Consider the following 45973-nt stretch of genomic DNA (forward strand, 5'->3'; position numbering starts at 1 on the left):
CCGCCGGCAATCCGGCGCAAGGTCGCGGCCAGTTGCGGAAACCGTATGACATCGCCGACGGCGGGCGCTTCGTAGTTGCGCAGCAGGACGTTGCGCGCGCCCGGCGTGCGCGCCAGCTTGCCGGCGGCGAACGCCCATTCCTCGGCGACGCGCGGGTGGACAGGAAAGCCGCGCTCGGCATAGCCGATCGCCGGCTCAATCACCTGTTCCAGCGGCCATGTCCCATATCGGCTAAGCAGTTGCGCCATCCCGTCGACCATGCCGGGGATGGTCACAGAGTGCACGCTGGTCTCCGCCAGCGGCGCGCCGCCCTCGGCTCGTGCGCGAGCCGGATCCAACCCAGCCGGCGTCCTGCCGCTGCCGTTAAAACCCACCGGGCGATCGGCACCGGCCGGAAAATACAGCGCGAAACAGTCGCCGCCGATGCCGGTCGACTGCGGCTCGACCACCGAAAGCACGAAAGTCGCCGTCACGGCGGCGTCGACCGCGTTGCCGCCCTCGGTCAGCACCCGCAGCGCAGCACCACTCGCCAGCGCATGCGAGGATGCGACGGCCGCAGTCAGCCCTGTGGCGGACGACCGGCCCGGCCGGAAGAAATCACGCATCGGCGCTTCCCGGTCTCACCCGCGTTCGTCCGCGACGACGTATCATGCCGCCGCCCGCTCGATCACGTCGAAGCCGGCCGCCCGCGCCGTCGCCGCCAGCGAGCGGTAGCCCATCGTCGCATAGGTCAGCGGATGCGCCTTTGCCGGGTCCTGTTCGGCCTCGACCACGAACCAGCCGTCATAGCCGCGCTCGGCCAGTGGTTTCAGCAGCGACAGGAAATCCACAAAACCGTCGCCGGGCACGGTAAAAATGCCTTCCATCACCGCGCCCATGAAACTCATGTCGTCGCGCCGCGCCTTTTCCAGCACCGGCCGGCGCACGTCCTTGCAGTGGAAATGCACGACGCGGTCGATATGCCGTCTTAGAAGCGACGCCGGGTCACCGCCGGAAAACAGGCAATGCCCCGTGTCGAACAGGAGGCCGACCGCCTCGCCGGTCGCGCCCATGAATTTGCCGATCTCGGCGTCGGTCTCGACGATGGTGCCCATGTGATGATGGAAGGCCATGCCGACGCCGAAATCCGCCATGCGTTCGGCCAGCGCCGTGACTTTCCGGCCATAGGCTGGCCATTCGTCGTCGGCGAGTTTTGGACGCTGCGAGATCGGCGCGAAAATGCCGTCATGCCGGCCGCGCGACGTATCGGCGTAAACGACCAGTTTTGCGCCGAGGTCGCGCAGGAGCGTCAGATGCGGCCGGATCGCCTCGAATTCCTCCTCGACCGTGCGATCGAGGATACGCCCGTCATACCAGCCGGACACCAGTTCGAGGCCATGGGCAGCCAGTATAGGTCCGAGCGTCTCCGCCTGGCGCGGGAATTTTCCGCCCAGCTCGGTGCCGCGGTAGCCGGCCTGCGCGGTTTCCGAAAGACAGGTTTCCAGCGGCGTGTCGCCGCCGAGTTCCGGCACGTCGTCATTCGTCCAGGTGATGGGATTGATGCCGATCCTGACGCTCATGCGGCGGGTCTCTCATAGGTTTCGGGCTGCTCGAAGCGCCGGCTGTCCAGGAAGCAGAGTTGCAGCGGGCAGGACCCGTCGCTAGGTCCGGTTCGGTTTGATTTAAGGGAACCACTCTGGGTGCGTGCGCCGCGAGTGCCGGGATCGGCTTAGTTATCGAGGCACTGATAGTCGAATATTCTTCACCGGCTTTGATATCACCACCTCCGAGGCATGGATTCCCGACACGCTCCGTTCGCTTCGCTCACTCACGAGGTCGGGAATGACGACAGCGATAGAGCCCTTCCGCCAGTCTCCAACGTTGGCGATTGGCCAGGAATATCAACGATGTCGTCATTCTCGACCTCGTGAGCGACCGCAGGGAGCGGAGAGTGTCGGGAATCCATTCCTCGGCATTGCGGAAGCCAGAGACGGCCAATGGGATGGACAACCCCTTCGTCAACCGACGATATGTCCAGATGCGTGAACGCCATGGGCGAAGGAGAGGACAGCGACGCTTTCCCGCTCGCGCAAATGTCGCAGCCTCAAAGGCGGGACTCCGCGTCAGGACCGGCGAGGACATATGCGGCCAAGCTTTGCACCGTCGCTACAACCCTCGAAACGGCATGTTAGAGGGCCGCCGGCGAAGCGGCCGTCGGAGCAGATAGGATTGGTTTGGGGAAAAAAATTTCCGCATCCGCCCGCCGGCAGCGTGAAAAATGCGGAACGAATTCCAAGTTTGGGGATTTTGCTACGCCCCTAATCTCTACCCAACAGATAGAGTAAGTTCGTTATCGAAACGGAGGCACCACATGACCCTCAATCGCAGATCCATTCTTCTGTCGGCGCTTATCGCGGGTTCGGTCCAGTTCGGTGGGCTCGGCTTCGCCTTCGCGGACACCACTCTCCTCAACGTCTCGTACGATCCGACGCGCGAGCTCTACAAGGAATACAACGCCGCCTTCGCGGCCCACTGGCAGAAGGAGACCGGCGAGACCGTCACCATCCAGACCTCGCATGGCGGTTCCGGCAAGCAGGCCCGCGCGGTGATCGACGGCCTTGATGCCGACGTCGTCACGCTGGCGCTGGAAAGCGACATCAACGCCATCGTCAAGAACGGCGGCAAGATCAGTGCCGACTGGCGCGGCAAGTTCGAGCACAACTCCTCGCCTTACACATCGACCATCGTCTTTCTGGTGCGCAAGGGCAATCCGAAGGGCATCAAGGACTGGGGCGACCTGGTCAAGGACGGCGTCGAGGTCATCACGCCCAACCCGAAGACTTCAGGCGGCGCCCGCTGGAATTATCTGGCGGCCTGGGCCTGGGCCAACAAGGAATATGGCGGCGACGAGGCCAAGGTGAAGGAATATGTGGGTGAACTCTACCGGCATGTGCCGGTGCTGGACACCGGTGCGCGCGGCTCGACGACGACCTTCGCGCAGCGCCAGCTTGGCGACGTGCTGCTTGCTTGGGAGAACGAGGCGTTCCTGGTCGGCAAGGAATTCGGCGCCGACCAGTTCGAGACCGTGATCCCGCCGCAGTCGATCCTGGCCGAGCCGCCGGTTGCGGTAGTCGACGCCAATGTCGACGCCAAGGGAACGCGCAAGGTTGCGGAGGCCTATCTCCAGTATCTCTATTCGGAGGAAGGTCAGCAGATCGCTGCGCGCAACTTCTACCGTCCGTCCAAGCCCGAGTTGGTTCCGGCTGCCGAGCTGGAGCGTTTCCCGAAAATCAACCTGGTGACGATCGACGACCCGCAGTTCGGCGGCTGGGCCAAGGCGCAGCCCTATCACTTCGGTGACGGCGGCATCTTCGACCAGATCTACAAGCCCGCGTCTTCGAACTGATGGCGACGGCCGCCGCTTCAAGCGTCGGTTGGAGTTTCCGCAGGCCGAGCGTCATCCCGGGTTTCGGGCTGACGCTCGGCTTTACGGTTACCTACCTGACGCTGATCGTCCTCATCCCGCTTGCCGGTGTGGTGTGGCGCACCACCGAGCTTGGTTGGGCCGGGTTCTGGGCAATCGCCATGGATGGGCGCACGTTGAACGCACTCCGGATTTCGTTCGGCACGGCGCTGATTGCCGCGCTGGTCAACGTCGTCTTCGGCGTGGTCATCGCCTGGGTGCTGGTGCGCTATCGTTTTCCGGGCCGCCGGATCGTCGACGCGGTGGTGGACCTTCCCTTTGCATTGCCGACGGCGGTGGCGGGCATCGCGCTGGCCGCCATCTACGCGCCGAACGGCTGGATTGGCCAGTTGCTCGCACCGCTCGGCATCAAGGTGGCGTTCACGCCGCTCGGCATCGTCGTGGCGCTGATCTTCATCGGCCTGCCTTTCGTCGTGCGCACAGTGCAGCCGGTGATGGAGGAGATCGACAAGGAGGTCGAGGAAGTGGCCGCCACGCTCGGCGCCACGCGCTTCCAGACGATCACGCGGGTGATCTTGCCTGGTCTCGCGCCGGCGGTGCTGACCGGCTTCGCGCTGGCCTTCGCGCGCGCCGTCGGCGAATACGGCTCGGTGATCTTCATCGCCGGCAACATCCCCTATGTCTCGGAAATCGCGCCGCTGCTGATCATCATCCGGCTGGAGGAATTCCACTATGCCGGGGCGACGGCGATCGCGGCGATGATGCTGGTCATCTCCTTCCTCATGCTGTTCGTCATCAATCTCATCCAGGCCTGGAGCCGCAAGAGGTACGGTCATGGCGGTTGAAGCAGTCAGCGGACCTTTGCCGAACCGCTCGCGGGCTGGTACGCTGGCAACGGTGAGCAAGCCGGTGCGAGCGACGACGGAATCGACCGCCACCAAGGCGGTGCTGATCGGCGTCGCGCTGATTTTCATGGCGCTTTTCCTGATCCTGCCGCTGGTGTCGGTGTTCTTCGAGGCGTTCCGCAAGGGCGCCGGCGAGTTCCTTTTTTCGCTGAACGACCCGGACACGCTGTCGGCAATACGGCTGACGCTGCTGGTCGCCGCAATTGCCGTGCCCTGCAACCTTATCTTCGGTGTGGCGGCGGCCTGGGCCATCGCCAAATTCGAGTTCAAGGGCAAGGCGTTCCTGACCACGCTGATCGACCTGCCTTTCTCGGTGTCGCCGGTGATTTCCGGCCTGGTCTATGTGCTGCTGTTCGGTGCCGGCAGTTTTCTCGGACCCTGGCTGAAGTCGCACGGAATAGAAATTTTGTTCGCGGTTCCGGGCATCGTGCTCGCCACCATCTTCGTCACCTTTCCCTTTGTGGCGCGTGAACTGATCCCGCTGATGCAGGACCAGGGCTCGGGCGACGAGGAGGCGGCGATCTCGCTCGGCGCGAATGGCTGGCAGACATTTTGGTATGTGACGCTGCCCAACATCAAATGGGGCCTGCTCTATGGCGTGCTGCTCTGCAACGCCCGCGCCATGGGTGAATTCGGCGCGGTCTCGGTGGTGTCCGGCCACATACGCGGCCTGACCAACACCATGCCGCTGCATGTCGAGATTTTGTACAATGAATACAACTTCGTGGCGGCTTTCTCGGTCTCGACCTTGCTGGCGGCGCTTGCGCTGGTGACGCTGGTGCTTAAATCCATCCTTGAATTCCGCTACGGCGACGAGATCGCCGCGGTCGCCAAGCATTAGAACCGGGAGTATTCGTTGGACGTTTCAATCCGCCATGTCCGAAAGGAATTCGACCGGTTCCCGGCGCTGCGCGACGTTTCGCTCGACATCCGCTCGGGCGAGCTGATCGCGCTGCTCGGTCCGTCCGGTTCGGGCAAGACGACTTTGCTCAGGCTGATCGCCGGGCTGGAGCGGCCGACCGAAGGCGCAATCTTCTTCGGCGACGAGGACGCCTCCCACAAGAGCGTCCAGGAGCGCAATGTCGGCTTCGTGTTCCAGCATTACGCGCTGTTCCGCTACATGACGGTCGCCGACAATATCGGCTTTGGCCTCAAGGTCCGGCCGGGCGCCTCGCGGCCGCCCAAGGCCGAAATCCGCCGCCGCGCTTCCGAGCTGCTCGACCTCGTCCAGCTTTCCGGGCTTGAGAAGCGTTATCCCAATCAGCTTTCCGGCGGCCAGCGCCAGCGCGTGGCGCTGGCCCGCGCGCTGGCCATCGAACCGAAAGTGCTGCTGCTGGACGAGCCGTTCGGCGCGCTCGACGCGCAGGTTCGGCGCGAGTTGCGCCGCTGGCTGCGCGAGATCCACGACACGACCGGCCACACCACCGTCTTCGTCACCCACGACCAGGAGGAGGCGCTGGAACTCGCCGACCGCGTCGTGGTGATGAGCCAGGGCCGCATCGAGCAAGTCGGCACCTCCGACGAGGTCTACGACACGCCCAACTCGCCCTTCGTCTACGGCTTTATCGGTGATTCGAGCTCCCTGCCTGTGCGGGTCGAAGCCGGCCAGCTCTGGCTGCAGGACCGGGCGCTCGGCCTGACGGCGGTGAATGTGCCCGACGGCCAGGCAACGCTGTTCTTCCGGCCGCACGAAGTGGAACTGCTGGACGGCTGTGGCGGCTGCATCGCCGGCACCGTGGCCGCGACCCGCCGGGTAGCCGGCACACGGCATGTCGAGCTTGAGATCGGCGGCGAGCGGCACCGGGTCGAGATCGAACTGCCGATCGAGCACCCCGCTGCCAACAAGAGCCGCATCGCCTTCCGGCCTCGCCGCTGGAAGGTGTTTCCGGACGGCAATGGCGAAAACCATTACGGCATCGTGCGCCATCAGCCGGAAGAGGCTCCGCCGCTGGCGCTGACCGGGAGTTGATTCAAGTGCCCCGATCAGTCGTGTCTCAGTTTAAAATCTCAAGCGACACTCGCCGCAATCCGATCCGATTGGCGAAGCTTACTTTCGGCTGTACTTGGCCCCAAAAAGCGTAAGCACTAGAAGCGTCAGGATGGTGATCAGGGTTCCCATCCATGGCTCGCTAACGCCTGACACGCGCTGCGTCAGCACGAACACCGTAGCGAAAATACAAATTGTGCACAAAGCTACCATCAAGGCTATTAGGCCAAACAAGCGTCGAAAAGTACGGGTATCGGAATTTTGGTAAACGAGTCCAGTTTTCGACTGAATTGAACCGGCTTTCCACGCGGACCAGAGTTCACGGACGCCATAGAACGTGGCCATGACAAGAATGATGCAAATAATGATAGTGGCCGTTGTGTCACTCATTATCTTCTCGTTCGATATGAATGGCCGTCCTCCATTAAACGCTGCATAGTTGAAATGGCCGCCGAAGACGATCGCCAGTGCGCGACAATATCACGATCCGTCTTCGCATCCTAACCGCTGGAACGGGGTCAGATCCGGTAGCCCTGGGTCGTGAGAACACGATCCGTCGTCTGCGCGGACAATTCATCAACCGACTCCAAGCCATTCAAATTTATAGCGAATTCGTCGGCCTGCGGCAGTTCCAGTGCGGCGAACTGGCTGTCCACCAGGCTGGCGGGCATAAAATGGCCCTTGCGGCTGCCGACGCGTTGCCATGCCGTCTCCCGGTCGATCACGAGATGGACGAAGAGGATGTCGGGCTGGAACGATCGGAGCCGGTCGCGGTACTTGCGTTTCAGCGCAGAACAGGCCACCACGACACCGCCTCCATCGGCGATGCCCTCCGCGATCGCCGCCCCGATGGCGTCCAGCCAACCCGAGCGGTCGGCATCGGTCAGCGGCTGCCCGCTCGACATTTTTGCAATGTTTTCAGGGGGGTGCAGTCTGTCGCCCTCGACGAAGCGCCAGCCGAGGTGTCGCGCGATCGCCTCGCCGACCGCCGTCTTGCCGCAACCAGTGACGCCCATCACGACGATCGCCGCGACGGGACCGTCCGGTCCCGTTCGACCGGGTAGGTTTTCGAAATTCCTCATCGCTCAGCGGCTCGCCGGGCTGCGGCCGTAGAGCAGCAACATCGCAACAATGACAATGCCATAGATGATCTGGCGGCCGGCTTCCGGCATCTGCATCACCGACAGGATCGACTGCAGCAACGTGATCAGGATGACGCCTGCTACGGTGCCGAGATAGGAGCCGCGGCCGCCGAGGATCGACGTGCCGCCCAGCACCACCGCGGCAATCGACGGCAGCAGGTAGGCGTCGCCCATGGATTGCGCCGCCTTCGACGCATAGCCGGCGAGCAGCACCCCGCCGAATGCCGAAAGTCCGCCCGAAACCGCGAATGCAATCAAGACGATACGCCGTGTGTCGATGCCCGATAGATAGGCCGCCCGTTCACGGTTGCCGATGCCGTAGACGGCCCGGCCAAAACTCGTGCGGGTGAGCACGAAGACCGTCGCCGCGCCGATCAGCGCCCAGATCACCACCGCGTTCGGCACGCCGGGGACGGTGAAGCCGGTGGCGAGGTAGCGCACCGCGGCCGGCGCCGAATCCTGCGGCGAGAACCCGCCCGTGTAGACCACCATCAACCCCTGCGCGACCGCGTTGGTGGCGAGCGTTATGATCATCGAGGGGATGCGCAGATAGGCGACGCCGATGCCGTTGACCAGGCCGATGAGCACGCCGCAGAGAATGCCGAAAGGGATGGCCAGGAAGACCCCGACGGGCCCGTAGGCCGCGGCCGCGCAGGCCATCATCGCGCCGACCGCCACCACCCACGGCACCGAAAGATCGATTTGTCCCAACAGGATGACCAGCATCATGCCGGTGGCGATGACGCCGAGGAACGAGGCCACTTTCAATTGCTGCAACAGATATTCGGGCGACAGGAAGCTCGACGAATAGAGGCTGCCCAGGAACAGCAGCAGAATGATGCAGGCAAACGAGGTCGCGACCGCCGGATCGGCGCGGCGGATGAATTTCGGCATGCGGCCGGCGAAGCGGCCGGTGGTCGTGGTGGCGCTCATCCGAACCACTCCAGTCTGTTGCGTACCCTGAACAGGGCGAAGGCTCCCAGGCTGACGGCAATCAGCAGGACCACGCCCTGGAACAGCGGCTGCCACAGCGGATCGAAATCGAACACGAAAAGCAGGTCGCCGATGGTGCGGAAGGCGAGCGCCCCGAAGATCGCGCCGATCGCGCTGCCCCGGCCGCCGAACAGCGAGACGCCGCCGAGCACGACGGCGGCGATCGAAAACAGCGTGTAGGCGTTGCCGCTGGCATAGGCCGCTTCGCCCGTATAGGTGAAGAAGGTCAGGAACAGCCCGCCGATGGCCGCAAGCAGGCCGGCAAGCGTATAGGCGGCGAATTTGGCGCGGCGGATCGGAACGCCGGACATATAGGCCGCCGTCTCGGAGGAGCCCGCCGCGTAGGCGGCGCGGCCGAGCACGGAGCGGCTGAACGGCACCCAGATGACCAGCACCACCACCAGCAGCGCGACGAGGCTCGACGGTATCACCCCGAACAGCCGGCCGGTCAGCGCATCGGCCAGATCTTCATTGACTGATCCTCCCGGAAACGGCCGCAGCAGCAAGGCTATGCCGAAATAGACCGCGCCCGTGGCGATGGTCGCCACGATGGGCTGCAGGCGCCCGTAGATGACGATCGCGCCGTTGATGGCACCGCAGATCGCACCGGTCAGCAGCACGGCAACGACGCCGAAAGCCGTTTCCATCGGCGTGCCGAGGACCAGCCACGAGGCGAGGCAATTGGTCAGGATGAAGATCATGCCCACCGAAAGGTCGATGCCGGCGGTAATCACCACCAGCGTCTGCGCCATCGCGACAAAGGCGAGCAGGACGCCCTTGTTGGAGGCGGTCTGCACCACGTTGGCGGTGAGGCCGGCCGGATGGTTCGAGGCGTAGATGATGAACATCACGACAAAGATGCCGACGGCCAGCAGCGTGCCGCGCTGTTCGGCGAGCCAATAGCGCCAGTCCTTCACGCGACCGCTCCCTGCCTCATGCCGGCCTCCCCGCCGTGGATGTTGAGCGCGCTGGCGATCAGCGCGCGTTCGGTTATCTCGGCCCCGATCAGCTCGCGCTTGACTGCCCCGTCATAGAGAACGAGCACCCGGTCGCAGCAGCCGATAAGTTCGTCATAGTCGGTCGAGTAGAACAGGATCGCCGCCCCGGCATCGGCCAGCTTGCGCAGGAGCTGATAGAGCTCCTGCTTGGTGCCGACGTCGATGCCGCGCGTCGGATCGTTGAGCAGGATGATGCGCGGTCCCCGCATCAGCCATTTGGCGATGACGACCTTCTGCTGGTTGCCGCCCGACAGCGCGCCGACCGGAATATCGAGTCCCGCCGTCTTGATCGCCAGAAGCTTTATCATGTCGTCGATGTGCCGCTGTTCGGCGGCGCGGTCGATGATGCCGCCCCTGGACAGCCGGTCGAGCGCCGAGAAGGACAGGTTCTCCCGCACCGTCATCGGCAGCATCAGGCCCTCGGTCTTGCGGTCCTCGGGGATCAGCGCCATGCCGATGCCGTCCTGTCTGGCTGCCGCCGGGCTGGCGATCGACACCGGCTTGCCGTCGATCAGCACCTCGCCGGAAAGCCCGCGCAGCACGCCGAAGAAAGCGAGCAGCAGCTCGCGCTGGCCCTGGCCGTCGAGGCCGCCGAGGCCGACGACCTCGCCCGGGCGCACGCTCAGCGATATGTCGTTCAACCGGTCGGTCCAGGAGAGGTTCTTGCATTCCAGCACCGGGGTCTTGTCCGCGCCGTCGCGCTCCGGCTTAGGCGGAAAGACGTGGCTGTATTCGCGCCCGATCATCATTTCGACGACTTCGGTGTCGGATTTCGTCCCGGCCGCATAGGTGGCGACGTTCCGGCCATTGCGGAACACGGTGCATTCGTCGGCGAGTTCGGCAATCTCGTTCATGCGGTGCGAGATGTAGAGCAGCGCCAGCCCTTCCGCCCGCAGCCGCTTCAGCACGGCAAACACCTTGGAGACATCAGCCGCGGTCAGCGCCGACGTGGCCTCGTCGAGGATCAGGATGCGCGGCTTGCGCGCCAGCGCCTTGGCGATCTCGACCATCTGGCGGCGTGACAGCGGAAGATCCTTGACCAGCGCGGACGGATGGATGTCGCCGGCGCCGGCCCTGGCGAGCGCCTCTTCCGCGATGCGGCGCTGGGCCTTGCGGTCGATCATGCCGAAACGCTTCGGCGGGTCCGAGATGACGATGTTGTCGGCGACGCTGAGTTCGGGGATCAGCGACAGTTCCTGGAAGATGCAGACGATGCCGGCCTGATTGGCGGCGGCCGGCGACGCGAAATTCACCTCGCGGCCTTGCATCGTCATGCGGCCTTCGTCGGGCGCGACCACGCCCGCCATGATCTTGATGAGCGTCGACTTGCCGGCGCCGTTTTCGCCAAGGATGGCGTGGATGCTACCGGGCGCGACGCTGAGTTCGGCCTTTTCCAGCGCACGAACGCCACCGTAGCGCTTGGATATGCCTTCCATGCGGAAGAGCAGTGTTTCGGTTTCCGTTTTTTCGGAAAGCATAGGCACTCTCGATCGGCCCGAGCTAGATGTAAACAGGTCGGCGCTGCCCCTCATCCGCCTGTCGGCACCTTCTCCCCGTGAAGGACGGGGAGAAGGGACAAGCGGCTACGTGGACGCCTCCCTCTCCCCGTGCTTCACGGGGAGAGGGTAAGGGTGAGGGGCTGCGTAGACCTCGGCTAGGGAGCTTACTGGTTTTCCTTGGACTGGCCCATGATTTCCTGCGCGGTGAAATTGATGCCGCAGGTCGGGAAGGAATTGCCCACGAAGAAGTTGTCGGACTGGTCGGGGAAGTAGTCCTCACCTTCCTTGAAGTTCGGATCCTCGACGATGGCCAGCGGCAGCTTGACCGATTGCGGCACGACCTCGCCCTCGAGCGCGGTAATCGCCGTCTTGATCGCCACGGCGACCTGAGCCGGGCCGGTGCCGGCCGACGAGCACTTCAGGCCCTCGCCAGCGAACTTCGCGCAGAACTTGCGAAAGCCGTTTTCCGTCTCGCCGCCGAACGGCACGAACGGGTGCTTGGCGTCCATCATCGCCTGCACGACGCCTGTGTCGCCGCCCTGGGCGGTGAAGCCGGCGAACGGGCCGTTGGTGGCGATCGCGTCGGCGGTTGCCTTCTGCGCGACGCCGTCGTCCCACTTGCCGACGACCTCGGTGACTTCCCACTTCTTGCCCGATGCATCGAGCGTCTCGTGGATGCCGTTGTGGCGGTCGGTGTCGACCGACGTGCCGGCGACGCCGCGCACTTCCAGCACCTTGCCGCCATCCGGAACATTCTTGATCAGCCAGTTGGCCCAGAGCACGCCGAGGCCCTTCTGGTCGACGTTGACGTTGATGGCGTCTTCGGTGTCGAGAATGTTGTCGAAGGCGACCAGCACGACGCCGGCTTCCTTGGCGCGCTTGATGACCGGCGCGAAGGCGGTCGGGTTCTGCGCGTTGACGACGATCGCGTCATAACCGGAATCGATGAAGTTGTTGATCGCCGAAATCTGCGCCGGAACGTCCTCGCCGGTCGACACGACCTTGAATTCCTTGAGCTTCGCGGCGACGTCGGGCTGCGCGGCGTAGGCTTTCGCGGTCTGGATCATCTGGATGCGCCAGGTGTTGGCGATGTAGCCGTTGGCCAGCGCGACGCGGTACGGGCCTTCCTTCTTCGGAAACTTGAAGAACTTGGTTTCCGCCGTCCACGGTACGAAGCAGCCGGCATCGGCGGCCGGTCCGCTGACGATTTCCGGCTCCGCGAAGGCGACGGTGGAGGCAAGTGTAAGCGCGGTGGCGGCGACGATGCCGCCGACGAGTGACCTGATCATAGAATTCCTCCCAGAATTTGATGAAACGGCGGCGACAGGAAACGTCCCGATCCGTGCGCCCTGCGGAGAGCGGATGCCTTAAGGCATTCTCATCGCCTGCCTGGCCTTGGGTCGCCGACGAGTCCTTGGTCGGATGCCGGCCGATGGTTCCTCCCGAGAGCCAGCATCGTTGAAGATGTTAGCGCTACCACATTCGCCTGTAAAGCCAGATTTTAGATTTGACGACTTATCCTGGCCCGGCAGTGCTTTCGCGGATCTTCAGATCGAATCCGACATCGAGCACCGCCGGCTCAACGTTGTTTCCAGCGAGCTTTTCCAGGGCAAGCGTCACCGCGCGCCGGCCGATATCGTATCGCGGGGTGCGCACCGTGGTGATCGAGGGGAAGGCGACATGCATCATCTCGAGATCGTTGAAGCCGCAAATGCCGATCCTGCGCGGCACGTCGATGGCGGCGCGGTGGCATTCGAACAGCACGCCGAGCGCCAGATCGTCATTGTTGCAGAAGATTGCATCCAGCGTCGGCATGCGGGCCAGCGCGTCACGCAGCAGTTCGCAGCCTAGCGAAACACTGGAGGGTGTCGGCGTGGTGGTTATCAGGCGTGAATCGTAAAGGCCGGCGGCCTCGACCGCGGCGCGATAGCCGGCAAGGCGGCGCTGCGAGCGCGGGTCCATGCGCGCGCCGATGAAGCCGATGCGCCTGTAGCCCCGGTCGATCATGTGCTGGGTGGCCGTTCGGCCACCTTCGAAATGCGAGAAGCCGATCATCATATCGACCGGGTCGTCGCCGATCTCCATGATCTGCACGACCGGGCATCCCGCGCCTTCCAAAAGCTTGCGGGAGGCGAATGTCTGGTCAAGCCCGGACACGATGAGCGCCGCCGGCCGCTGGCCGAGGAAGACCTGCAGCAGGCGTTCCTCTTCCAGGCCGGAATAATGCGTATTGCCCATCTGGATCTGGAAGCGGCGGTCGGCGAGGCCGTCATAAATGCCGCGCACCACGTCGGCGAAGACGTTGTTGGTGAGCGACGGCACCAGAACGCCGATGACGTCGGCGCGCGCCGAAGCCAGCGCCCGGGCATTCGGGTCCGGCACGTAGCCGAGCGTTTCCACCGCAGAGTCGATCTGGCGGCGCAACTCCTCCGAGACGCGCTCCGGTTCGCGCAACGCCCGCGACACGCTGATCGCACTGACGCCGGCGAGTTTCGCGACATCGGCGATGGTCGGGCGTCCGCCGCCGCGGCGGGACCGGCTTCGCATGGAGAATGTTCCTCAGCCCTCGGAACCGCCACGTTTGGCGGACGGTAGCGCTAACATACTACGCTTCGGCACGCCAAACGCGCAACCATCCGCCGTTCCACGGCCGTTGTTGCAGAATATGAGGCGCCGAGCCGTCGCTTTGATGATGGTGGCGGTGGCGGCTCAGATGAGATAGAAGCCGGCGCGACATCGAACCGTGCTTCGCTGGTGCGAAGGCGGCCCAACCCCGACCGCCTCCCGCTATCGACTGCTCTTGATGCTGCCTCTTTCCCGTCTTGCCGTTGCGCTTGTCATCACCTCCGTCGCGTTGGTCGAAGCCGGCTGCGCGCGCCGGGCGGCTTCCCCCGTGCCGGCTGCGGACCTGTCGCAGGGAGACGTATCGGCCGACGAAAAACCCGAACCGCTGCCGCCGGGCGTAAAACCGCTGACGGTCGAGCAGGAGGAAATGATCGCGCAATGACATCGACGACAGCGCCGGCGCTATATCTGGGCATCGACACCGGCGGCACATACACGGACGCCGTGCTTTGGTCGGAGACAACTGGCGTCGCCGCCAAGGCCAAGGCGCTGACCACCCGGCATGATCTTGCGGTCGGGATCGGCGGCGCGGTCGATGCAGTGCTGGAAAAGGCCGGCACCGATCCGAAGTCGATCAAGCTTGTCTCCATGTCGACGACGCTTGCAACCAATGCATTGGTCGAAGGGCAGGGCGGCCGGGTCGCACTGGTGATGATCGGTTTTGCGCCCGCCGACCTGACGCGCGACGGGCTGGAAAAGGCGCTTGGCGGCGATCCGCTGGTCGTCTGCGAAGGCGGCCACGATGTCCACGGCAACCCTCGGACGCTTGATCTCACGGCACTTGAGGCCGGGCTTCCGACGCTTTCAGCCACCGTGTCGGGTTTCGCCATCTGCGCCTATTTTGCGACGCGCAACCCGGCGCACGAGCTCTTGGCGCGCGATCTGATCCGGGAACGCACCGGCCTGCCGGTGACCGCCAGCCACGAGCTTTCGTCGAAACTCGGCGGGCCGCGCCGCGCTCTGACGACGCTGCTCAACGCAAGGCTGATCTCCATGATCGACCGGCTTGTTGCGGCCACCGAAGGATTCCTGGAGCAGCGCGGCATCGCCGCGCCGCTGATGGTGGTGCGTGGCGACGGCGCGCTGGTGTCTGCGGGTTTCGCGCGGCAGCGGCCGATCGAGACGATTCTTTCGGGACCGGCTGCCAGCCTCGTCGGCGCGCGCCATATGACCGGCCTCGACAATGCCGTCGTCTCCGACATCGGCGGCACCACCACCGATGTCGCGGTGTTGGACAAGGGCCGGCCGCGGCTCGATCCGGAAGGTGCGACCGTCGGCGGCTTTCGCACCATGGTCGAGGCTGTCGCAATGCGCACTTTCGGCTTGGGCGGCGATTCCGAGGTGCGCCTGGAGGAAGGCGCGCTGACCCCAAAAATATTGCTCGGACCGCGCCGGCTCGTGCCGCTGGCGCTGGCCGGCCAAGCGCATGGCGAGGCGGTGACAAAACATCTGGAGCGGCAGTTGCGCGCGCCCAATCCCGGCCGCATGGACGGCCGTTTTGCCCTGCGCACCGGCGTGCCGGAGCGGCTGGCGGCCGGCCTGACCGGGCCGGAGCAGAAACTCTATGACGGCATCGGCACCGTGCCGCTGCCGCTCGACACGCTGCTGACGTCCACGGCGCAGATGGCGACGCTGAACCGGCTGGTGTCGCGCGGGCTGGTGCATGTCTGCGGCTTCACGCCCTCGGACGCCGCCCACACGCTCGGACGGCAGGCAAACTGGGACGCGTTTTCCGCGCGCCTCGGGGCCGAACTGTTCGCCAGGCGTCGCGACGGACGCGGCCAGCCGATCGCCGAGACGCCGGAAGCGCTTTCGGAGCGCGTGCTCGTCGCCGTCACTCGGCTTTCCGCCGAAGTCATATTGGAGACTGCCTTTGCCGAGGACGGCCTGGACGGCGCGGCGACGGTGGCCCATGCGCTGGTGCAGCGCGCCGTGGATGGCCGCGAAGGCATCGCGCGGTTTACGGTGGCGCTGGACCGCCCGGTGATTGGATTGGGCGCTTCCGCGCCGCTGCACTATGCGGATTTGCCGGCCCTTGTCGGCAATGGCTGCATCGTGCCTGAAGATACCGATGTCGCCAACGCGCTGGGCGCCGTGGTCGGCCAAGTCCGCGTCTCGGCGGAAGCACTGGTCAGCCAGCCCAAGGAAGGACTTTTCCGCCTGTCGGCCGGCGACATTTTACGCGACTTCACCGATGAAAATGCCGCCGTCTCCACTGCCGAAGAGAAAGTGCGCGAACTGGCGTCCGAACGCGCGAAAATCGCCGGCACCGACATGGCGGAGGTCGCGGTTTCGCGTGATATCCGAATCTCGACCATCGAAGGTCAGCGCATGTTCATAGAGGCGCGTATCGTCGCCGTGGCCACGGGCCGCCCGCGCATCGCGGCGTGACAATTGCCTCCCGATCGGGGGCGTTCGTCAGCCGCGACGCCTGCGGCCCTTTCTAAGCCGCTTGGTGAATTGACCATCCGGTTGCGGCGTGCCAAAGCCCGGAAACCCAAGACGAAAACGGACCGCAAGGACTTTTTGAGATGACGGATTTCATCCCGGTCGCCGGACTGCGTGTCAACCGCATTCTGCACGATTTCGTGGTTGGCGAGGCGCTGCCGGGCACCGGCGTCGAGGGTGGAGCGTTCTGGGATGGACTTTCGGCGCTGGTCGAAGACCTCGCGCCGAGGAACCGCGCGCTGCTTGCGAAGCGCGACGCGTTGCAGGACAGGATCGACGCCTGGCATCGCGACAATGGCGCGCCTGTCGACCTTGCCGCCTATCGCGCTTTCCTGACCGAGATCGGCTACCTCCTTCCCGAGGGGCCGGACTTCAGAATCTCGACGCAAAACGTCGACCCCGAGATCGCCGAAATCGCCGGGCCGCAGCTTGTCGTGCCGGTGATGAATGCGCGTTATGCGCTGAATGCCGCCAATGCGCGCTGGGGTTCGCTCTACGATGCGCTCTATGGCACGGACGCGATTCCCGATGCGGACGGTGTCGAGAAGGGTAAGGGCTACAATCCGAAGCGCGGCGCCAAGGTCGTCGCCTGGGCGCGGAAATTCCTCGACGAGAGCGTGCCGCTCGATGGCGCAAGTTGGAGCGATGCCAAGGCGTTTGCGGTGAGCGATCGCAAGCTTGCCATCTCGCTGCTTGATGGCCGTTCCACCGGACTCAAGGATACGCAAAAATTCGCCGGCTATCTCGGCGAACCAGGCGCGCCCGGCCAGTTCCTGCTCAGGAACAACGGCCTCCTGATCGAGGTGTTGGTCGACGCAACTTCGCCGATCGGCAAGGACGATCCGGCGCATATTTCGGACGTCTGGATTGAGTCGGCGATCACCACCATCATGGATTGCGAGGATTCAGTCGCGGCCGTCGACGCTGAGGACAAGGTGTTGGTCTACCGCAACTGGCTCGGCCTGATGAAGGGCGATCTCGCGGAAGACGTCACCAAGGGCGGCAAGACGTTTACGCGAAAACTTAATCCGGACCTCGACTACCTGGCGCCGGATGGCTCGACTTTCCTGGCAAAATGCCGTTCGCTGATGCTGGTGCGCAATGTCGGCCACCTGATGACCAATCCGGCGATCCTGCTTCCCGATGGCAGCGAGATGCCGGAAGGCATGATGGACGCCGCCATAACCGCGCTGATCGCGCTGCACGACATCGGCCCGAACGGCCGCCGCGCCAACTCGCGCGCTGGGTCGATGTACATCGTCAAGCCGAAGATGCATGGCCCGGAGGAAGTCGCCTTCGCTGTCGAGATTTTTTCGCGCGTTGAAAAGTTGCTCGGCATTGCCGAAAACACCATCAAGATGGGCATCATGGACGAGGAGCGGCGCACCACCGTCAACCTCAAGGAAGCGATCCGCGCGGCGAAAGACCGCGTCGCCTTCATCAACACCGGTTTCCTCGACCGCACCGGCGACGAGATCCACACCTCGATGGAAGCTGGGCCGATGATCCGCAAGGGCGACATGCGCCAGGCGCCGTGGATATCGGCCTATGAGAACTGGAACGTCGACATCGGGCTCGCCTGTGGGCTCGAGGGCCGCGCCCAGATCGGCAAGGGCATGTGGGCGATGCCGGACCTGATGGCGGCGATGCTGGAGCAGAAGATCGCGCATCCGAAGGCCGGTGCCAACACGGCCTGGGTGCCGTCGCCGACGGCCGCCACCCTGCACGCCACGCACTATCACAAGGTTGATGTGCACGCCGTGCAGGAGACCTTGAAGAGCCGGCCCCGCGCAAAGCTCGACGATATCCTTTCGGTGCCCGTCGCCATTCGTCCGAATTGGACGCCGGAGGAAGTCCAGCACGAGCTGGACAACAATGCGCAAGGCATCCTGGGTTATGTCGTGCGCTGGATCGACCAGGGCGTCGGCTGTTCGAAAGTGCCTGATATCCACGATGTCGGCCTGATGGAGGACCGCGCCACGCTGCGCATCTCGTCCCAGCACATCGCCAACTGGCTGCATCACGGCGTGTGCTCGCAGTCGCAGGTGATGGCGACGATGAAACGCATGGCCGGCGTCGTCGACCGCCAGAACGCCCACGATCCGCACTACCGGCCGATGGCGCCGTATTTCGACGAGTCGATTGCCTTCCTGGCTGCCTGCGACCTGGTGTTCAAGGGTGTATCGCAGCCGAATGGCTATACGGAACCGGTTCTGCACGCACGGCGGCTGGAGTTGAAAGCGACGGCTTCAGCCTGAGCGAGACCTTATCGGCGGGAAACATATCCCGTATCGTTGTATTGATGGCATTCTTTCGCACCCCCCTCTGTCCTGCCGGACATCTCCCCCTCAAGGGAAGAGATTGGCCGACCGCTTGTATTTCGCCAATCACCAACGTTGCAAGGCGAGTGGCAAGGCTGACGCCGCCAATCTCCCCCCTTGACGGGGAGATGTCCGGCAGGACAGAGGGGGGTGCGAAGGAACGCTGGCCTACCCGCCGAAGGGCTGGCTCATATCGGCTGAATGTCGAACTGGCTTCCCGTCCATGATCCTCCTCGCCATCGACTGTTCGGCCAATCTTTGCGCCGCTTGCGTCTACGACGCTTCGGCGGACTGCGAGTTTAGCCGTTCGGTGCTCGACCTGGGCAAGGGTCACGCCGAACATCTGATCGCGGTGGTCGATGCGGCACTCGCCGCCGCCGGCAAGACATATGCGAACCTCGGCGCCATCGCCGTCTCGGTAGGACCCGGCTCCTTCACCGGCATCCGTGTGGCTGTCTCCGCGGCCCGTGGCTTTGCGCTTGCCCTCGGCATTCCGGCGATAGGGGTGAATACGCTGGAGGCGCTGGCGATGGAGGCGAGGGCTCACATTGGCGCCAGCAAAGTGATGGCGGTGCTTGGCGGCGCAGCGGGAAATGCCCCGGCTACGGTCCAGATGGCCGTTTACGATGAATTCGGACACGAGGTATATGCTCCCTCGATTATGGGTGCGGGGGACGCAACGGAATTGGCATTGCGGCGCGGCGCGGCGCTGGCCGGCACCGCCGCGCGGGCCGTCGCTGCGCTGTCTAGCGGCCGTCTGTGCATAGCGCTGGAAAGCGCCACCGCTGACATCGCCACCTATGCGCGGATTGCCGCGGCGAAGGGCGCTTCCGGCGGCAGGCCGAGCCCGCTCTACCTCCGCGAGCCCGATGCAAAGCCGCAGGCTGGTTTTGTCCTGCCTCGGCGGGAGGAATGATGCGTATCCCGTTCCTGGCGCCACGCCAGCGCGAGTTCTCGATCGCGCCACTTTCTTCCGACGATCTGGCTGCCGTCGCGGCGATCCACCGTGAGGATTTTTCCCGTCCCTGGGGTGACGGCGAATTCGCCGGGCTGCTGGCGCAGGATACCGTCTTCGGCTTCGCGGCGCGCGAAGTAGGCCATGGGGCGGAGGCTCCGGTCGGTTTCGTGCTGGCGCGGTTGGCGGCGGGAGAAGGCGAGATCCTGACGGTGGCCGTCGCCCGCTCGCACCGGCGGCTCGGTCTCGGCTGGCAATTGATGGACGCTGTGCTGCGCGAGCTGCATGCGCGGCGCGCCGAGGCGTTGTTCCTGGAAGTCGACGAATCGAATGCGGCCGCCATCGCACTCTATCGCCGGCTCGGATTTCTGAAGGTCGGACGCCGCCCGAACTATTACGCCAACGACAAGGGACCGGCGGCCGGCGCGCTTGTCATGCGCCGTGATCTTCGTTAAGCCTTCCCTGCCGGATCGGACACAATTCTGTCGCATTGCTTCCCGTCAGGACTTTTGGCTTCAGCCGCAAAACCCGCCTCCGGGCGTTGTCAAGGTCGAGACCATCATTCCTGACCTGAAGCTTTTCGACACAAGCCTTTCTCGGTCGGGTTTTCTGCCTCGCGAATGGTTTGACGGTAGCTTCGGCTAGGTTCTGCACCGCCCGCGTCGCATTTTCCCCGGCCTTGAAACGTCGAACTGCGTCCGGTCCGGCACCGGGCTTCCAGCCGCTGCGGCTGCAATCCGACGGAGCAGCGGCGCACTATGATCGGAACGGTCCGGACGGTTCTGGCGCTGACGGTCGTGGCGCTGACGACGCTTGTTCTCGCGCCCCTCCAGATGTTTTGCCTGAAGACCCGCCTCTGCCGCGGACGCCGTTTGCTGCGGTTCTGGCACAAGGTCGCCACCCGGATGCTCGGCATACGCATCCGCGTCTTCGGCGGCGCCGCGCCCGGCCGTCCGCTGATGATCGCCGCCAACCACGTCTCCTGGCTCGACATCACCGTGCTTGCGGCGGTCGCCGAAGTATCCTTCATCGCCAAGTCAGAGATGTCGGGATGGCCGATCTTCGGCTGGTTCTCGCGCATGCAGCGTTCCGTCTATGTTGAACGCGACCGCCGCCGCAAATCCGGCGACCAGGCCAGCGAGATCGCGGTGCGGCTCGCCGACGGCGACGTCATGGTGCTGTTCGCCGAGGGCACCACCGGCGACGGCAACCAGATCCTGCCGTTCAAGACCACGCTGTTCGGCGCTGCGTCGATGATGCTGTCGGCGAGCAGACATGACGAGATGTGGATTCAGCCCGTGGCGTTGGCCTACACAAGACTGCAGGGCCTGCCGATGGGCCGGCAGTATCGCGGGTTGGCGGCGTGGATCGGCGACGAGGACCTTGTGCCGCATCTCGGCGCGGTGCTGCGCGAGGGCGCGATGGACGTCGAGGTGCATTTCGGCGAGCCTGTTTTGTTCACTGCGAAGAGCAACCGCAAGGAGGTTGCCCGCCTGACCGAGGAGCGCGTGCGAAAAATGCTGTCGGCGGCGCTGGCCAATCCGGCGCCGCATCTTTGAACCACCGGCGCGTGCGGTCTGTCCTTCGCCGCAAAAAGGCGCTAGAAGCCCGGCAATGGAGCATATCGAGATCGACCGCGCGGCCAAACCGGTAGTCGGAACCGGCGCGCAACCGCAGGGCGGCAAGAAGGTTTTCGTCAAGACCTATGGCTGCCAGATGAACGTCTACGACTCCCAGCGCATGACCGATGCACTGGCCGCCGACGGCTATTCCGCGACCGAGCGGATGGAAGAGGCCGACCTCGTCCTGCTCAACACCTGCCACATCCGCGAGAAGGCGGCTGAAAAGGTCTATTCCGAACTCGGCCGCATCCGCGAGGTCAAGCGCGAGCGGGAGAAGGCGGGCGCCGAAATGATGATCGGCATCGCCGGCTGCGTCGCCCAGGCCGAAGGCCGCGAGATCATTCGCCGCGCGCCCGTCGTCGACCTGGTGATCGGCCCACAAACCTATCATCGGCTGCCCGATGCACTGCGCAAGGCACGGTCTGGCGAGAAGGTCGTGGAGACCGATTACGCCGTCGAGGACAAGTTCGAGCACCTGCCGCAGCCGCGCCGCGCGGAAATCGCCAAGCGCGGGGTCACCGCGTTCCTGTCCGTGCAGGAAGGCTGCGACAAGTTCTGCACCTTCTGCGTGGTTCCCTATACGCGTGGTTCAGAAGTGTCGCGCCCGGTCCGGCAGATCGTCGCCGAGGCGGAGAAGCTTGCGGCGGCGGGCGTACGCGAGATCACGCTGCTCGGCCAGAACGTCAACGCCTGGCATGGCGAGGGTCCGGACGGCGCGGAATGGGGGCTGGGGCGCCTGCTGTTCCGGCTGGCGGAAATCCCCGGCGTGGCGCGGCTGCGCTACACCACCAGCCATCCGCGCGACATGGACGACGAATTGATCGCGGCGCATCGCGACCTGACCGAACTGATGCCCTATCTGCATCTGCCGGTGCAGTCGGGCTCCGATCGCATTCTGAAAGCCATGAACCGCCGCCACAAGGCAGCCGACTATTTTGAGCTGATTGAGCGGATTCGCGCGGCCCAGCCGGACATCGCCATGTCTGGCGACTTCATCGTCGGCTTTCCCGGCGAGACCGACGCGGATTTCGAGGCGACGCTCGATCTGGTGCGATCGGTGCGTTACGCGCAGGCCTTCTCGTTCAAATATTCGCCGCGTCCCGGCACGCCGGGCGCCGAGATGAAGGGCCACCTGCCGGAAGCGGTCAAGGATGAACGTTTGCAGCGTCTCCAGGCGCTTCTTGCGGAACACCAGCACGATTTCACGCAAAGCCGCGTCGGCATGCGTTTCGACGTGCTGATCGAAAAACCCGGCCGCCGTGCGGGGCAACTGGCCGGTAGATCGCCATGGCTGCAGCCGGTCATTGTTGATGAAACCGCCGGCGAAATAGGCGACATTGTTCCGGTGCGAATCGCCCGGATGGAAGGCACCACGCTATTCGCCGCGGTTTTGTAGATTCCAGAGAGGAGAGACGTTTGGTCGCCACCGCAGATCTGAAGCAGGCCCCCGCGGGGGCGTCGGATATGGCGCACATCGTCCTGACCTTCGACAACAACAAGCTCGCCAGCGCGCTCTACGGGCAGTTCGACGAAAATCTCGCCAGGCTCGAGCAGAAGCTCGGCGTCGACATCCGTTCGCGCGGCAACCAGGTTGCGATCAAGGGCAGCGCGGCGGCCGCCGAGCAGGCGCAGCGCGCGCTGGATAATCTCTACGGCATCCTGCAGACCGGCGCCAACATTGCCCAGTCGGATGTCGATGGGGCGATCCGCATGGCGATTGCCGCAGACGACCAGTTGACCTTGCCGACGCTGGAACGCAAGGGCAAGATGGCGGCCGCGCAGATCGCTACCCGCAAGCGCACCATCTATGCACGCTCGCTCAACCAGGACGCCTATATGCGCGCCCTGGAACGCTCCGAACTGGTGTTCGGCATCGGTCCCGCTGGCACCGGCAAGACGTATCTCGCGGTCGCGCATGCGGCGATGCTTCTGGAGCGCGGCATGGTCGAGCGCATCATCCTGTCGCGGCCGGCTGTCGAAGCAGGGGAGCGGCTCGGCTTCCTGCCGGGCGACATGAAGGAGAAGGTCGATCCCTATCTCAGGCCGCTCTACGACGCGCTCTACGACATGATGCCGGCCGACAAGGTCGAGCGGGCGCTGACCGCCGGCGTCATCGAGATCGCGCCGCTGGCCTTCATGCGCGGCCGCACGCTGGCGCATTCCGCGGTCATCCTCGATGAGGCGCAGAACACCACGCCGATGCAGATGAAGATGTTCCTGACGCGTCTCGGCGAGAATTCGCGCATGATCGTCACCGGCGATCCGACGCAGATCGACCTGCCGCCGCAGACGAAGTCCGGCCTGGTCGAGGCGCTGCGCATACTGGACGGCGTCGCCGGCGCCGTGATCGTCCGCTTCGGTGATGTCGACATCGTCCGCCATCCGCTGGTGGCGGAGATCGTGCGCGCCTACGACCGAGACGCCAAACTGTCGCGCGGGCTTGGCGTCGGCGAAAACTGAACGACGGGAAACATGGCCCGATCGAGCAAGAAGCGGTCGGCGACCTCCGCCGTCGCCGTCACCATCGACGTTTCCGTCGAGGCCGGCGCATGGCCATCCGAGGAAGCCCTGGGCGCGCTGGCCGCCTATGCCGTCGAGGCGGCGATCGCGGAGGCCGGCGGCCACGCGGCGCAGCCGGTCGAACTCAGCCTGATGTTCACCGACGATGCGCACATCCAGGTGCTGAACGCCGAATGGCGCGGCAAGGACAAGCCGACCAACGTGCTGTCTTTTCCGGCATTTCCGACGAAGATCGGCGACACGCTGCCGCCGATGCTCGGCGACATCGTGCTGGCTTTCGAGACGGTGAAAAACGAGGCCTCACTGGAAGGAAAACCCTTCGAACACCATATCACCCATCTCATCGTCCATGGCCTGCTGCATCTGATGGGCCACGACCATGAGACGGACGGGGAAGCCGAGGTGATGGAGGAGCTTGAGCGCCGGGCGCTGGCTAGGCTTGCCATTCCCGATCCCTACGCGTAACAGAAAGCGTCCAACGACCGGAACGAGATGAACGACACCCCCGAGACTGCCGCCGGCCCCGAGACGGGCAGCGTCAGGAAAACGACGGATCAGGCCGAGGAAGGGCCGAGTCCGAGTACGACCGCCCCAGCGGCTCCCGAACGCCCCTCTTTCATAGACTGGCTGTCGACGCTTTTCCGGGCTCGCAACGGCAGTAGCCTGCGCGAGAACCTGACCGATGCGCTAGCCGAGAGCGACACCGACGCCGAGGCGTTCTCGCCGGCTGAGCGGGCGATGCTCAACAACATATTGCGGCTGCGCGAGGTGCGGGTCGAGGACGTGATGGTGCCGCGCGCCGATATCGAGGCAGTCGAGATATCGATCACGCTCGGCGACCTGCTCAATGTGTTCGAACAGTCCGGCCATTCGCGCATGCCCGTGTACTCCGGCACGCTCGACGACCCGCGCGGCATGGTCCACATCCGCGACGTGCTGGCGCATATCACCCGCGCCGGCCGCGCCAAGAAAACGCGTGCGACGCGGAAGCCGCCTGCAGCCGCGGGGCCGCTCGATCTGGCCAATGTCGACCTTGCCCGCTCGATCGGCGAACTCAATCTCATCCGCACCGTGCTGTTCGTGCCGCCGTCGATGCTGGCGTCCGACCTGATGGCGCGCATGCAAGCGTCGCGCACGCAGATGGCGCTGGTGATCGACGAATATGGCGGCACCGACGGGCTCGCCTCGCTCGAGGACATCGTCGAGATGGTCGTCGGCGACATCGAGGACGAGCACGACGAGGAAGAGCCGCTGATCACCCAGGCCGGCGAGGGCGTCTATATTGTCGATGCCAAGGCCGAGATCGACGATGTCGCAAAAATGATCGGCAGCGATTTTGCGCCGGGCGAGCATGGCGAATATGTCGACACGATCGGTGGCCTGATCTTCAACGCGCTCGGCCGCGTGCCGGCGCGCGGCGAGGTGGTGCAGGCCGTGCCCGGCTTCGAATTCCATGTGCTCGACGCCGATCCGCGCCGCGTCAAGCGCGTGCGTATCGTGGAGGTGAAGAGCGAGCGCCGGCGGCGTGCCGCCAAGACAGAGCCGACGGAATAGGCGACCGGTTTTAATCCTGCCTGCGCCGGACTATCTTCCATCGATGACCGCAGCAGCCTTCACCCCCGACGAACTCGAACGCTACGCACGCCACATCGTGCTGCCGGAGATTGGCGGCCCGGGGCAGCAGAAATTGAAACGCGCCCGCGTGCTGGTGATCGGCGCGGGCGGGCTCGGCGCACCGGTGCTGCAATATCTGGCGGCCGCGGGCGTCGGCACGCTGGGCGTGGTCGACGCCGACACTGTTTCACTCTCCAATCTGCAAAGGCAGGTCATCCACGACACCGGCTCGGTCGGCGAGGCCAAGAACGCGAGTGCTGCGCGCTCCATCGCCCGCATCAATCCGAATGTCACGGTCGAGGTCCATGATTTCCGCATCACCGCGGATAACGCGCGCGAACTGGTCCGACGCTATGACGTGGTTGCCGACGGCTCGGACAATTTCGACACGCGCTATGCGGTGGCCGATGCCTGCGCGGCGGAAGAAAAACCGCTGGTGCATGCCGCCGTCGGCCGCTTCGATGGCTCGCTGACCGTGCTGAAGCCATTCGAGACCGGTGCTGACGGGCGGCGCAATCCATCCTATCGCGACCTTTTCCCGGAACCGCCGCCCGCAGGCATGGTGCCTTCCTGCGCCGAAGCCGGCGTGCTCGGCGCACTGACCGGGGTCATCGGTACGCTCCAGGCGCTGGAAGTGATCAAGCTGGTCGCCGGCATCGGCGAGCCGCTGGTCGGACGGCTGCTGCTCTACGATGCGCTCGGCGCTCAGTTCGACACGATCCGCTACAAAGCTTCCAAATGAGTGACTATGTCACCGTCGCGCAATTGCCGCCGGATTTTGACGACTGGGACGGGCTACTGGCGCTGATCCGTCGCGCCTTCGCCTACATGGACGGCGTCATCGATCCGCCCTCGTCGGTGCATTTGCTGACGCCGGAGTTACTGTGCGACAAGGCGCGGGCAGAAACGATTTTCCTCGCATTTCAAGGTCAACGGCTCGTTGGCTGCGTGGCGCTTAACGATCGCGGCGACTGTCTCTACCTCGGCAAGCTGGCGGTCGATCCCGATGTCCAGGGCCATGGCATAGGCCGCCGCCGGCTGGATGCCGCTGAGCAGTTCGCCTGCGCCCAAGGCAGGCGAATGATCGAGCTTCAAACGCGCGTCGAGCTGAGCGGCAACCACAAAACCTTCGCGCGGCTGGGTTTTGTCGAGACCGGGAGCAGCGCACATGCCGGTTACGATCGCCCGACATCGATCACCATGCGCAAGTCGCTGGCATGAGCCTGATCCTGACTGATGACGAGCGGGCTATTGCCGGCGGGCGCGACGGCGAAGGCGCGGCGATGGCGATGCGTATCGTCGCCGAGAGCGCTCGGCTGCTTGCCGCGCCGCGGCTGATCCCGATTGAATCGGCCCATATCGACGGTGCGCTTTATCACGGCGATTCCGGCACGCTGTTTGCTGAGAGCCTGGTCGAAGGCGGGGCGAAAGTCGCGGTGCGCTCGACCCTCAATGTCGGCGCGCTGGACCTGATAGGCTGTTCGCGAGTGCGGCTGGAAGAGCCGGCGCGCGGCATGGCGCGGCGCATGATGTATGCCTATCGCAGGTTGGGCTGCGAGCCGAGTTGGACCTGCGCGCCCTATCAGGCCGGACATCGACCGGCCTTCGGCACGAATGTGGCATGGGGCGAATCGAACGCGGTGGTCTTTTGCAATTCCGTGCTCGGCGCGCGCACCAATCGTTATGGAGATTTTCTGGATATCGCCTGCGCGATAGCAGGCCGGGCGCCGGATTGCGGGCTGCACTGGGTGAAGAATCGGAAGGCGCGGCTGGTGTTCGATGTCGGCGGGCTTTCGCCGGCATTCATGAAGTCGGAAATCGCATGGCCGGTGCTGGGCAGCCTTTTTGGGCGCGAGGTCGGTGACACGGTCGGCGTGGTCGCCGGTGTCGATGCGCATCCCGGTGAGGACGCCCTGAAGGCGTTTGGCGCGGCGGCAGCTTCGACCGGCGCCGTCGGGCTTTTCCACATCGTCGGCGTGACGCCTGAAGCGCCTGACCTTGCCACCGCGCTGGGACATATGCCCGCGGAAGCGACGATCGTGGTGACGGAACAGATGGTGCGCGACGCGCAGGCGCGACTCTCGACGGCGACCGGAGCGGATCGCGTCGACGCAGTTGCCATCGGCAGTCCCCATCTGTCGCTGGCCGAAGTGGGTCGTCTGGAAGTGCTTGTCGCCGGCCGAAAGCTAACAGTTCCGCTCTACGCCTGCACGGGCCGCCACGTGCTCACCGCGCTGGAAAAGGATGGCCGCCGCAAGGCGCTGGAAAAGGCAGGTGTCGTCATCGTCGCCGACACCTGCGTCGTCGTCACGCCGATCCTGCCCAAACGGGACGGCGGGGTGCTGATGACCAATTCGGGAAAATTCGCGCAATATGCGCCGGGCAATACCGGTTATGCCGTGCTCTACGGCTCGATGGCTGATTGCGTCGAAAGCGCTGTCGCCGGCCGGCCGGTTTTCGGGTTCCGATCATGACGCCGCAGCGCGAGACGATTTTCGCTCGTGGTGAGGTACTGGTTGCCGGGGCTGCCGGCCAGGGCGAGGCGCTGGTGCTGACGGCGCCGATCAGTTTCTGGGGTGGCGTCGACCCTGCAAGCGGCCGCATCGCCGATGTCCGCCATCCCCAGTACGGCCTGACGATCGCGGGCAAGGTGCTGTTCCTGCCGGGCACGATCGGTTCGTCCTCGGCCTCCGCCGTGCTGCTCGAACTTGTGCATAGCGGCCACGAGCCGGCGGCGATCGTGCTGCATGAACCCGACGCGATCCTGCTGCTTGGCCTCATCGTGGCGCGCGAAATGGGCTGGGAAACGCCAATGGCGGTCAAGCTGGAACGCGAGCGGTTCGAAGCGTTTCGCGGCCTGATGACCAGAGTCGGCGACGACGGCGTGATTTCAGCCTGATTGTCGCAACCTGAAAGCACCGGAACCTCATCCGCGTTGTGCCGTCCTCAGAACCGCCACTTCATCCCTTGCTCGGGGATGATGAAATTCACGCCGAGATCATTGCCCGCCTGCAATTCCCCAAGAATTTTCTCTTGCGGCGACGGCCCTTTCTTCAGCGAATATTTTATGTGGCTGATCACCACGGGCAGGTCCTTGAGGCTGCCCTTTCCCGTTTTCTCTTCCAGTCCGTGCAGCGATCTCAGTAGCCAGGCCGGCGTAAGGTGACCGAACAGGAATTTGTCGGGCTGCGCATTGGTGTAGGACACCTCGATGATGATGGCCTTGAGCTGCTTTTGCCGCACCTTGTCGGCGACGGCGGTCCAGATATCGGCGATTCTCGTCGATTTCTCGACCGTGTCCGGCCCGGTGTCGCCGAAACAGAGCAGCGCGTCGTCGCCGCTCTCGATTAAGAAGGCGGTGGATTCCACGCCGCCATGGCTGAGCGGGAAAGCGGTGACGCTCATGCCGGTCCCTGTAAGCTCGACCTTATCGGAGGCCTGCAGGTCGCGGTATTCGTATTTCTTGAGTTGCGGTTCCTTGCCCCGGTTGCCGAAATTGGGCCAGGCCTCCCAGTTGAAATAGGTCTCCTCGATGTCGCTGTTCACCGACGGCAGGGCGTAGATCGGCTTCTTGCCGTCGTCGGGCGAGGCGGCGATGAGGCCGGCGATGTGGTCGAGATGGGCATGGCTGATCAGATAACCCTTGATCTGCTCGACCAGCACGTAGCCGACCCGTGTGTAGGGCGAATCGGCCGGTACGGCCACGCCGTCGAAGACGCCCTTGGCATCCGCGACGCGAAGCCCCGCGACCATCGCGCCGGCGTCGCAGGTCACGGCGCGTGGATCGCCATGCGGCGAGATCATATAGGCGCTGAGATTGCCGTCCTCGATGCCGCCGCGCGCGCCAAGCGTCACGACATCGAAGCCCTGGCCCGCGTAGGCCGTAGCGGGCAGGGTAAGGGATGCCGCGAGCGCCAGCAAAGCCGTTCGATTCATGAGATTTCCCTCTGGGTTGCGAACACGGATGCCATAGCGTCCGCTCATGACGCCATGGTGTAGGGCAAGACACAAAGAGATGCCGGCGCTACGTCCTGTCCGGCAGCACGCGATCTGGCGGGCGATGGCCGTCGAAGAAGGTGCGGATGTTGATGATCACCTTTTCGCCCATGTCGATGCGGCCCTCGATGGTGGCGGAGCCCATATGCGGCAGGATGACCACCTTGCCCTTGGCCGCCAGCTTCACCAGACGCGGGTTGACCGCGGGCTCGTGCTCGAACACGTCAAGCCCGGCGCCGGCGAGCTTGCTGTCCTGCAGCATCTTGATCAATGCCTCCTCGTCGATCAGGTCGCCGCGCGCCGTGTTGACGATGTAGCTGGTCGGCTGCATCAGCGCGAGGCGGCGGGCCGACAAAAGATGGAAGGTCGCCGGCGTCGACGGGCAGTTGATGGAGATGATGTCCATGCGCGCCAGCATCTGGTCGAGGCTTTCCCAGTAGGTCGCCTCAAGCTCGTCCTCGACGCTTTGCAGGGCGCGGTGGCGGTTGTGGTAGTGGATGGACAGGCCGAAGGCCTTTGCGCGGCGTGCCACCGCCGTGCCGATGCGGCCCATGCCGATGATGCCCAGGCGCTTTCCGGTGAAGCGGCGGCCCAGCATCCAGGTCGGCGACCAGCCCGCCCATTTCGCCGGATGCTCCAGTATGTTGGCGCCTTCCGCAAGCCGCCGGGGAACGGCGAGCATCAGCGCCATGGTCATGTCGGCCGTGTCCTCGGTCAGCACGCCGGGTGTGTTGGTGACCGTGATCCCTTTTCTGGTCGCGGCCTCCACGTCGATCTTGTCGACGCCATTGCCGAAATTGGCGATCAGCTTGAAATTCTTGCCGGCCTGCTCGATCAGCGGCGCGTCGATGCGGTCGGTGACGGTGGGCACCAGCACGTCCGCTTCCTTTATGGCCGCGACAAGTTCGGCCTGGGTCATTGCACGGTCGTCGACGTTCAGCCGTGCGTCGAAAAGCTCGCGCATGCGCGTCTCGACCTGGTCCGGGAGCTTGCGGGTAATCACGACGAGAGGCTTTTTCTTGCCCGCCATTGTTTCCTCGAATCCGGGTCCCGTTGAGACCTCTTTAACCAAGACAGGCGAAACTTGATGCCGGTCGAGGCGCGACAGCCTGTGTAACAAGCGGTCGGGCCGATGACAAAGAAAAAGGCGCCGCGCGGCAAGCGCGTCCGCGCTGCATGCAGAGGTACGAGAGTGTCTGGTCCAGTGTCGTTTCGCGCCGCCGCCGTGGCTGCACTGCTTGCTTTGTCTTTCCTGACGCCAGCCGGCGGTGCTGCGCTTGCGCAAGGCGCCGTAATTCAAAGCGCATCGCAGGGCGCCAGCGGCTTGCCGTTGCCCCGCTTCGTCAGCCTCAAGTCGGGGCGGGTGAATTCCCGTATAGGACCCGGCGTCAACTATCCGATCGACTGGATGTATCTGAAGCCTGGCCTGCCGATGGAGATAGTGCAGGAATATGACAACTGGCGGCGCGTCCGCGATTCTGACGGAAGCGAGGGCTGGATCAACCAGTCGCTGCTCTCAGGCAAGCGCACCGCGATCGCCGCGCCGTGGCAGCGCGGCAAGGATGCCAGGATCGATCTGCTCTCCGAACCAAGGCCAGATGCAGGCAAGGTCGCGGCGATAGAGCCCGGCGTGGTCGGCACCATCAAGGAATGCAATGGCGACTGGTGCCGGATGGTTTTTGCCGGCCACACCGGCTGGCTCAACCAGACGCTGGTATGGGGCGCTTATCCCGGCGAGACGATCAAGGACTGATTGCCGGGTTCAGCCCCGGCCGATCCGGCCGAGATGCGTATCCTGGAACGATGTTGGCAATTTGAGCCCGTATCCAAGCGCGCGGTCGACCGCAATGTGGAAGACCCAGACAAGGGCGATTTGCATGACGATGTTACTGTCCGCGACCCAGGCGATTCCGGCGAGCACTGTTGGTCCTATCAGCGTATGCACCAGATTGTAGGCGAAAGCACCGACGCGAGGTCCGGCCAGATAGCCGAACATCGAAAGGTCAGGCGCCAGCACCAGAACCGCGAACAGCAGCCAAGAACCGCCCATGGTCGTGAAGACTGCTGCCGCCACCAAGGCAATGCACGCCCACTCGATCCTGAGCGTGGCGTCCATCCATCGGGGAAACTGCATTTAGCGATTAGACGTCGGACTTCCGGCGCAGGCGCACGACCACGTCGACGTTCACGATTTCCATGCCTTCCGGCGGCTCGGGAAGGTCGCTGACCTTGATCGGACCGGACATGATGTCGAAGACGGTGTTTTCGCCCTCGATGAAGAAATGGTGGTGGTCGGACGTGTTGGTGTCGAAATAGGTCTTCGATCCCTCGACGGCGAGGATGCGAAGCAGCCCGGCTTCCGTGAACTGATGCAGCGTGTTGTAGACCGTCGCCAGCGAAACCGGCACGCCCACGGCGAGCGCTTCCTCATGAAGAAGTTCGGCCGAGAGATGGCGGTCACCCTTGGCGAACAGCAGATCGGCAAGTGCCACGCGCTGCCGCGTCGGGCGGAGACCGGCCCGGCGCACGCGTTCGTCTATGCTCAATGTGCTGTTTGACGACTTCATCGTCCCGCCAAATTCTACCCCGGTTGTCGTCGCATGCTTCACCAAAGTGGCAAATATGCGCTCAAAACCTTAAGAGCATATATTCGGTTGTCCGCGTTCGATCAATAGCCGTGCATTGACCGGGCAGGGCCGGCAGGCTAAGCGCTAACGTCGATTTCCGGGTTGAAACGGTTCGTGATGCCGCTTCTGTAAATGACAAAGGTGCAGCCGGGCGCCAGAGATGAACCAAGGGCGGAACTGATGGCAGCAGCGGCGAAATCCAGCTACGACTATGAAGACCTGCTGGCCTGCGCGCGCGGCGAACTGTTCGGTCCGGGCAATGCGCAACTGCCCTATCCGCCGATGCTGATGTTCGACCGCATCACCGAGATCAGCGAGACCGGCGGCGCCTATGACAAGGGTTTCATCCGCGCCGAGTTCGACATCAAGCCGGACCTGTGGTTCTTCGCCTGCCACTTCATCGGCAATCCCATCATGCCGGGCTGCCTTGGGCTTGACGCCATGTGGCAGATGACCGGCTTTTATCTCGGCTGGCTGGGCGAGCCCGGCAAGGGCATGGCGCTGTCGACCGGCGAAGTGAAGTTCAAGGGCATGGTCACGCCTTCGGTGAAGAAGGTGGAATACGGCGTGGATTTCAAGCGGGTCATGCGCGGACGCCTGGTGCTCGGCATCGCCGACGGCTGGTTGAAGGCCGATGGCGAGCCCATATACGCGGCGACCGACCTCAAGGTCGGCCTGTCCAAGCAGTCCGCCGCCTGACCGGCCGGACGCATCGAATTTAGCGAGGATCGCATCATGAGACGTGTCGTCGTCACGGGCTTGGGGATCGTCTCCTCGATCGGCAACAACGCTAATGAAGTGCAGGCGTCGCTGCACGACGCCAAATCCGGCATCAGCTTTTCGGAATCCTTCGCCGAGCATGGATTCCGCTGCCAGGTCTGGGGGGCGCCGACGCTCGACCCGACCGACATGGTCGACCGCCGCGCCCTGCGTTTCCTGCACAAGGGCGGCGCGTGGAATCACGTCGCGATGCAGCAGGCGATCGTCGATGCGGGGCTGGAAGAGAGCGACATCACCAACGAGCGCACCGGCATCATCATGGGTTCCGGCGGGCCGTCGACCAAGACGATCGTGGAAGCCGCCGAAACGACGCTGAAGAACAACAGTCCCAAGCGTATCGGCCCGTTCGCCGTGCCGAAGGCGATGTCGTCGACGGCATCGGCGACTCTCGCCACCTGGTTCAAGATCCATGGCGTCAACTATTCGATCTCGTCGGCCTGCTCGACCTCGGCGCATTGCATCGGCAATGCCGCCGAAATGATCCAGTGGGGCAAGCAGGACGTGATGTTCGCCGGCGGCCACGAGGATCTCGACTGGACCATGTCCGACCTGTTCGACGCCATGGGCGCCATGTCGTCGAAATTCAACGACCGCGCCTCCACCGCCTCGCGGGCCTACGATATCAACCGCGACGGCTTCGTCATCGCCGGCGGCGCCGGCGTGCTGGTGCTGGAGGAACTGGAGCACGCCAAGGCGCGCGGCGCGAAGATCTACGCCGAGATCGTCGGTTATGGCGCCACCTCCGACGGCTACGACATGGTTGCGCCGTCGGGTGAAGGCGCGGTCCGCTGCATGAAGCAGGCGATCGCCACGGTGAAAACGCCCATCGACTACATAAACACCCACGGCACGTCGACGCCGGTCGGCGATTCCCGCGAGATGGGCGCGATCCGCGAGGTGTTTGGCACGGAAATGCCCTACATCACTTCGACGAAGTCGCTGACCGGACACTCGCTCGGTGCGGCCGGCGTGCAGGAATCGATCTATTCGATCCTGATGATGCAGGGCGGCTTCATTGGCAAGAGCGCCCATATCGAAGAACTCGATCCCGAATTCGAAGGCATGCCGATCGTCCGCGAGCGCATCGACAATGCCAAGATCGATACGGTGCTGTCGAATTCCTTCGGTTTTGGCGGCACCAATGCGACGCTGGTCTTCCAGCGTTTCGCCGCTTAGGCCGCCGCATGGACGGGCTGATGAAGGGCAAGCGCGGCCTCGTCATGGGGGTTGCGAACGACCATTCGATTGCCTGGGGCATTGCCCAGCGGCTGGCGGCGAGCGGCGCGAGTCTCGCTTTCACCTATCAGGGTGACGCCTTCGGACGGCGCGTGCGGCCGCTGGCCGACAAGGTCGGCGCGTCGCTGGTGCTGCCCTGCGATGTCGAGGACAGCGCCTCGGTGGCCAGCGTGTTCGAAACGCTCGGCAACGAATGGGGCAAGCTGGATTTCGTCGTTCACGCCATCGGTTTTTCCGACAAGAACGAGTTGAAGGGGCTCTACGCCGATACCAGCCGCGAGAACTTCATCCGCACCATGGTGATCTCCTGCTATTCCTTCACCGAGGTCGCCCGCAACGCCGCCGCGCTGATGTCCGAAGGCGGCTCGATGCTGACGCTCACCTATGCCGGATCGGTCCGCATCATGCCCAACTATAACGTCATGGGCGTGGCCAAAGCCGGGCTGGAGGCCAGCGTTCGCTACCTCGCCAACGATTTTGGTCCGCGCGGCATAAGGGTCAACGCAATCTCGGCGGGTCCGGTGCGCACGCTGGCCGGTGCCGGTATCTCGGACGCCCGCTATATGTTCGCCTACCAGCAGCGCAACTCGCCGCTCAGGCGCACCGTGAGCCTCGACGAAGTCGGCGGCTCGGCGCTCTATCTTCTTTCGGACCTTTCCTCGGGAGTCACGGGCGAGATACATTATGTTGATTCGGGCTATCACATCGTCTCGATGCCGACGCTGGAGGAGCTGAAGCAGGGCGATTCGGGAGCGGTCTAGGGCCAGCCGCCGGGGAAGACGGAAGCCCGTGCCTAGGGTGAAGCAACCCTTGAGTTTTGTCAGTGAGGGGTTGCTGGTTGTGTGTAAAATGCAAGCGAGGCACGGAGAACTGTATTAAGAACATCCGCGCTAGACGCCCTTTGGGGGATTTTTTCATGGCGTCAACCGCTAACCCAAATCGGGGCAGGGCGTTCCGGCTGATCACGATTGCCGCGTCCGGGCTTGGCAGCTTCGTCCTCGGTCTCTGGGGTTTGAACTTCGGCTTCGGTGACGGCTTGGCCGGCCTGTCTCCGCAGGCCGTTGGAGTGATCGCGGCAGCGCTTTGCGCACTCGCCGCTGCCGGCTCCGCCCTGTCGTTCTTCGCTGGCGTCGATGAGTCGGCAGGCTACGTCTACAACGAGACACATTTCGACAAGCTGACCGGCCTGTTTGCCCGCACCGCGATGGTCGGCAAGATCGCCGAGGCGGCATCGGCCGCCGTGCGGACCGGCGAGCCGATCTACCTCGTCGACATCGATATCGACCGCTTCAAGCACATCAACGATTCGATCGGCTACAGCCAGGGCGATGACCTGATCCGCGCTTTTACCGCGCGGCTGAAGGACAGTTTGCCGCGCGGCGTGACGATCGGCCGGATCGGAGCCGGCGAGTTTGCCGTGCTTGTGCCGGACCGCGTGGCGGACGATCGCCTAGAAACGCTGATCGAGACGCTCATCGAGCGCATGGGCGAGCCCTATCAGTTGAAGACCCATCTCCAGACGGTCAACCTGTCCGTCGGCATTGTCGCCATTCCCAAGGACGGCGTCGACCCGATGCTCATCCTGCGCCGCTCCAATCTTGCGCTGCAGAGCGCACGCGCCAGCGGCATCGGCGAATGGGCGGTCTTTCAGCCGGAGATGGGTCGCGTCGCCGACTACCGCCAATGGGTCGAGGCCGAGCTGCACGCGGCCTTCCAGCGCGGCGATTTTCATCTCCACTACCAGCCTCAGTTCGACCTCTCCAATAGCCGCATCATCGGATATGAGGCGCTGATCCGCTGGAAGCATGGGGAACGCGGCATGATCCCACCGGCCGAGTTCATTCCGATCGCTGAAGAAACCGGTATGATCGTGCCGATCGGCGAATGGGTGCTGCGGCAGGCCTGCGAGGATGCAAAACACCTGCCCAACGACTGCGTCGTCGCCGTCAACATCTCGCCGGTGCAGTTCATGGCCCGCGACTTTCTCGACGTGGTCGCCGACGCGGTCAGGACATCGGGCATCAATCCCAAACGCCTCGAACTCGAGGTGACGGAATCGGCGATGATGCAGGATCGCGACTTCGCCGCCGTCCTGCTGCGCAAACTCGGCGAGATGGGGATTTCGGTCGCCGTCGACGATTTCGGCACGGGCTATTCCAACCTCAGCTACCTGATAGACTTCCCGTTCCACAAGCTGAAGATCGACCGGTCGTTCATCAGCCGCATCGAAACCGATTCCGGTTCGAATGCCGTGGTATCAACCATCGTCAGCCTGTCGCGTGCGCTTGGCGTGAAGACCATCGCCGAGGGCGTCGAAACCGAGAAACAGGCGACGATGCTGCGCGCAGCGGGTTGCCAGGAAGTGCAGGGTTTTCTGTTCGGACGGCCGGCTCCCTTGGGGGCGAGGCCGGCCTTGTCGGTCGTGCAGGGCGGTCTGGCTGGCGCGCGTCAGGTCGCCTGAAGCCGGTCAGCGTCGTGCCACGAGAACCTTGAAGGTTCGGTCGCCGGCGATCTCGGCGAATTCGGAAACCGTACCTGCCAATGTCTTTTCGTAAGGCAACTGCCGATTGGCTACCAGGTAAAGCCGCCCGCCTGGCTTGAGCGCTTTTATCGCAGTCTTGATGATTGTCTGCCCAAGTTCCGGCTCGGCGCGTCGTCCGGTGTGGAAGGGCGGGTTCATGACGATCGCGTCATAGCGCTCCGTCACCGGCTCGCCGGCCAGATCGTGCCAGAAGAAGCGGGTCGGCGGCGATTTAACGTCGGCGAGATTCGCCTTGGCGGCTTCCAGCGAGGCGAAGTCGGCTTCGTACAGATCGAGCGCCTTCACCTTCGAGAACCGTAGGGCGACCTCGGACGCCAGATATCCCCAGCCGGCGCAGAAATCGGCGACGCGGCCGGAGAGCTGGTCGGGCAGGTTGTTGGCGAGCAGTTTCGAACCGGCGTCGATGCGGTCGTGTGAAAACATGCCAGGCGCGGTGCGGAAGCGGCCTTCAACAAGGTCCGTTTTCGCGCCGTTGCGAAGCGTTTCCGCGGCCGTGTCCCCATCCGCTGGGTGCCGGAACCAGAAGGCGGTACCGTGATATTTCGGCAGATGTCCGTCGATGGCAACCTGATCGGCCATGCGCTTGCGCAGGCTGGCGATGCCCTCGTCCTTGCCGCCGGCAACGACGATCAATCCGCCTTGTCGGGTCCGCGCAATGGCCTCGGCGATCCGCAACTCGTTCTCGCCGCGATGCCGGCCGCAGAGCACGAGCGCGGCGTCGTAGTTGTCCCCCTCGGCTTGAGGCGCTACCTCAAGATTCGATCGTTGAAGTGCACGGAAATGCGGGCGAAAACCCTGGACGAGACTCAGCCGCGCTGCAAAACCCTCTGGCAGTCGAAAATCCGGCTCCGCGCCTAGGAACAGTGCGCGCTGGCCGGTTCCTGCCGCCTCCAGCGCGCCGGAGTTAAACGGATGGAACAGGGTGTCGAGGGTTTCGCGGCTCATTCCGGGCCTTGTCTCGGCCGAAGGCGGGCCAGCGTGAAGCGACGACGGCTGATACTTTTTCCTGACATGCGTCCAACGGAATCCGCCTCCTATCTGAGTCCGAGAGTTTGGAGCAGTTTCCCCAGTGCGCCAGACCCTCGATGTTTCTTTTCGGTGCCACGACTCCCATCCGCCCCGCGATGGGGTCCCCGTCTGTCAGCAAGTTCCTCGGCAATCCGAGTAGTCTCAGCTCGCTGCACCGACGCCCGTTGGCACGCTTCGGCACAGATGAGCTCGCGCAGATCGCCACGCGAACGGGACACGGCAAGATCATCGCTGCTGACGAATTCGAGGACCGAATCGTGGAATGTAAAAATGAAATGCCGATCGTAGGCGAACATCCTGTCCGTATGATGGGGATGCACCCAGTTGGCTTCCTTCATTTCACGAATCCATTCGGATTCGAGGACCTCATAGGCGCTGTAGGGACGCAGCCCAATCGGTGCATAGCGATGGCCACCCAGCGCCTCGTCGTTCGGATAACCAAACTTCAGCGCGAGGTATGTTCCGACCGAGACAATCGCACAGGAATCAAAAGGTTCGCCTGCGGCGCGGGTTTGCAAATAATAGCCGAACAGCAGCCTGTTCTCCTCGGCCAGGACGAGCGGACTCGGAGCGCCCACATCGATTTGTGGGATATCGATCCTTTTCAAGCTTGTCTTCATGTCGCTCATGGCGAGCCTCCCCCGAAATGACGAAGGGCGCGACCTGTGATCGCGCCCTTCGGAATTCCTCAAGATGACGCTGCTTAGGCCGCGTCTTCCTCGGCCTTCTTCTCGCGCACGATCTCCTTGCCGGTCTTCTGGTCGACGACCTTCATGGAGAGCCGCACCTTGCCGCGCTCGTCGAAGCCCATGAGCTTGACCCACACCTTGTCGCCTTCCTTAACAACGTCGGTGGTCTTCTGGACGCGATCGGCGGCGAGTTGCGAGATGTGGACGAGGCCGTCGCGCGGACCGAAGAAATTGACGAAGGCGCCGAAGTCGGCGGTCTTGACGACCGTGCCCTCGTAGATCTCGCCGACCTCCGGCTCGGCCACGATGGTGTGGATCCACTTCTTCGCCGCCTCGATCTCCTTGGCGTTGGAAGAGGCGATCTTGACCGTGCCGTCGTCCTCGATGTTGATCTTGGCGCCGGTCTTCTCGACGATCTCGCGGATCACCTTGCCGCCCGACCCGATCACTTCGCGGATCTTGTCGGTCGGGATGTGCATGACCTCGATGCGCGGCGCGAACTCGCCGAGCTCCTTGCGGCCTTCCGACAGCGCCTTGGCCATCTCGCCGAGGATGTGGATGCGGCCGCCCTTTGCCTGCTCCAGCGCCACCTTCATGATCTCTTCGGTGATGCCGTCGATCTTGATGTCCATCTGCAGCGAGGTGATGCCGTTGGCGGTGCCGGCCACCTTGAAGTCCATGTCGCCGAGATGGTCCTCGTCGCCGAGGATGTCGGAGAGCACGGCAAAGCGCTCGCCTTCCTTGATCAGGCCCATGGCGATGCCGGCGACCGGACGGGTCAGCGGTACGCCGGCGTCCATCAGCGCCAGCGAGGTGCCGCACACCGTCGCCATCGACGACGAGCCGTTGGACTCGGTGATCTCGGAAACGACGCGCAGCGTGTAGGGGAAGGCTTCCGTGACCGGCAGCATCGGGTGGATGGCGCGCCAGGCGAGCTTGCCGTGGCCGATCTCGCGGCGTCCCGGCGAACCCATGCGGCCGGTCTCGCCGACGGAGTAGGGCGGGAAGTTGTAGTGGAGGAGGAAGGTCTCCTTGTACATGCCGGTCAGCGAATCGACATACTGCTCGTCCTCGCCGGTACCCAGCGTGGCGACGACGATCGCCTGCGTCTCGCCGCGGGTGAACAGCGCCGAACCGTGGGTGCGCGGCAGCACGCCGACTTCCGACACGATGTTTCGCACCGTCTTCAGGTCGCGGCCGTCGATGCGGCTGCCGGTGTCCAGAATGTTCCAGCGGACGATCTTGGCCTGCAATTCCTTGAACACCGACGAGACCTGCTCGCTCGACCAGACGGTCTGCTCGGCGCCTTCCGGCAGCAGCGTCGCCTTGACCTTGGCCTTGGCGGCGTCGACGGCGTTGTAGCGGGCCTGCTTGTCGATGATCTTGTAGGCGGCACGTAGCTCGTCCTCGACCAGGCCGAGCATGGTGGCTTCGAGTTCGGAAAGATCGGTGACCTTGTGGTCGCGCGGGTCCTTGGCGGCCAGCTCGGCGAGCTGGATGATCGCGTCGAGCACCGGCTGAAAACCCTTGTGGCCGAACATGACGGCGCCGAGCATCACGTCTTCCGGCAGTTCCTGCGCCTCGGATTCGACCATCAGCACGGCGTCGCCGGTGCCGGCGACGACGAGGTCGAGCTTCGATTCCGGCATCACGTCGATATGCGGGTTAAGCACGTATTCGCCGTTGACGTAGCCGACGCGGGCGCCGCCGACCGGGCCCATGAACGGCACGCCCGACAGCGTGAGCGCGGCGGAGGTGGCGACGATCGACAGGATGTCCGGATCGTTCTCGAGGTCATGCTGCATGACGGTGACGACGACCTGGGTGTCGTTCTTGTAGCCGTCGGCGAAGAGCGGGCGGATCGGGCGGTCGATCAGGCGGGAGACCAGCGTCTCCTTCTCGCTCGGACGGCCTTCACGCTTGAAATAACCGCCGGGAATCTTTCCGGCCGCGTAGGTCTTTTCCTGGTAGTTGACGGTGAGCGGGAAGAAGTCGAAGCCCGGCTTCGGCTCCTTGGCGGAGACGACGGTGGCCAGAACCACGGTCTCGCCGTAGGTGGCGAGCACGGCGCCGTCGGCCTGGCGGGCGATTTTGCCGGTCTCGAGGATCAGCGGGCGGCCAGCCCATTCGATTTCTACTCTGTGATGATTGAACATGTCTTGTCCTTGCTATGCGGGCAGCGCCGGACCGGCCTCATTGCCGTCGGCGCATCCCTATTGGCTGCGGGTCGGACGAGCCACGGGCAAGACAACGGGAGGTCCGGATCATCGACGCGGGCTTGGGCCACGTCTCCGGGCGTCCTGCAATCCTGCCCCATGACCTGTCCATGGGCGGTTTCGATCCTGCCCTCGGGATCGAACCGGTGGTGGACCGTGATGCCTCCAGCCCTCGTGGCGGTCGCTTCATGGTCCGGTGGGGCACGAACGATCGTGTCCCGAATGCGCGACCGGCGGGCTTTCGCTGGGAAAGCCCGCCGGTCAGTTCGTCAACGGCGCAAGCCGAGCTTTTCGATCAGCGTCGCGTAGCGGCCTTCGTCCTTGCCCTTCAGATAGTCGAGCAGGCGGCGGCGCTGCGACACCAGAGCGAGCAGGCCGCGGCGGGAATGGTTGTCCTTCACATGGCCCTTGAAGTGCTCGGTCAGGTTCTTGATCCGCTCCGAGAGAATGGCGACCTGGACTTCGGGGGACCCGGTGTCTCCCGCCTTGGTCGCGTATTCCGTCATGAGTTCTTTCTTGCGATCAGCAGTGATCGACATCGCGTTTTTCCTTTATCATTGGAGGAAACGGGATGCCCGCAGCCGGGATGTCGTCCAGCAGGGGCCGTTATCGTCGCTCGTTTTCGTGCGATGGCGCGCATATAGTGCAATTCATTCACAAAAGCCATACCCCTTGAATTGCGTGGTTTCGAAGGCTGGCAAGCGGATTTGCATGGCACGTCCCATCATCGCCACGCTGCCCTTCGGCCCTGGCCATTGTCAAAGAACGCTCCCCGCCGCGGAGGGAGAAGTCCGGAGGGAGAAGTCGGGAAGCGGGCGCAACAAGCCTTGCCTCACAGACTAACACTATGGCGCAGCTTCCCGCGCCCGCCGGCGATTTTTGGCCTCGTCCCGTTCCGCTTCGCCTTGCTCCGGCTCCGGCATTTTTGTGCCTCGGCTGGCCCGGTCTTAAGCACTCGTCCAGTGCGCCCCGACCGTAGTGTCGGGGGAGGAACCTTCGGACGCGGCCTCCCGGCCATGCTGCTTCGTCGGCAACATGACGGAGGCGCCGGTTCCTCCCCGCTTTCGAACGACTCCGGAAGCGTTCCCGGCGGGAGAAACTGCAGAGGATTATCAGGCCGGTTTTGGGGGCGGGGATGAGATCGGCGTAAATTTTTCAGAAGGCGTCCGCACCGAAGAATCGCCTTCGAGCGATTTCAATGGGTTGGCGAGGTCAAAAACAACCACGGGAAAAAATTTCTTCGCGGCGGCGCATTTTTCATCCCCGTTTTGGAGTGTCATGCTCCGGCTTTTCGGGACCGCCGGAGGGTTTCGTCGAGCAGGAAACCAGGGGACAGTTTACATTCCGGAAGCAGGCGCTGCCGCAACGGCAGTTCGAGACCGGAATTGAATAACGGCCCCCTGCGCGATGGGACTGGCTCGCCGAGCCCGCCCTCAGCCGGCAAAAACCCGTTTCGGCTTGAACATGCCGGCCTCTATCGCGCCGATTGCCACCAGCCGTCCACGCGCCGTGGCGCAGGCCTCGTCCGCCTGCAAGGGAGCGTCGCGGCCGCGCAGGATGATCGAATTGCCGAGCCTGAGCTTCGCCGCTGCGTCGTCTGTGATGACCACCTGCGGCAGGCAGTCCAGGGCCGCACCCGTGTCGACCAGGAAGGCGTCGATCGCGGTGTAACGCTCTGCCTGCGAGACGAAGGGGCGGGCGCCTTCGCTGTCAGCTTCCTCCCGCTTCGGCGCGGCGGCCTCCAGATCGGCCAGCAGGACAAAATCCTCCGGCGTGAACGGATCGACTTCGGTGCGCCGAAGCTCGGCGATGTGGCCGTAACAGCCGAGGTCGCGGCCGAGATCGCGCGCCAGCGAGCGCACATAGGTGCCCTTGCCGCATTCGACTTCGAAGATGGTGCGGTCGCCGGAGTGCTCGATGATGTCGAGCCGGCCGATCTCGACCTCGCGGGCGGGGATGTCGACCGTCTCGCCTTCGCGGGCAAGATCGTAGGCGCGTTCGCCGGCGATCTTGATCGCCGAGAACTGCGGCGGCGTCTGCATGATCACGCCGGTGTATTTCGGCAGATGCGCGGCGATGTCGGCTTGCGTCGGCCGCGTGTCGGACGATTTCGTCACCGGGCCTTCGAGGTCGTCGGTGGAGCGCTCCTCACCCCAGGCGACGGTGAAACGATAGACTTTTGCGCCGTCCTGCACATAGGGCACCGTCTTGGTCGCTTCGCCCAGCGCGATCGGCAGCATGCCCGAAGCCAGCGGGTCAAGCGTGCCCGCGTGTCCCGCCTTCTCGGCCTGGAACAGCCACTTGATCTTGGCGACAGCCTCGGTCGAGCCCATGCCGACCGGCTTGTCCAGGATCAGCCAGCCGGAAACCGGCCGGCCCTTTTTCTTGCCGCGACGGGACATTTATTCTTCTTCTTTCTCGTCTTTCGCCAGGTCGCGCGCCACTTCGGGTGAGCGCAGAAGCTGGTCGATCTTGGACATGTTGTCGTAACTGGTGTCGAGGCGGAAGCGGAACTCCGGCATCGAGCGCATCTGGCGCAGCGCGCCCGAGACCCGGCCGCGGATGAATTTCGCGTTCCGCGCCAGCGCCTTGATCACCGCGTCATTATCGGCCGCACCCAGCGGTGAGACGAAGGCGGTGGCGATCTTGAGGTCGGGTGACATGCGTACCTCGGAGATCGAGATCACGGTGTTCTCGATGATGTCATCGCGAACTTCGCCACGTGTGAGTACGTCGGACAGGGCGTGGCGCACCTGCTCGCCGACACGGAGCATGCGCTGGGATGGGCCGGAATGGGATGCATTCATTGGTCTAACGTCCACTGTACTGGGCAAGAACTGGTATGCGACCTGATTTAAGCCACTGCCAGTCGTATGGACTTTTGTCCCATTGAGCGCCGCTTCGCCTCTTCAGAAAGATGCTCGAAGACATTCTTGATAAATTCGCGGCATTGCTCCGGTGAACTGAACGCTCGCTTTGGAACGAAAGGTGCAGACCCCGCGACCAGAAAACCGATTAATGGACCGGCCTCGAATATCTGATCGATGTCCGAAAAACCAAGTTTTGATACACTTTGACCGGTTTTCCATTGCAACCCGTCAGGTTCAACAGAAAACAACATCGGACGCTCGGTCCTGCGCTGCCTGATCCACCGGGCAGTTAATCGACGAGCAATCGACCTAGTCAACCCAACGCCCATCACAAAAAGCGCCAAGGAACCAGCAGCCGCGACCGCAAACGCCGTGGTTCCGCCGACAAAATCGTCAAGGTAGTTCAACGACCAACCAAAAGAAATTCCGATAGCGCCGCCCAGAATAAAATAGACCGGGAAGCACCAATACCGCTGCCAAAAACGAAACGCATTGCGGGCCGCGGCCTGGCCCGCAATGAACGATTCCGCATAGTTCGGCGTGTAGCCGATCTCCATCGAAATGCCGAACTCCTACAGCGACCTCGTCACCATCTCGACACGGAAGCACTCGATGATGTCGCCGACGCGCATGTCCTCGTAGTTGGCGAAGGCCATGCCGCACTCCTGGCCGACCGGAACCTCGGACACCTCGTCCTTGAACCGCTTCAACGTCTTCAGCGTGCCCTCGTGGACGACGATGTTGTCGCGGATCAGGCGGACGCCCGCGCCGCGCTCGACCTTGCCCTCGGTGATGCGGCAGCCGGCGACCTTGCCGAGCTTGGTAATGTCGAAGATCTCGAGGATCTCCGCATTGCCGATGAAGGTCTCGCGGCGTTCCGGCGACAGCATGCCCGACATCGCCGCCTTCACGTCATCCACGAGGTTGTAGATGATGTTGTAGTAGCGGATCTCGAGTCCGGCCTGCTCTGCTGCCTGGCGCGCCTGTGGATTGGCTCGCACGTTGAAGCCGATGACCGCCGCGCCCGCCGTCTCGGCAAGGGTGATATCGCTCTCGGTGATCGCGCCGGCGCCGCTGTGGACGATGCGCGCGCGCACCTCGTCGGTGCCGAGCTTTTCGAGGGCGACGATGATCGCCTCGACCGAGCCCTGCACGTCGGCCTTGATGACCAGCGGGAACTCCTTGATGCCGGTCGCCTGAAGCTGCGACATCATCTGTTCCAGCGAGCCGCGCTGGCTAACATGCTTGGCGGCCGCCTTGTCGCGCGCCTTGCGCTGCCGGTACTCGGTGATCTCGCGGGCGCGGGCCTCGGAATCAACGACGGCGAAGCGGTCGCCGGCCATCGGCGTGCCTTGCAGGCCGAGAATCTCGACCGGCTGCGAGGGCAGGGCGCCTTCAAGCTGTTCGCCGCGGTCGTCGAGCAGGGCGCGCACGCGGCCCCACTCGTTGCCGGCCACGATGATGTCGCCCACCAGCAGGTCGCCGGTCTGCACGAGCACGGTGGCCACCGGACCGCGGCCCTTGTCGAGCTTGGCTTCGATGACGACGCCCTCGGCAGTGCGGTCCGGATTGGCCTTCAGGTCGAGCACTTCGGCCTGCAGCAGGATCGCTTCCAGCAGTCTGTCGAGGCCGGCTCCCGTCTTGGCCGAAACCTCGACGTCCAAGACCTCGCCGCCCATCGATTCGACGAAGACTTCGTGGCGCAGCAATTCACTGCGGACCTTTTGCGGGTCTGCCTCGTGCTTGTCGATCTTGTTGATCGCCACGATGATCGGCACGCCGGCCGCCTTGGCATGGCTGATCGATTCCACCGTCTGCGGCATGACCGAATCGTCGGCCGCCACCACCAGCACCGCGATGTCCGTCGCCTGCGCGCCGCGGGCGCGCATCGCCGTGAAGGCGGCGTGGCCGGGCGTGTCGATGAAGGTGATCTTCTGGCCGTTCTTCTCGACCTGGTAGGCGCCGATATGCTGGGTGATGCCGCCGGCCTCGCCGGAGACGACGTTGGCGTTGCGGATAGCGTCGAGCAGCGAGGTCTTGCCGTGGTCGACGTGGCCCATGATGGTGACCACCGGTGGGCGCGGCTGCAAATCCTCCGGATTGTCCGGGCCGCCGAAGAAGCCTTCCTCGATATCCGACTCGGCGACGCGGCGCACGGTGTGGCCGAATTCCGAAGCAACCAGTTCGGCGGTGTCGGCGTCGAGCACGTCGCCGGGCTTGAGAATCTGGCCCTGCTTCATGAAATACTTCACGACATCGACCGCGCGCTCGGACATGCGCTGCGCCAGTTCCTGGATGGTGATGGTCTCGGGCAGCACGACCTCGCGCGAGATCTTCTCGCGCGGCTCCTGATGCATGGCGCGCTTGAACTTCTCCTGGCGGCGGCGCATCGACGACAGCGAGCGGGCGCGCGCCTCCTCGTCGCCGGTGGCCGAGCTTACGGTCAGCTTGCCGCGACGCCGGTCGTCGTCGCCACGTGTCCGGGTCGGCTTGGCGACCTCCGGCGTTGCCGGGCGGCGCAAGGGTGCGCCGCGCAATGCGCCGACGCTGCCGCGCGGACGGACGTCGTCGTCGTCGCCGGTGGCGACTTCGAGTTGGGGAGCGCGGCGGCGAGCTTCTTCCTCGGCGCGGCGGCGGGATTCGGCTTCCTTCTGGAGGCGAGCCTCTTCCTCGGCCTGGCGGCGGGCGGAAGCCTCGCGCTCGCGCTTGCGCTGCTCTTCGTCCTCCTGGCGGCGCTTGGCCTCGATCATCGCGCGCTGGCGATCTTCCTGTTCACGCGCATGCGAGCCTTCGAGCGCACGGCGACGTGCCTCGATCTCGCCTCTGGAAAGTTCATTCAGCACCATGCCGCTGCGTTCCGGCTGCGGGCGCGGCGGTGCCGGCTGCGGCCGGGCGGCAACGGGCGGGGGCGCCGGCTGCGGCCTTGCCACGGCAGGCTGAGGGGTTGGCTGGGGCC

General features: G+C 64.1%; 44 protein-coding genes (1 of these 44 cut by a window edge). 23 read left to right on the plus strand and 21 right to left on the minus strand.

Going from position 1 to position 45973, the window contains the following annotated elements:
• Together ggt and iolE are read right to left on the minus strand one after the other, a co-directional pair.
• Positions 1 to 605: the 5' end (the start) of a gamma-glutamyltransferase gene (ggt, locus tag ACH196_RS20305; RefSeq protein WP_396648743.1), read on the minus strand. The gene continues 973 nt to the left of window position 1, outside the view; 605 of the gene's 1578 nt are visible here — the first part of the coding sequence; the start codon lies at positions 603 to 605; its stop codon lies beyond the left edge, outside the window.
• A 42-nt stretch (positions 606 to 647) separates the two neighbouring features.
• Positions 648 to 1559, minus strand: a complete 912-nt coding sequence (gene iolE, locus ACH196_RS20310) for a myo-inosose-2 dehydratase (protein ID WP_396648744.1) — start codon at positions 1557 to 1559, stop codon at positions 648 to 650.
• Positions 1560 to 2350: 791 nt separating this feature from the next.
• Here iolE and ACH196_RS20315 point away from each other — a divergent pair.
• Genes ACH196_RS20315 through ACH196_RS20330 form a run of 4 tightly spaced genes read left to right on the plus strand, consistent with a single transcriptional unit; the run spans position 2351 to position 6277 of the window.
• The gene (locus ACH196_RS20315; protein WP_396648745.1) at positions 2351 to 3385 is read left to right on the plus strand and encodes a sulfate ABC transporter substrate-binding protein; all 1035 of its coding nucleotides are present in this window, start codon (positions 2351 to 2353) and stop codon (positions 3383 to 3385) included.
• Positions 3385 to 4248 (plus strand): sulfate ABC transporter permease subunit CysT, encoded by an 864-nt coding sequence (cysT, locus tag ACH196_RS20320; protein WP_396648746.1) that lies wholly within the window; start codon positions 3385 to 3387, stop codon positions 4246 to 4248. The genes ACH196_RS20315 and cysT overlap by 1 nt, the downstream gene beginning before the upstream one ends.
• Positions 4238 to 5149 (plus strand): sulfate ABC transporter permease subunit CysW, encoded by a 912-nt coding sequence (gene cysW / locus ACH196_RS20325; RefSeq protein ID WP_396648747.1) that lies wholly within the window; start codon positions 4238 to 4240, stop codon positions 5147 to 5149. The genes cysT and cysW overlap by 11 nt, the downstream gene beginning before the upstream one ends.
• Positions 5150 to 5164: 15 nt before the next feature.
• The gene (locus ACH196_RS20330) at positions 5165 to 6277 is read left to right on the plus strand and encodes a sulfate/molybdate ABC transporter ATP-binding protein (RefSeq protein WP_396648748.1); all 1113 of its coding nucleotides are present in this window, start codon (positions 5165 to 5167) and stop codon (positions 6275 to 6277) included.
• Between the two features lie 536 nt (positions 6278 to 6813).
• Here the strand turns inward: ACH196_RS20330 and ACH196_RS20335 are convergent.
• From ACH196_RS20335 to ACH196_RS20360, 6 genes are all read right to left on the minus strand, one after another.
• Positions 6814 to 7377 carry a gluconokinase gene (locus tag ACH196_RS20335; RefSeq protein WP_396648749.1) on the minus strand — a complete coding sequence of 188 codons (564 nt, stop codon included), beginning with the start codon at positions 7375 to 7377 and terminating at the stop codon, positions 6814 to 6816.
• 3 nt (positions 7378 to 7380) lie between these two features.
• A complete protein-coding gene (locus ACH196_RS20340) occupies positions 7381 to 8370 on the minus strand; it encodes an ABC transporter permease (RefSeq protein WP_396648750.1) in 990 nt (329 codons plus the stop codon).
• Complete coding sequence (locus ACH196_RS20345; RefSeq protein ID WP_396648751.1) at positions 8367 to 9347, minus strand: ABC transporter permease; 981 nt, start codon at positions 9345 to 9347, stop codon at positions 8367 to 8369. The genes ACH196_RS20340 and ACH196_RS20345 overlap by 4 nt, the downstream gene beginning before the upstream one ends.
• Positions 9344 to 10906: a sugar ABC transporter ATP-binding protein gene (locus tag ACH196_RS20350; protein ID WP_396648752.1), complete on the minus strand. Its 1563-nt coding sequence runs from the start codon at positions 10904 to 10906 to the stop codon at positions 9344 to 9346. The genes ACH196_RS20345 and ACH196_RS20350 overlap by 4 nt, the downstream gene beginning before the upstream one ends.
• Positions 10907 to 11091: 185 nt before the next feature.
• Complete coding sequence (locus ACH196_RS20355; RefSeq protein ID WP_396648753.1) at positions 11092 to 12216, minus strand: sugar ABC transporter substrate-binding protein; 1125 nt, start codon at positions 12214 to 12216, stop codon at positions 11092 to 11094.
• A gap of 226 nt (positions 12217 to 12442) precedes the next feature.
• The gene (locus tag ACH196_RS20360; RefSeq protein WP_396648754.1) at positions 12443 to 13474 is read right to left on the minus strand and encodes a LacI family DNA-binding transcriptional regulator; all 1032 of its coding nucleotides are present in this window, start codon (positions 13472 to 13474) and stop codon (positions 12443 to 12445) included.
• Between the two features lie 256 nt (positions 13475 to 13730).
• Here ACH196_RS20360 and ACH196_RS20365 point away from each other — a divergent pair, with 256 nt between their 5' ends.
• The 14 genes from ACH196_RS20365 to ACH196_RS20430 all read left to right on the plus strand — a co-directional run bounded on the left by ACH196_RS20365 (position 13731) and on the right by ACH196_RS20430 (position 27931).
• Complete coding sequence (locus ACH196_RS20365; protein ID WP_396648755.1) at positions 13731 to 13934, plus strand: hypothetical protein; 204 nt, start codon at positions 13731 to 13733, stop codon at positions 13932 to 13934.
• Positions 13931 to 15943: a hydantoinase/oxoprolinase N-terminal domain-containing protein gene (locus tag ACH196_RS20370; protein ID WP_396648756.1), complete on the plus strand. Its 2013-nt coding sequence runs from the start codon at positions 13931 to 13933 to the stop codon at positions 15941 to 15943. Before ACH196_RS20365 ends, ACH196_RS20370 begins: the two co-directional genes overlap by 4 nt.
• Positions 15944 to 16083: 140 nt before the next feature.
• Positions 16084 to 18258 carry a malate synthase G gene (locus ACH196_RS20375; protein WP_396648757.1) on the plus strand — a complete coding sequence of 725 codons (2175 nt, stop codon included), beginning with the start codon at positions 16084 to 16086 and terminating at the stop codon, positions 18256 to 18258.
• A 286-nt stretch (positions 18259 to 18544) separates the two neighbouring features.
• Positions 18545 to 19237: a tRNA (adenosine(37)-N6)-threonylcarbamoyltransferase complex dimerization subunit type 1 TsaB gene (tsaB, locus tag ACH196_RS20380; protein WP_396648758.1), complete on the plus strand. Its 693-nt coding sequence runs from the start codon at positions 18545 to 18547 to the stop codon at positions 19235 to 19237.
• Positions 19237 to 19731, plus strand: coding sequence for a ribosomal protein S18-alanine N-acetyltransferase (gene rimI, locus ACH196_RS20385; RefSeq protein ID WP_396648787.1), 495 nt, complete (start codon positions 19237 to 19239; stop codon positions 19729 to 19731). The genes tsaB and rimI overlap by 1 nt, the downstream gene beginning before the upstream one ends.
• Positions 19732 to 20034: 303 nt before the next feature.
• A complete protein-coding gene (locus tag ACH196_RS20390) occupies positions 20035 to 20835 on the plus strand; it encodes a lysophospholipid acyltransferase family protein (RefSeq protein ID WP_396648759.1) in 801 nt (266 codons plus the stop codon).
• A gap of 55 nt (positions 20836 to 20890) precedes the next feature.
• Positions 20891 to 22294 (plus strand): tRNA (N6-isopentenyl adenosine(37)-C2)-methylthiotransferase MiaB, encoded by a 1404-nt coding sequence (gene miaB / locus ACH196_RS20395; RefSeq protein WP_396648760.1) that lies wholly within the window; start codon positions 20891 to 20893, stop codon positions 22292 to 22294.
• A gap of 68 nt (positions 22295 to 22362) precedes the next feature.
• Complete coding sequence (locus tag ACH196_RS20400; RefSeq protein ID WP_396648788.1) at positions 22363 to 23358, plus strand: PhoH family protein; 996 nt, start codon at positions 22363 to 22365, stop codon at positions 23356 to 23358.
• Between the two features lie 12 nt (positions 23359 to 23370).
• Positions 23371 to 23883, plus strand: coding sequence for an rRNA maturation RNase YbeY (gene ybeY / locus ACH196_RS20405; protein ID WP_396648761.1), 513 nt, complete (start codon positions 23371 to 23373; stop codon positions 23881 to 23883).
• A gap of 27 nt (positions 23884 to 23910) precedes the next feature.
• Positions 23911 to 24972 (plus strand): hemolysin family protein, encoded by a 1062-nt coding sequence (locus ACH196_RS20410; RefSeq protein WP_396648762.1) that lies wholly within the window; start codon positions 23911 to 23913, stop codon positions 24970 to 24972.
• 43 nt (positions 24973 to 25015) lie between these two features.
• The gene (locus ACH196_RS20415) at positions 25016 to 25774 is read left to right on the plus strand and encodes a molybdopterin-synthase adenylyltransferase MoeB (RefSeq protein ID WP_396648763.1); all 759 of its coding nucleotides are present in this window, start codon (positions 25016 to 25018) and stop codon (positions 25772 to 25774) included.
• Positions 25771 to 26253: a GNAT family N-acetyltransferase gene (locus tag ACH196_RS20420; protein ID WP_396648764.1), complete on the plus strand. Its 483-nt coding sequence runs from the start codon at positions 25771 to 25773 to the stop codon at positions 26251 to 26253. Before ACH196_RS20415 ends, ACH196_RS20420 begins: the two co-directional genes overlap by 4 nt.
• The gene (locus ACH196_RS20425; RefSeq protein ID WP_396648765.1) at positions 26250 to 27506 is read left to right on the plus strand and encodes an aconitase X; all 1257 of its coding nucleotides are present in this window, start codon (positions 26250 to 26252) and stop codon (positions 27504 to 27506) included. The genes ACH196_RS20420 and ACH196_RS20425 overlap by 4 nt, the downstream gene beginning before the upstream one ends.
• A complete protein-coding gene (locus ACH196_RS20430) occupies positions 27503 to 27931 on the plus strand; it encodes an aconitase X swivel domain-containing protein (RefSeq protein WP_396648766.1) in 429 nt (142 codons plus the stop codon). Before ACH196_RS20425 ends, ACH196_RS20430 begins: the two co-directional genes overlap by 4 nt.
• A gap of 47 nt (positions 27932 to 27978) precedes the next feature.
• Here ACH196_RS20430 and ACH196_RS20435 read toward each other — a convergent pair whose 3' ends face one another.
• Together ACH196_RS20435 and ACH196_RS20440 are read right to left on the minus strand one after the other, a co-directional pair.
• Positions 27979 to 28968: an MBL fold metallo-hydrolase gene (locus tag ACH196_RS20435; RefSeq protein WP_396648767.1), complete on the minus strand. Its 990-nt coding sequence runs from the start codon at positions 28966 to 28968 to the stop codon at positions 27979 to 27981.
• Between the two features lie 88 nt (positions 28969 to 29056).
• A complete protein-coding gene (locus tag ACH196_RS20440; protein WP_396648768.1) occupies positions 29057 to 30058 on the minus strand; it encodes a 2-hydroxyacid dehydrogenase in 1002 nt (333 codons plus the stop codon).
• 162 nt (positions 30059 to 30220) lie between these two features.
• Between ACH196_RS20440 and ACH196_RS20445 the strand changes: the two genes are divergently transcribed.
• Entirely contained in the window at positions 30221 to 30781 is a 561-nt protein-coding gene (locus tag ACH196_RS20445; protein WP_396648769.1) for an SH3 domain-containing protein, read from the plus strand.
• Between the two features lie 9 nt (positions 30782 to 30790).
• On the opposite strand, the gene ACH196_RS20450 is transcribed toward ACH196_RS20445, so the two are convergent.
• Both ACH196_RS20450 and irrA read right to left on the minus strand, forming a co-directional pair.
• Positions 30791 to 31144, minus strand: a complete 354-nt coding sequence (locus tag ACH196_RS20450) for a DUF4260 domain-containing protein (protein ID WP_396648770.1) — start codon at positions 31142 to 31144, stop codon at positions 30791 to 30793.
• 25 nt (positions 31145 to 31169) lie between these two features.
• Positions 31170 to 31595 carry an iron response transcriptional regulator IrrA gene (gene irrA / locus ACH196_RS20455; RefSeq protein WP_396648771.1) on the minus strand — a complete coding sequence of 142 codons (426 nt, stop codon included), beginning with the start codon at positions 31593 to 31595 and terminating at the stop codon, positions 31170 to 31172.
• Between the two features lie 240 nt (positions 31596 to 31835).
• On the opposite strand from irrA, the gene fabA reads away from it, so the two are divergent.
• From fabA to ACH196_RS20475, 4 genes are all read left to right on the plus strand, one after another.
• Positions 31836 to 32354: a 3-hydroxyacyl-[acyl-carrier-protein] dehydratase FabA gene (gene fabA / locus ACH196_RS20460; protein ID WP_396648772.1), complete on the plus strand. Its 519-nt coding sequence runs from the start codon at positions 31836 to 31838 to the stop codon at positions 32352 to 32354.
• Between the two features lie 36 nt (positions 32355 to 32390).
• Entirely contained in the window at positions 32391 to 33611 is a 1221-nt protein-coding gene (gene fabB / locus ACH196_RS20465; RefSeq protein ID WP_396648773.1) for a beta-ketoacyl-ACP synthase I, read from the plus strand.
• A gap of 8 nt (positions 33612 to 33619) precedes the next feature.
• Positions 33620 to 34432, plus strand: a complete 813-nt coding sequence (gene fabI / locus ACH196_RS20470) for an enoyl-ACP reductase FabI (protein WP_396648774.1) — start codon at positions 33620 to 33622, stop codon at positions 34430 to 34432.
• A gap of 155 nt (positions 34433 to 34587) precedes the next feature.
• The gene (locus ACH196_RS20475; protein ID WP_396648775.1) at positions 34588 to 36132 is read left to right on the plus strand and encodes a putative bifunctional diguanylate cyclase/phosphodiesterase; all 1545 of its coding nucleotides are present in this window, start codon (positions 34588 to 34590) and stop codon (positions 36130 to 36132) included.
• 6 nt (positions 36133 to 36138) lie between these two features.
• Here the strand turns inward: ACH196_RS20475 and ACH196_RS20480 are convergent, their stop codons facing one another.
• From ACH196_RS20480 to infB, 9 genes are all read right to left on the minus strand, one after another.
• The gene (locus tag ACH196_RS20480) at positions 36139 to 37158 is read right to left on the minus strand and encodes a class I SAM-dependent methyltransferase (protein WP_396648776.1); all 1020 of its coding nucleotides are present in this window, start codon (positions 37156 to 37158) and stop codon (positions 36139 to 36141) included.
• A gap of 89 nt (positions 37159 to 37247) precedes the next feature.
• Positions 37248 to 37871, minus strand: coding sequence for a hypothetical protein (locus tag ACH196_RS20485; RefSeq protein ID WP_396648777.1), 624 nt, complete (start codon positions 37869 to 37871; stop codon positions 37248 to 37250).
• Between the two features lie 74 nt (positions 37872 to 37945).
• A complete protein-coding gene (gene pnp, locus ACH196_RS20490; RefSeq protein ID WP_396648778.1) occupies positions 37946 to 40087 on the minus strand; it encodes a polyribonucleotide nucleotidyltransferase in 2142 nt (713 codons plus the stop codon).
• Positions 40088 to 40416: 329 nt separating this feature from the next.
• Positions 40417 to 40686, minus strand: a complete 270-nt coding sequence (rpsO, locus tag ACH196_RS20495; RefSeq protein WP_349007541.1) for a 30S ribosomal protein S15 — start codon at positions 40684 to 40686, stop codon at positions 40417 to 40419.
• A 573-nt stretch (positions 40687 to 41259) separates the two neighbouring features.
• A complete protein-coding gene (locus ACH196_RS20500; protein ID WP_396648779.1) occupies positions 41260 to 41427 on the minus strand; it encodes a hypothetical protein in 168 nt (55 codons plus the stop codon).
• 153 nt (positions 41428 to 41580) lie between these two features.
• Positions 41581 to 42549, minus strand: coding sequence for a tRNA pseudouridine(55) synthase TruB (truB, locus tag ACH196_RS20505; protein ID WP_396648780.1), 969 nt, complete (start codon positions 42547 to 42549; stop codon positions 41581 to 41583).
• Positions 42550 to 42954 (minus strand): 30S ribosome-binding factor RbfA, encoded by a 405-nt coding sequence (rbfA, locus tag ACH196_RS20510; protein WP_396648781.1) that lies wholly within the window; start codon positions 42952 to 42954, stop codon positions 42550 to 42552.
• Positions 42955 to 43001: 47 nt separating this feature from the next.
• A complete protein-coding gene (locus tag ACH196_RS20515) occupies positions 43002 to 43574 on the minus strand; it encodes a YcxB family protein (protein ID WP_396648782.1) in 573 nt (190 codons plus the stop codon).
• A gap of 15 nt (positions 43575 to 43589) precedes the next feature.
• The coding region (gene infB, locus ACH196_RS20520) for a translation initiation factor IF-2 (RefSeq protein ID WP_396648783.1) at positions 43590 to 45973 on the minus strand (2384 nt) is incomplete at its 5' end.

Origin of the sequence: Mesorhizobium sp. IMUNJ 23232 (genome assembly GCF_044326205.1) — a bacterium.
Taxonomy (GTDB): Bacteria; Pseudomonadota; Alphaproteobacteria; order Rhizobiales; family Rhizobiaceae; genus Kumtagia.

Excerpts from the sequence above, each read along its gene's own strand:
- fabA (WP_396648772.1), top strand. The coding sequence starts at position 31,836 with ATGGCAGCAGCGGCGAAATCCAGCTACGACTATGAAGACCTGCTGGCC.
- ACH196_RS20340 (WP_396648750.1), bottom strand. The coding sequence starts at position 8,370 with ATGAGCGCCACCACGACCACCGGCCGCTTCGCCGGCCGCATGCCGAAA.
- rimI (WP_396648787.1), top strand. The coding sequence starts at position 19,237 with ATGCGTATCCCGTTCCTGGCGCCACGCCAGCGCGAGTTCTCGATCGCG.
- fabB (WP_396648773.1), top strand. The coding sequence starts at position 32,391 with ATGAGACGTGTCGTCGTCACGGGCTTGGGGATCGTCTCCTCGATCGGC.
- ACH196_RS20480 (WP_396648776.1), bottom strand. The coding sequence starts at position 37,158 with ATGAGCCGCGAAACCCTCGACACCCTGTTCCATCCGTTTAACTCCGGC.
- tsaB (WP_396648758.1), top strand. The coding sequence starts at position 18,545 with ATGATCCTCCTCGCCATCGACTGTTCGGCCAATCTTTGCGCCGCTTGC.
- ACH196_RS20350 (WP_396648752.1), bottom strand. The coding sequence starts at position 10,906 with ATGCTTTCCGAAAAAACGGAAACCGAAACACTGCTCTTCCGCATGGAA.
- ACH196_RS20400 (WP_396648788.1), top strand. The coding sequence starts at position 22,363 with ATGGCGCACATCGTCCTGACCTTCGACAACAACAAGCTCGCCAGCGCG.
- fabI (WP_396648774.1), top strand. The coding sequence starts at position 33,620 with ATGGACGGGCTGATGAAGGGCAAGCGCGGCCTCGTCATGGGGGTTGCG.
- iolE (WP_396648744.1), bottom strand. The coding sequence starts at position 1,559 with ATGAGCGTCAGGATCGGCATCAATCCCATCACCTGGACGAATGACGAC.
- pnp (WP_396648778.1), bottom strand. The coding sequence starts at position 40,087 with ATGTTCAATCATCACAGAGTAGAAATCGAATGGGCTGGCCGCCCGCTG.
- ACH196_RS20335 (WP_396648749.1), bottom strand. The coding sequence starts at position 7,377 with ATGAGGAATTTCGAAAACCTACCCGGTCGAACGGGACCGGACGGTCCC.
- ACH196_RS20430 (WP_396648766.1), top strand. The coding sequence starts at position 27,503 with ATGACGCCGCAGCGCGAGACGATTTTCGCTCGTGGTGAGGTACTGGTT.
- ACH196_RS20390 (WP_396648759.1), top strand. The coding sequence starts at position 20,035 with ATGATCGGAACGGTCCGGACGGTTCTGGCGCTGACGGTCGTGGCGCTG.
- cysW (WP_396648747.1), top strand. The coding sequence starts at position 4,238 with ATGGCGGTTGAAGCAGTCAGCGGACCTTTGCCGAACCGCTCGCGGGCT.
- ACH196_RS20475 (WP_396648775.1), top strand. The coding sequence starts at position 34,588 with ATGGCGTCAACCGCTAACCCAAATCGGGGCAGGGCGTTCCGGCTGATC.
- ybeY (WP_396648761.1), top strand. The coding sequence starts at position 23,371 with ATGGCCCGATCGAGCAAGAAGCGGTCGGCGACCTCCGCCGTCGCCGTC.
- ACH196_RS20440 (WP_396648768.1), bottom strand. The coding sequence starts at position 30,058 with ATGGCGGGCAAGAAAAAGCCTCTCGTCGTGATTACCCGCAAGCTCCCG.
- ACH196_RS20315 (WP_396648745.1), top strand. The coding sequence starts at position 2,351 with ATGACCCTCAATCGCAGATCCATTCTTCTGTCGGCGCTTATCGCGGGT.
- ACH196_RS20360 (WP_396648754.1), bottom strand. The coding sequence starts at position 13,474 with ATGCGAAGCCGGTCCCGCCGCGGCGGCGGACGCCCGACCATCGCCGAT.
- ACH196_RS20500 (WP_396648779.1), bottom strand. The coding sequence starts at position 41,427 with ATGACACTCCAAAACGGGGATGAAAAATGCGCCGCCGCGAAGAAATTT.
- ACH196_RS20355 (WP_396648753.1), bottom strand. The coding sequence starts at position 12,216 with ATGATCAGGTCACTCGTCGGCGGCATCGTCGCCGCCACCGCGCTTACA.
- rbfA (WP_396648781.1), bottom strand. The coding sequence starts at position 42,954 with ATGAATGCATCCCATTCCGGCCCATCCCAGCGCATGCTCCGTGTCGGC.
- miaB (WP_396648760.1), top strand. The coding sequence starts at position 20,891 with ATGGAGCATATCGAGATCGACCGCGCGGCCAAACCGGTAGTCGGAACC.
- cysT (WP_396648746.1), top strand. The coding sequence starts at position 3,385 with ATGGCGACGGCCGCCGCTTCAAGCGTCGGTTGGAGTTTCCGCAGGCCG.
- truB (WP_396648780.1), bottom strand. The coding sequence starts at position 42,549 with ATGTCCCGTCGCGGCAAGAAAAAGGGCCGGCCGGTTTCCGGCTGGCTG.
- ACH196_RS20435 (WP_396648767.1), bottom strand. The coding sequence starts at position 28,968 with ATGAATCGAACGGCTTTGCTGGCGCTCGCGGCATCCCTTACCCTGCCC.
- ACH196_RS20420 (WP_396648764.1), top strand. The coding sequence starts at position 25,771 with ATGAGTGACTATGTCACCGTCGCGCAATTGCCGCCGGATTTTGACGAC.
- ACH196_RS20515 (WP_396648782.1), bottom strand. The coding sequence starts at position 43,574 with ATGGAGATCGGCTACACGCCGAACTATGCGGAATCGTTCATTGCGGGC.
- ACH196_RS20485 (WP_396648777.1), bottom strand. The coding sequence starts at position 37,871 with ATGAGCGACATGAAGACAAGCTTGAAAAGGATCGATATCCCACAAATC.
- ACH196_RS20450 (WP_396648770.1), bottom strand. The coding sequence starts at position 31,144 with ATGGACGCCACGCTCAGGATCGAGTGGGCGTGCATTGCCTTGGTGGCG.
- ACH196_RS20365 (WP_396648755.1), top strand. The coding sequence starts at position 13,731 with ATGCTGCCTCTTTCCCGTCTTGCCGTTGCGCTTGTCATCACCTCCGTC.
- ACH196_RS20370 (WP_396648756.1), top strand. The coding sequence starts at position 13,931 with ATGACATCGACGACAGCGCCGGCGCTATATCTGGGCATCGACACCGGC.
- ACH196_RS20415 (WP_396648763.1), top strand. The coding sequence starts at position 25,016 with ATGACCGCAGCAGCCTTCACCCCCGACGAACTCGAACGCTACGCACGC.
- rpsO (WP_349007541.1), bottom strand. The coding sequence starts at position 40,686 with ATGTCGATCACTGCTGATCGCAAGAAAGAACTCATGACGGAATACGCG.
- ACH196_RS20425 (WP_396648765.1), top strand. The coding sequence starts at position 26,250 with ATGAGCCTGATCCTGACTGATGACGAGCGGGCTATTGCCGGCGGGCGC.
- irrA (WP_396648771.1), bottom strand. The coding sequence starts at position 31,595 with ATGAAGTCGTCAAACAGCACATTGAGCATAGACGAACGCGTGCGCCGG.
- ACH196_RS20375 (WP_396648757.1), top strand. The coding sequence starts at position 16,084 with ATGACGGATTTCATCCCGGTCGCCGGACTGCGTGTCAACCGCATTCTG.
- ACH196_RS20410 (WP_396648762.1), top strand. The coding sequence starts at position 23,911 with ATGAACGACACCCCCGAGACTGCCGCCGGCCCCGAGACGGGCAGCGTC.